Here is a 55474-nt window from a genome sequence, read left to right on the forward strand (position 1 = left end):
CGGGCTTGAGCATTTTGCCAGGGCCGCTGCCGCTTCGGGCAATTCCAGCTCACTGAACACCAGCACCCCATGGCGCTTGAGCAAGGCCGCCGTCACGCCTTCGCCCGTGACCTTCACGCCGGTGAAGGTACCGTCATAGGTCAGCAGATTGCCGCACGACGGGCTGTTGGCCTTGAGTACGGCGACGCGGATATTGTGACGCTGTACCAGCGCCAATGCCTGGCGGGCGCCATCGAGGAAGGCTTCGCTGAAGTCTTCCCCCTGGGCCGTCAGCACCTGGGCGCGGCCTTCCCACACGTCAATCCCCTGCCCGCCCGGGATTTCGGCAGACGGCCGTGGCGTCGGCAAGCCACCCGCCACTTCCGGGCACACGGCAACCACCCGGCCTTCGGCCTGCCACGCGGCCAATTGATCGAAAGGCCCGCTGGCCCCTCCGTCGTAGCGTACCCGGTGCCCCAGCAGGCAGCGGCTGACCAGAATCTTTTGCATCATCAAAACGGCTCGTTGCCCCGCCGGCGAAACCAGCCGGTGAGGGACAGGCGTTCGCGGGTGGCGGGCATGACTTCATGGGGGATTTCCCCCGACAGGAATACCACCAGGCAACCGCCGGTGGGCACCACATCGTATTCGACGTCGCCCTTGAGGTACATGCGCAACTGGCCGCCATGTTCCGGCAGCCAGGCGTTGTTCAAGTAGATCACCGCCGACACCATGCGCCGGTCGTCATCGCGAAAACGGTCCACATGCTTGAGGTAAAACGCCCCCGGGGGGTACATCGCGAAGTGGCTTTCGAAGTCTTCCAGGCCCAGGAACAGGCCACGGTTCATCGCCACCCGCAGGCTGTCCATCAGCTCCAGGTAGTTATCGCAGGCCACCACTTCGCCCGGCTCCAGCCACTGGATATGGTCACCCCGGATGCCCTCGCGAATCTCCTGGGAAGGCCCCCGTCCGACCGCCGCGGGCGCCAATTCACCTTCGGCGGCGCGTTTTTGGCACTCAGCCGCCAGTTCGAGGGTCAGAGCCTCGGGCAGGAAGATATTCTGCTGCGACCAGCCTTGTGCGGCCAGGTCATCGACAATGCGTAACAGCAGCGGGTGATCGGAGGGTATGGGCATGGCGCGCATAGTATCCATACGCCTGTGAATCCGACAGAGCCGCCGAGCGTCTGAATACACTTTAGTCAGGTGACCGATAGGATTTCTCGACAAATCCTACGCCCGACACGGACAATAGTGGCCGACTGACAGGAGTCCATATGCGTCGTTTGTTTTTTTCCTTGCTGATGTTCTGCGTTTTGCCCGCCTGGGCAGACAGCCATGACCAGTTGTACAAGGTCGCCGGCTGGGCAGACCAGCGCGCGCATTTTAATGACGCCCTCAGTGCCGCCCAGCAACGCTACCGCAACAGCCTGCCGCCGGCGGTGTATCAGGCGCTGGTGGACAACAGCAATAAACGCTTCGCGCCCCAGTCGGTAGACCAGCGCGCCGAAGCGCAACTGCGCAAGAATTTGGCGGACCCTAAGCCGGCACTGGCCTTCTTCCAGTCGCCGCTGGGCCGCAAGATTGTCGCCGCCGAGTTGCTCGCCACCCGCCGCGATCAACTGGCGAAGAACGCCCAGGGCTTGCCGCACATGGAAGCCGATGCCACCCGCAGCCTGATCATCGGCCACCTGGCCCAGGCCTTGCCTGCGCGGGAAGCCGGGGCTGAAGTCAGCCTGGCGATTGCCGGCGTGGCGGCCGACAGCTTGAGCCAGATGATCCCCGGGCTGTTGGGCGGCGGCCAGGCGCAGGGCATGTTGAACGGCCAGCGTGAGCGCCTGATGCAGCAGATTGGCAATGATCTGAACAACACGCTGTTGTACGTCTACCGGGATTTGTCCGACCCGGAGCTGGAAGAGTTCGCGACGTTCGCGGAGTCGCCGGAGGGCAAGGCGTACTACAAGGCGGCACTGGCGGCGATTCGCGCCGGGCTGGCGGTCGGCCAAAGCACCTCGAGCCTGGCGCAGTAACCCTGTGGGAGCGGGCTTGCTCGCGAAGACGGTGTGCCAGTCACTGGTTATGCTAACTGATCGACCGCCTTCGCGAGCAAGCCCGCTCCCACATTTGGATTGCGTTATTTCAGGTGGTCGGTGAGAAACCCGAAGTATTGCTGCCGAATCTCCGGAATCTCATTCGCCAAGTGATGCCTGCCGCGCGGCAGCATCAACACCTCCGGCTGGTCGAACTTGCTGCGCAGCACCTTCAGGTTGTGCTGCCAGTCCACCGTCATGTCTTCCTCACCCTGCACGATCAACGGCCGCCGCGTGCTGCGTGGCGCCGCTTCAACACGTTTGATCCAGCGCGCCAGGGCGCCCACCCAGGCAGTCGGCAACTGCCGTGGCTGCAACGGGTCGGCCTCCAGGAACGGCTTGAACTGCGGGTCGTTGGTGTTATCGCTGAAGCGCCGGGCAATGCCTTTGACGAACGGCCGGAGCAGGTAATAGCTGAGCTGCGACCAACCCCAGGCGCGGGGCCGCACCAGCGGTGACAACAGGAACGTCTTGCCCTGGGCCGGGCTGTCGACGCCATGGCTAAGCAGGTGATCCACCACAATCGCGCCGCCGGTGCTTTGCCCGAACAAGTGCCACGGCTGCGGCAATTGCAGCGCCTTGGCCTGTTCAAACAACGCCTGCACCACGTCCTGGTACACCGCAAAGTCATCAATGCTGGCCCGCTCGCCGCTGGACAGGCCATGGCCCGGCAAGTCGCAGGCGATCACCACAAAACCCTGGTCCAGCGCCCAGTCCACGGCATGCCGGTACAGGCCCATATGGTCGTAGAAGCCATGGAACAGGAACATCGTCGCCACCGGCACCGGTGGCCACCACACCTGGCAGACCACGTCGAACCCATCCACCGCAAACCGCCCCAGGCGGCTTGTCGCGGGCACCTTGCGGGCAGCGAGGTCCAGGCCGTAGAAGCGCTGGTAGACCCGGGCCTCGGCTGAAAGCGGCTGCGCGTCCACCAGTGGGCGCAAGCTTTCGCGTAGATGATCAGGGTCAAACGTAACGGGCATAAGAACTTCCAGACTGTGGCTTCAACGCATTGAACAGATGAATATCGAGCCGCGATATTCATCTGTCAGGGCAAGCATGGCAAGCTACGCGTCCTCCGAGGATTGATCCAAATGCGACAGCCCTACCGCACCACCCTCTTCGCCAGCCTGATCGTGATCATTTGCGCCGGGGTGTTGTGGGCGGCGTATGACTGGTTCCAGGGACGCTACCTGCGGGCATTCAGTGAGCATACGGCGGTGTTTTCCGGTGACAGCCTGAGCCTGCCGGCCGAGCTTGCCGGCCCGGGCCCGATCCGCCTGGTGCACTTCTGGGACCCCGCCTGCCCGTGCAATGTCGGCAACCAGCAGCACCTTGGCGAGTTGATCGAGCAGTACGCCCCCCAGGGCGTGGAGTTCTATTCCCTGCAGAAAGCCGGCAGCCACGGCCAGTTGCCCGCCACCCTGGGCTCGATGAAGGCCCTCAAGGCCGTGCCCGGTGCCCAGCATCTGCCGGCCAGCCCTGCCGTGGGCATCTGGGACCGCAGCGGCAAGCTGGCGTATTTCGGGCCCTACAGCGAAGGGTTGACGTGTAACTCCAGCAACAGCTTTATCGAGCCGATCCTGCAAGCCCTCGAAGGCGGACGCGAGGTCAATGCGACCCACACCCTGGCGGTCGGCTGTTATTGCGAGTGGAACGGGGAAACGTCTCCACCCTGACTCGGCAAGCTGAACAGACGCTGTTCGTTCGACAAACTCGAACAACTGTATCGGCACGCTCCTGTATCGTAAGCAACGAGCCGTACAAGCAGACGACACGGGAACACATGAGCCAATTAACCATCATCCTCTGGATACTCAACGTCATCGTTGATACGTCCGGCCAGTTGGCGTTCAAAGCCGCAGCCTCAGCCAGCGCCGAGCATGACGGCATGGCCCACTGGCGCCATATGCTCAAGCGTCCGTGGATCTGGCTGGGCATCATCTGCTATGTGTTCGAATTCGTGCTGTGGCTGGCCTTCCTGACACTGGTGCCGTTGTCGGTCGGGGTGATGCTGGGCTCCATCAATATTGTCGTGATCATGATTGCCGGGCGTTTCCTGTTCAAGGAAAGCCTGAGCAAATGGCGGTTGATCGGCATCATGCTGATCGCCTGTGGCGTGACCGTCGTGGGGTTCGAGTAATGAAACGGTTTTATATCCTGGGTTTTCTGTCGCTGATCATTTTCGATACCTTGGCGCAGGTCAGTTTCAAGTTCGCCTCGATTCATGCCGAACCGCTGACGATGGACGCCGCCTGGTTGATCCGCGTGTTCGGTGCGCCATGGATCTACGGCGCATTCGTGGGCTACATCGGCGCGTTTTTCACCTGGATGACGCTGTTGAAATACGCCCCGGTGGGCCCGGCGTTTGCGGCGTCACACCTGGAGCTGATCAGCGTGACGCTGATCTCCGTCTGGCTGTTCAACGACACCCTTACCCTGCCCAAAATCGTCGGTGGCGCGCTGATTATCGCGGGCATACTGTGCCTGGCGCGCAGCGAAGACAAAGAAAGCAAGACCGTCGAGGCCGAACCCTCGCAGACGCTGGCGTCATGACGCCCGTTGTCAGCCAGCGGGAGATTCCGCCAACGGCGGGGCTTCCCCTGCGCTGGCAGGACTTGTTCAACCGCTCGGGCGACCTGGCCCGCGACCTCGCCCGACAGCTCGACATCCCGCTGCCGGCCCTGCCCTGCTCCGGCACCGCCGCGCTGATCATGGCGCTGCGGGTGTTGCAGCAGTGCACGCCGGGGCGCACCGAGCTTATCGTGCCGGCCTATACCTGCCCGCTGGTGGCCCTGGCGGCCCATCACTGCCCGCCTTTGCGCGTGGTGGCGTGCGATCTGCAGCCCGGCAGCATCGACCTGGACGAACACCAGCTGGCGCAGCTGTGCAACCAAAACACCTTGGCGATCGTCGTCACTCACCTGGCCGGGCGTGTGGCGGATGTGGAGGCTGCCAAGCGCATTGCCGAGCCACTCGGCATTGCGGTGATCGAAGACGCCGCCCAAGCCATGGGCGCACTGGATGATGGAAAAAGCGTCGGACTGAAAGGCGACATCGGCTTTTTCAGCATGGCGCTGGGCAAAGGCCTGACGACGGCTGAAGGCGGTGTGTTGTTCAGCCGGGATCCGGCGCTGCATCAGGCGTTGCACCAGCAATGCCGGCAGGACTTGCCCTTCAGCCTGCGCTGGGAAGTGCAACGCAGCGCCGAGCTGTGGGGCTATGCCGCGGCGTATCAGCCCCGCGGGCTGAAGTACGTGTACGGCAAACCGCTGCGGGCGGCGTTGGCGCGGGGCGATGAAGTGGCGGCGGTGGGCGATGATTTTTCCGTCAACGATATTCCGTTGCACCGGTTGGGCGGCTATCGCCAGAAGGTCGGCGCCGCAGCCCTGGCACGCTTGCCCGAGCATTTGCAGCAAGGCCGCCTGCGGGCCTTGCGTCGCGTGGCGCAGTTGAGCAGCTTGCCCGGCGTGTCGGTGTTGACCGACAGCCCGGGCCAGCAAGGCACCTGGCCGTTCCTGATGGTGGTGATGCCCAGCGCACAAACCCGCGATACCGCGATGGCGCAGCTGTGGACGGCAGGCCTGGGCGTCACCCGCCTGTTCATCCACGTATTGCCGGGCTACCCGGCACTCACCCCGCTGTTACAGCAAGGCGCCGATATCCCCCGCGCGCAAAGCTTCGCCGCCCAGACACTGTCGATCAGCAATAGCCACTGGCTGACGGACGAGCTGTTCGAGCAAGTGCTGGATCATCTGCGGCGGATTCTTAAACGCTAGGCCCAGCTTTGATCGATACGGGTCAACAAGCGCGCATTCAGCTCATTCTGCTGCTGTTGCCAGATCACCACCTGGTTTTCCGGCAGCTCTTCCTGGCCGTCCGACGCACTCAGCCAGCGCTTGAACTTGCTCTGGTAGTGGTAGGCGGACACGTCGCCGGTAATGTCCGCGCCAATAATGCTGCCGTGGCAGGCGTCGATCAGCGCATTCAAATGCTTCTCCAGAAACTCGCCCTGGTCCCAGTTGGTATTCACCACCTGCGGGCTCAGCACGTCTTTGTCGATGGAGAGATACACCGGCAGCGAAGGGTCGAGCTGCGCCAGGAACGCGCTCATCAACTCGTCCGCACTGGTGAATGCACGATTGCTGCGGCCTGCGCCGATCCAGTTCAACCAACGGGTATCGACGTTGGTGTTCCAGTAGGTCAGCTTGCGTTTCACCAGCGGCGACCAGTGATTCTCCCAGGCGTGCTTGAGGGAAATGTCCGGCGAGCCAATGCCCAGCACGTGAACGTGTTCGACCTGCGGCAGGCGGCTGGCCCAGTAGACCCAGGACCCACAATGGATGCCAAACGGATAACGCATGTTGTCCGGGTGGTTATCGCAAATGATCAACTGGATCTTTTGCTGGGTGGGAAGACGGTTCAACAACAGCTGGCTGAGGTGGTGATAATCACCGCTGCCGGTAAACACACAGCCGTAATCGCTGGGCATCTGCGCGTGCAGGGCGTTCTCCAGCTCCTTGAACTGCGCCCAGCGGCAGCCGAAACGGATCTTCTCCTGCCAGGCTTGCAACGGCAGGGTAAGGGCGCCGGGAATGTTATTCACGGCCCCGTCAAAATCGAGGATCAATGCGGGACGGGCCTGGCTCATGCGGTTTGCTCCTGCTGCCACTGGGTATCGCTTTCAAAATGGTGCCGGAAACGGTTCATCACTTTGCGCAGCAGCGGGTTCCTCACCCACACCAGATGGCGGGTAAACGTGAACTTGGCGCCGAGGCTGGACTTGACCTGTGGGTCGGTCCACCCCGCGACATAAAACTGCAGGCCCTTTTCCAGGGCGAACTCCAGGTTCACAAACCAGCTGACGAAGTACAGGTTGTGCTCCAGCGCCAGCGGGTAGTTCAGGCCGATGTACTTGTCGAGCAACTTGCCGTCTTGCTGGTAGCACAGGTTATAGCCAACCAGTTCGTCTTCGTCCCAGTAGCAGAACACATGCCCGCCGCTGTCGGCATCGGTGAGCAACTGGATGAAGAATTCGGGCGTGAGCAAGTCGAAGTGGATTTCGCTCTGTGCGTACACCGCCTTGTACAGCCGATACAGTTCCTGCTGCCATTGCTCATCGCTGAAGCGGGCATCGCCGGTGTCCAGGATCTCGATGCGCAGCTCATCACGGCTGCGTAGCTTGCGGCGGATATTGCGGCGACGGCTGTGGGACAACCGCGACAGATACTCATCCGTCGAGCTGAAGTCGATCGGTACATAGGCCAGCGCCTGGCCCTCTACATTGATGAATCCGCGCTGGGTGCAGGCCTCGATCAACGCGTGTGCGTAGCGATTGTCCTCAACGCTGAGCAGCGGAGAATCCAGCGGCACATCCTTGACGATGGTGAGCTTGCGTTGCGGTGCACACTCCTGTTGCAGCCATTGCGCCATGTCCTGTGGCGGTACGTTCAGCGGGAACGGGGAATATTCGCTGACCGTGGTGCCGATAAAACAGGTGTCGATATGCAGCCATGACTGCCACAAACGGTACCCGGGCCAACTGCGCAGGCGGCTACGCAGCTCATCGTCGGCGGTGGTCTGCAGGTCGAACCGGGTAAAAAAGTACGGCAGTCCCTGTGCTGACAGCTGGGCAGTGAAGCCCGCCGGCGGGTATCGCAAAAAATTGCTGATCAGCGATGGCGTTTCCATGCAGCAGGCATAAGGCACCTGTGCACGGCTGGGATCTGTCATAAATTGCATTCCGAAAGTGATAGCAAAGGCGCGCCCGGATGACGGGGTGAATCATCGCGCCGCTGGTTTCATGTAACAGAGTAAACATAATACTCCGCCCACCCGCGGCCCACTTCAGAACCCCCACTTCATGCAGCTCAGGTTCAGGGAGCACGAACCCGAGAGCATTTTCCGCAGCGCTCGCCAAACCCACTAAACTGCCCGAATCTTCACGGTGACCGACTAATAAGGGACAACCCATGAAACGCATCCTGACCGCGCTGGCCATCCTGCTCGTAGCCCTTATGGTTGGCGCCGGCTGGTACGTGTACAGCAAGCAGCCGACTCGCCAGGGCACGGTGGAGCTGGCCCATCTGCAAGGTTCGGTCACGGTGCGCTACGACGACCGAGGCGTGCCGCATATCCGCGCCGAGAACGAGACTGACCTGTACCGTGCCCTCGGCTACGTACATGCCCAGGACCGGTTGTTCCAGATGGAGATCATGCGGCGCCTGTCCCGTGGCGAGCTGGCCGAGGTGCTGGGACCCAAGTTGCTGGAAACCGACAAACTGTTCCGCAGCCTGCGCATTCGCGAGCGTGCCTTGAGCTACGTCGAACACATGGACCATGAGTCTGCGTCCTGGAAGGCCCTGCAAGCCTACCTGGACGGGGTCAACCAGTATCAGGACAGCCACGCCAAACCCATGGAGTTCGACGTACTGGGCATCCCCAAGCGCCCGTTCACCGCCGAAGACACCATCAGTGTCGCCGGCTACCTGGCCTACAGCTTTGCCGCAGCCTTCCGCACCGAACCCTTGCTGACCTACGTACGCGATCAGTTGGGCAACGACTACCTGAAGGTCTTCGACCTCGACTGGCAGCCCAAGGGCGCGCTGAACCTGGCGGCCGGTGACTGGAAAGACCTCGGCGCCATTGCCCAGTTGAGCGAACAGGCCATGGCCGACAACGGCCTGCCCCAGTTCGAAGGCAGCAACGCCTGGGCCATCAGCGGCAGCCGCACCAAGAGCGGCAAACCGTTGCTGGCGGGTGACCCGCATATCCGTTTCTCGGTGCCGTCGGTGTGGTACGAGGCGCAGCTGTCGGCGCCGGGCTTCGAGCTTTACGGCTATCACAACGCGCTGGTGCCGGTGGCGTTCCTGGGCCACAACAAGGATTTCGGCTGGAGCCTGACCATGTTCCAGAACGATGACCTCGACCTGATCGCCGAGAAGGTCAACCCGGACAACCCCAACCAGGTCTGGTACCACGACAAGTGGGTGGACATGACCAGCAGCGAGCAACAGATCGCGGTCAAGGGCCAGGACCCGGTAACCCTGACGCTGCGCACCTCGCCCCACGGTCCGATCATCAATGACGTGCTCGGCGAGAATGCCGGCAAGACGCCGATTGCCATGTGGTGGGCATTCCTGGATACCGAAAACCCGATCCTCGACGGTTTCTATCAGCTCAACCGTGCCGATACCCTCGCCAAAGCGCGTGCGGCGGCGGCCAAGGTCCAGGCGCCTGGCTTGAACATCGTATGGGCCAATGCCAAGGGCGATATCGGCTGGTGGGCGGCGGCGCAATTGCCGATCCGCCCGGCCGGGGTCAACCCGGGGTTTATCCTCGACGGCAGTACCGCCCAGGCGGACAAGCTCGGTTTCTACCCATTCAGCGCCAACCCCCAGGAAGAAAACCCGGCCCGCGGTTATGTGGTGTCCGCCAATGCCCAGCCCGCGTCACCCACCGGCATGCCGATCCCCGGGTATTACAACCTGGCAGACCGTGGCCAGCAGTTGAACGCGCAACTGAGCGACAACAGCGTGAAATGGGACGTGGACAACAGCCAGGCCTTGCAGCTCGGCACCACCACCGCCTACGGGCCACGGCTGCTGGCACCGCTGCTGCCGGTGCTGCGTGACGTGGTCAAGGACCCGGCGCAGTTGAAGCTGGTGGAGCAACTGGCAGCCTGGAAAGGCGATTACCCGCTGGACTCCACCAGTGCCACGCTGTTCAACCAGTTCCTGTTCAACCTCACTGACGCGGCGTTCCACCCGAAACTGGGCGATGGGATGTTCAAGACCTTGCTCACCACTCGGGTAGTGGACGCAGCCTTGCCGCGCCTGGCCGCTTCAGCGGATTCGCCGTGGTGGGATGGCCACCGCGCCGAGACCGTCAAGCTTGCCTGGGACAACAGCCTGCAACACCTCAAGGCGACCTTTGGTGACGACCCATCGCAGTGGCAATGGGGCAAGGCCCACACCCTGACCCACGGCCATCCACTGGGCTCGCAGAAGCCGTTGGACAAGATCGTCAACGTAGGCCCGTTTGCCGCTCCCGGCACCCATGAAGTGCCCAACAACCAATCCGCACAGATCGGCCCGGCGCCGTGGCCGGTGACGTACGGGCCGTCGACCCGACGCCTGATTGATTTCGCCGATGCCCCACATGGGCTGACCATCAACCCGGTCGGGCAGAGTGGTGTGCCGTTCGACAAGCACTATTCCGATCAGGCGGAAACGTACATCGAAGGCGGGTATGAGCAGGCGCATTTCAATGATGAGGAAGTGACGGCGAATACCCGCAGTACGCTCAAGCTGTTGCCGGCCCGGACACCGCAATAACTGAAGAAACAAAAAACCAATGTGGGAGCGGGCTTGCTCGCGAATGCGGTGGATCAGTCAATACATCTGGTGACTGACACTCCGCATTCGCGAGCAAGCCCGCTCCCACATTTTGATTTGCGTTGTTGCTTCTAGCGGGTACGCAGCCGCCCCGGCGCCTCACCGTAGGTTTCCTTGAATTTCTTGCTGAACGCCGCCTGGGATTGATACCCCGCCTGAGCGGCAATATCCGTCAGGCTCAGCCGCGACTGATGCAGCAGGTTGAACGCCAACTCCATGCGCAACTGCGTCAGCAACACCCACGGCGACACGCCCGCCACTTTGACAAACCCACGCATGAACGTCGCCCGGGACATCGAAGCGGCGCTGGCCAGGCTGTCGATGGTCCACTCATGCCCGGGATCCGCCAGCATCGCCTGCCAGGCCTTGCCCAGGCGTTTGTCGGTCAACAAGGCAAAGGTGCCCGCCACCGGTGCTTGCTGCGTCAGCCATGCCCGCAGGATCAGGGTGAACAACGCCGACGACAGCGCATCAATGAAAAACCGCGCCCCCAGCCGCTGCCCGTCCGCCTCGCTGCGCAGCAGTGCGATCAATGCCGCCAACTGTCCATCGGCCTGCCACTGCCGGCTGGACACCACCAGGTAGTCCGGCAACGCACTGAACAGCAACGACTGGCGGTTGTAGCGAAAGCTGCCGCAGAGCATGTCCACGTCCGGTTGCTCACCGCCCAGGCGATGGATCGGCAGCAAGCCGCCTTCGATCACGGTCTGCGCCACCGGCTTTACCCGCGCGCCCTGGCTGCGCACCAGGTGCGTCGCGCCACCGGGCATCAACAGGATGTCGCCCTCCTCCAACGTCACCTGCTGCCCGCCGGACAATTCGGCGCGGCAGGTGCCCGCCAGCACAATGTGATACGGCGCCACGCCCAGCGGCTCGGGCTCGTGTTCCATGGCCCAGGCGCCCTGGAACTGGCAACGCAAGTCCAGGCTGCCCCGCAGGTTGGCCAACGCGATGAGGGTGTCGATGGAGTTCATTTGCGAGCATCGGTCAAAAAGGTGAGTGGATCGAACAAAAGCGCCAAACCTGAACCGCGCACACTGGCTTCACACCCAACCCGTTCAGGAGTTAACACGATGTTCAATAACTGGTCCGACTTGCTGCCTACCGTGAAGAAAGCCTTTGGCGCGCTGGGCAAGAGCAACCCGAAGATGGTCAAAGCCTACATGGCGCTGGGGGAAGCAGCCGAGGAAAATGACGTCCTCGATGCCAAGACCCGCGAGCTGATTTCCATCGCCGTGGCCATCACCACCCGCTGTGACGGCTGCATCGGCGTGCATGCCGACGCGGCGATCAAGGCCGGCGCCACCCGCGAAGAAGTGGCCGCGACCCTGGCCACCGCGATCTCGCTGAATGCCGGCGCGGCGTATATCTACTCGCTGCGAGCCCTGGAAGCCTATGACACGCTCAAACCGGCGCCGCAAAATTAAGCCGGAATTGTTGCGGCGTCACGCCCAGCCGGCGATTGAACACACTGCGCATGTGCTGGGCGTCGCGAAAGCCGCATTGATACGCCACGGTCTTGAGCGGTGCGTGGGTGCTTTCGAGCATCACCCGCGCCGCATCCACCCGCGCCCGCTCGACGAACTCCGCCGGAGTGATCTGCGCCTCCCGGGCAAATACCCGCGAGAAGTTGCGCGCGCTCATGTTGGCGGCTTTGGCCAGGTCGGCGATGGTCAGGTCGCCCGTCAGGTTGGCCAATACATACAGCTGCACCAGCGCCACCGCCGAGGTAGCTTCCGCGTGGGGTGTCAGGAACGGGCTGAACTGCGACTGCCCGCCGGAACGCTGGGTGAACACCACCAGGCGCTTGGCCACGCTGAGGGCGACTTCCGGGCCGTGGTCCTGGGCCAGCAGGTACAGCGACAGGTCGATGCCCGCCGTCACCCCGGCCGAGGTGTAGAGGTTGCCGTCCTGCACATAGAGGCGGTCGGCTTCGACCTGGGCCGATGGGCATAAGGCGGCCAGGTCGGCGGCATCGCCCCAGTGGGTGGTGACGGTGCGCCCGTCCAGCAACCCGGCGCGGGCGAGCATGAAGGCACCGTTGCAGATGGAGCCGAAGCGCCGGGCTCGCGCACTGGCGTCACGCAGCCATTGATTGAACACCGGGCCGAAATCCTCGAAGGGCAGCTGCGGCCCGCCGGCCATCAACAGCAAGTCGTAAGGCTCGAGGGCCTCGCTGAAATGCCGGTGTGCCTGCAAGGACAAGCCGTTGGAACAGGCCATGTTGCCGTGCCCCAGGCCAATCACCTCCAGCTGGTAATGCGCCTCGGGCGGCAGAAAACGGTTGGCCTCGCAGAACACATCCAGGGGCCCGGTCACGTCCAGTGACTGGACGCCGGGGAAGATCAGGATGGCGACGGTTTTGCCCATGAGCAGGAACACCTTTTTCTAACTGAATAAACACAACCCTTGTAGGAGCTGGCTTGCCGGCGATGCAGACACCTCGGTGTAGCAGGTATACCGAGGTGATGCTATCGCAGGCAAGCCAGCTCCTACATTTGATCGCGCATAGCCTTGGCGCGATATCGCGGCACATTGGCCGGGATCGCATCCTCGCCGCGATGGCCCCTTCGCGGGCGCGCGACCAGACTGGACTCATCGGCGCCAACCCCGGCGCTTTCTTGAGGAGAACGACCATGAGCACCACCATCGCCGGCATCAAGATCCCGGACAGCGCCCTGGCCAAGGCCACCACCGAATACATCCGCGACATCGAATCCGACCTGCTCTACCACCACTCCCGCCGGGTGTTCCTGTTCGGCGCATTGAGCGGCGAGCGCCAGCAGTTGGCCTATAACCCGGAGTTGCTGTACGTCGGCGCGATGTTCCACGACCTGGGCCTGGTGGAAGGTCACCGCAGTGACGACGAACGCTTTGAAGTGGACGGCGCCAACGCGGCGGCGGACTTTCTCAAGCCTTACGGGTTGAGCGATGACGACATCGAACAGGTGTGGTTGTCCATCGCCCTGCACACCACACCGGGGGTGCCCAAGCACTTGCGTCCAACCGTGGTGTTGGTGACGGCGGGCGTGGAAATGGACGTGCTGGGAATGGAGTACGCGGCGTTTACCAGCGTGCAGCGCGAAGCGGTGGTGCATGCGCATCCACGGGGTGAAGGGTTCAAGGAGTGCATCATCTGCGCGTTTGCCGACGGCCTGCGCCATCGCCCGCAGACCACGTTTGGCAACGTGAAGACCGATGTGCTGGTGGATCAGGAGCCGGGGTTCAAGCCGATGAATTTCGTCGAGGTGATTCGCAAGTCGCCTTGGACTGCTTAACCCGAATTGGAATGCAATCAAAATGTGGGAGCGGGCTTGCTCGCGAAGGCAGTGGATCAGTCAATACATCCGGTGACTGACACTGCGCTTTCGCGAGCAAGCCCGCTCCCACATTTTTGATCCGGTTTCTTCAGGGCTACCTGATTAGACCGGTGCTGGAGCCCGACGCGAATCCGCCGGCTTCTCCCAACCATCCGCAGCCGCTTCCTCAATCGCCTGCTGGATCGCTTTCTTGCGGTGCTCTTCCGCACGACGGCTGAAGAACCACACCAGGAACGTCACGATCGACACCGCCAGCAGAATCAGGCTGGCCACGGCGTTGATCTCGGGTTTAACCCCAAGGCGAACCGCCGAGAACACTTCCATCGGCAACGTGGTCGAACCCGGCCCCGACACGAAGCTGGCCAACACCAGGTCATCCAGCGACAGCGCGAACGACATCATGCCGCCCGCCGCCAGCGACGGCGCGATCATCGGGATGGTGATCAGGAAGAACACCTTCCACGGCCGCGCCCCCAGGTCCATGGCTGCCTCTTCAATCGACAGGTCCAGCTCACGCAAGCGCGCCGACACCACCACCGCCACATACGCCGAACAGAACGTGGTGTGGGCGATCCAGATGGTCACCAGGCCACGTTCCTGCGGCCAGCCGATCATCTGCGCCATGGCCACGAACAGCAGCAACAGCGACAGGCCGGTGATCACTTCCGGCATCACCAGCGGCGCCGTCACCAGGCCGCCGAACAGCGTGCGGCCCTTGAACTGGCTGATGCGCGTCAGCACGAACGCCGCCAATGTACCGAGTGCCACCGCCGCAATCGCGGTGTAGCAGGCGATTTCCAGGGAGCGACCGACCGAGCCCATCAACTGGGTGTTGTCCAACAGGCCGACGTACCACTTGATCGACCAACCGCCCCACACCGTCACCAGTTTGGATTCGTTGAACGAGTAGATCACCAGGATCAGCATCGGCAGGTAGATGAACAGCAACCCCGCCACCAGCATGAAGCTTGAGAAACTGACGCGCTTCATATCTTGCCCTCCATCTCTTTGGCTTGGCTGCGGTTGAACAGGATGATCGGCACGATCAGGATCGCCAGCATCACCACCGCCAGGGCAGACGCCACCGGCCAGTCACGGTTGTTGAAGAATTCTTGCCACAACACTTTACCGATCATCAGGGTTTCCGGACCGCCCAGCAGTTCCGGGATCACGAACTCGCCCACCACCGGGATAAATACCAGCATGCAGCCGGCGATGATGCCGTTCTTGGACAGCGGCACGGTGATTTTCCAGAAGCTGTTGAAGGTGCTCGAACCCAGGTCCGACGCGGCTTCCAGCAGGCTCTGGTCGTGCTTCACCAGGTTGGCGTACAGCGGCAGGATCATGAACGGCAGGTACGAATAGACCACGCCGATATACACCGCGATGTTGGTGTTGAGAATCTGCAGCGGTTCGTTGATCAACCCGATGGACATCAGGAAGCCGTTGAGCAACCCGTTGTTGCTGAGGATGCCCATCCACGCATAGACCCGGATCAGGATCGCAGTCCAGGTCGGCATCATGATCAGCAGCACCAGCACGGTCTGGATTTCCTTGCGTGCGCTGGCAATGGCGTAGGCCATCGGGTAGCCGATCAGCAGGCAGAGGATGGTGCTGAAAAACGCCATCTTCAGCGAGCCCAGGTACGCCGCGATGTACAACTCGTCATCGCCCAGCATCCCGTAGTTGGCCAGGTTCAGCACCAACTGCAGTTTCTGTTCAACGAAGGTGTAGATCTCGGTGTAAGGCGGGATCGCCACGTCGGCTTCGGCAAAGCTGATCTTCAAGACGATGAAGAACGGCAGCATGAAGAACAGGAACAACCAGAGGAAAGGGATCCCGATGACCACATGCCGGCCACCGGGGGTTATTCGTTGCAGCTGGCGTTTGAACTTCTTCATGTTCATGAGCGAAGTACCACGCCGCTGTCGTCTTCCCACCACACGTACACCTGGTCGCCCCAGGTAGGGCGCTGGCCACGGCGTTCGGCGTTGGCCACGAAGGATTGCACCAGCTTGCCGCTCGGCAATTCGACGTAGAACACCGAATGGCCGCCGAGGTAGGCGATGTCGTGCACCTTGCCGCTGGACCAGTTGTGCTCGCAGGTCGGCATTTCGGTGGTCACCAGCAGCTTTTCAGGGCGGATGGCGTAGGTCACCGACTTGTCTTCCACCGAGGTGGCGATGCCGTAGCCGACGTAGATATCGCGGTCCAGGTCCGGGCACTTGAGTACCGCGTGGCCTTCGGCGTCGTCCACCACCTGGGTGTCGAAGATGTTGACGTTGCCGATGAACTCGCACACCAGGCGGCTGGTCGGCGTTTCATAGATGTCGATCGGGCTGCCGATCTGGGCGATCCAGCCCAGGTGCATGATCGCGATGCGCTCGGCCATGGTCATGGCCTCTTCCTGGTCGTGGGTCACCATCACGCAGGTCACGCCCACGCGCTCGATGATCTCCACCAGTTCCAGTTGCATCTGCGAACGCAGCTTCTTGTCGAGTGCGCCCATCGGCTCATCGAGCAGCAGCAGTTTCGGACGCTTGGCCAGGGAACGCGCCAGCGCCACCCGCTGACGCTGGCCGCCAGACAGCTGGTGCGGCTTGCGCTTGGCGTACTGGCTCATCTGCACCAGCTTGAGCATCTCGGCCACACGGGCGTCGACCTCGGCCTTGGGGATCTTGTCCTGCTGCAGGCCAAACGCGATGTTCTGGGCCACGGTCATGTGGGGGAACAAGGCGTAGGACTGGAACATCATGTTGATCGGCCGCTCGTACGGCGGCATGTCGGTGATGTCCACACCGTCGAGGTAAATGCGTCCTTCCGTTGGGCGCTCGAAGCCTGCGAGCATGCGCAGCAAGGTGGATTTGCCCGAACCCGATCCGCCGAGCAAGGCGAAGATTTCGCCTTTCTTGATTTCCAGGGACACATCGTCCACCGCAATCGTCTCGTCGAACTTCTTCGTGACCCGGTCGATTTTGACCAGCACCTTTTTCGGTGTCTGGTCGCCCTCGAGGGCTTTCTTATAGGCGCCGGAGGCAACTGCCATTTACGAAACTCCCAGAATAAAAAGAGTGCAGCTCGCCCAATACGGGCCAGCCTTGGATAGTTTAAGCGTTAAGCCTTACTTGCCCGTCTTGACCTTGGTCCAGCTACGGGTCATCAAACGTTGCACTTTCGGGGGTAGCTCGAAGTTGACAAAAGTCCGGTCGAGAACCGCCTGCGGTGGGTAAACCGCTTCGTCGGTGCGTATCGATTGCTCCATCAGTTTGTCCGCCCCTGGGTTAGGGTTGGCGTAACCGACGTAATCACTGACCTGAGCGATCACTTCAGGTTTCAGCAAATAGTTGATGAAGGCGAGGGCCTCTTTGACGTTGGTGGCATCCTTGGGGATGGCCAGCACGTCAAACCACAGGTTGCCGCCTTCTTTCGGAATCACGTAGGCGATGTTCACGCCTTTGCCCGCCTCGGCTGCACGAGCCTTGGCCTGGAACACATCACCGGAGAAGCCGGCCGCCACGCAGATGTTGCCGTTGGCCAGGTCCGAGATGTATTTGGAAGAATGGAAGTAGGTCACGTAGGGACGCACTTTCAGGAGTTTCTCTTCAGCCTTCTTGTAGTCTTCAGGGTTGGTGCTGTTGGGGTTGAGGCCCATGTAGTTGAGCACCGCCGGCAGCATTTCATCCGCCGAGTCCATGAACGACACACCGCACGTGGCCAGCTTCTTCATGTTTTCCGGCTCGAACAGCACGGCCCAGGAGTCGATATGGTCGACGCCCAATACTTCCTTGACCTTGTCGACGTTGTAGCCAATACCGTTGGTTCCCCACAGGTACGGCACGGCGTACTGGTTGCCCGGGTCGTTCTTTTCCAGACGCTTGAGCAGCGCCGGGTCGAGGTTGGCGTAGTGGGTCAGTTGCGACTTGTCGAGCTTCTGGAACGCGCCGGCCTTGATCTGCTTGCCGAGGAAGTGGTTCGACGGCACGACCACGTCATACCCGGTACGCCCGGCGAGCAACTTGCCTTCCAGGGTTTCGTTGGAATCAAACACGTCGTAGACCGGCTTGATGCCGGTGGCCTTTTCAAAGTTGGCCAGGGTGTCCGGGCCGATGTAGTCCGACCAGTTATAAATATGCACAGTCGGCGCGGCCTGCACGCTGACAGCCAGCGTGATACCTGCACCCACCAGCAAGGCTTTGCGAAATAAAGAAATTGGCAAGTGGAGGTCCTCTTAAATAGTTGGGCCCGAAGTTGTTGCCCGGCAACAAAACCGGCGCGCAACTTACCCTCGATAAACCGATCCGGCAAAACTTTCTGTCATTTAATTGTTTCGCTAACCACCGCGCGCATCGCGGCAGTTAGCAAAACAGGTATCAAAGCGGCTTTACTTGCCCGATTTGATTTTGGTCCAGCTGCGGGTCATTTCCCGCTGAGTAGCAGCCGGCAAGTCAGCAATGGCATACAGCTTGGCTTGCACGTCCGCTGGCGGATAAATGCCTGGGTCGCTGGTGATGTCTTTGTCGACCAACGCGGTAGCTTTCTCGTTACCGTTCGGGAAACGTACGCTGTTGGTAATGCCCGCCATGACTTCCGGCTTCAGCAGGTAGTTCATGAACTTGTAGGCAGCGTCGACGTTCTCGGCATCTTTAGGGATGGCGACCATGTCATAGAAGCTGCCGGCACCTTCTTTCGGAATGTCATAGGCAACCTTGACCTTGCCACCGGCTTCAGCCGCGCGGGACTTGGCCTGTTGCACGTCACCCGAATAACCCACGGCTACGCAGATGTTGCCGTTGGCCAGGTCGGAAATGTACTTGGACGAGTGGAAGTAGCCGATCGAAGGACGCAGCTTGAGGAACAGGGCCTCGGCTTGCTTGAGGTCTTCCTTCTTCTGGGTGTCGGTCGGCAGGCCCAGATAATGCAGTGCCACTGGCAGCATTTCGGTTGGCGAATCGAGGAAGCTCACACCGCAGCCTTTGAGCTTGGCGAGGTTTTCCGGCTTGAGGATGGTGTCCCACGAGTCGATCTTGTCGATGCCCAGCGCGGCCTTGACCTTCTCCGGGTTGTAGCCGATGCCGATCGAGCCCCACATGTACGGGAAGGCGTGCTTGTTGTCCGGGTCGCTGATGGACACGGCTTTAAGCAGGGACTTGTTCAGGTTGTCGTAGTTCGACAGCTTGGACTTGTCCAGTTCCTGGTAAACACCGGCCTTGATCTGCTTGGCGAGGAAGTTGTTCGACGGCACGACAATGTCGTAGCCGGACTTGCCTGCCAGCAACTTGGCTTCCAGGGTTTCGTTGGAGTCGAACACGTCATAGACCACCTTGATCCCGGACTCTTTTTCAAAGTTCGCGATGGTGTCCGGTGCGATGTAGTCGGACCAGTTATAAACGTGCAGCACTTTATCGTCGGCGTGTGCCGCGCCTGCCATGGCCCCCATCAGGGACAAGGCCAGGAGGGTCTTGCCAGCGTTCTTCAAACCTAATGCCTTCATTCGGTCATGCTCCAATTTTTTCTTTTTTGGGCCACGTTCGTTCTTTAATTACAACGTGTTTCGCAGCCCGTCTAAGGGCGACAAAACAGGGCGACAGTCTGGCAAGTTCAGGGGCCGGCTTTCAACCAATGCCCCGCTTTTCTAACACCCCAGAAGCAGCGCCCGACAGGCGCTGCGTTCTGAGCCTAGCATTTAGCCCTGCAATGCCGCCAAAGTCAGGTCCAGGCAGTGCCGCGCCTTGGTCACCAACTCGTCTATCTCGGCCTTGCTGATCACCAACGGTGGCGAAATGATCATGGTGTCGCCCACGGCGCGCATGATCAGGCCATTCTCGAAGCAGAACGTGCGGCAGATCATGCCAACACCACGGCCTTCATAACGCTTGCGCGTTGCCTTGTCCTGAACCAGTTCGATGGCACCGAGCATGCCCACACCGCGAACTTCACCCACCAGCGGGTGATCAGCCAGTTCCCTCAAACGCTTTTGCAAATAGGGTGCCGTTTCGTCGTGCACGTGCTTAACAATTTGTTCATCGCGCATGATGCGGATGTTTTCCAGGGCTACCGCTGCCGCCACCGGGTGACCGGAATAGGTGAAGCCGTGGTTGAAATCACCGCCTTCGTTCAGCACGGCGACCACTTCGTCGCGCACGATCAGGCCGCCCATCGGGATGTAGCCGGAGGTCAGGCCCTTGGCGATGGTCATCATGTCGGGCTTGAGGCCGTAGAAATCGCTACCGAACCACTCACCGGTGCGGCCAAACCCACAGATCACTTCGTCAGCCACGAACAGGATGTCGTACTTGGCGAGGATTTCCTTGATGCGCGGCCAGTAGCTGTCTGGCGGCACGATCACGCCACCGGCACCCTGGATCGGCTCGGCAATAAAGGCACCGACGTTGTCCACGCCCAGTTCCAGGATCTTCTCTTCCAGCTGGTTGGCCGCCCACACGCCGAATTCTTCCGGGCTCATGTCGCCGCCTTCGCCGAACCAGTAAGGCTGGGCGATGTGGACGATGCCCGGGATCGGCAAGTCGCCTTGTTCATGCATATAAGTCATGCCGCCCAGGCTGGCGCCGGCCACGGTTGAACCGTGGTAGCCATTCTTGCGGCTGATGATGGTTTTCTTGTTCGGCTGGCCTTTGATCGCCCAGTAGTGGCGGACCATACGCAGCATGGTGTCGTTGCCTTCGGAGCCGGAGCCGGTGAAGAACACGTGGTTCATGCCTTGTGGGGCGATATCGGAGATGGCTTTGGCCAGTTCCAGCACCGGCGGGTGGGCGGTCTGGAAGAACAGGTTGTAGTAAGGCAGTTCTTTCATCTGCTTGGCGGCCGCATCAGCCAGTTCATCGCGACCGTAACCGATCGCCACGCACCACAGGCCGGCCATGCCGTCGAGAATCTTGTTGCCTTCGCTGTCCCACAGGTAAACGCCGTGGGCTTTGGTGATGATCCGTGGGCCTTTCTCTTTCAATTGCTTGAAGTCGCTGAACGGCGCCAGGTGGTGATCGCTGCTCAAGGCTTGCCATTCACGGGTTTGCGGGTTGTTGCTGGACATACCAATCTCCTAGATGTTTCAGGTGAGGACGCGCCGTTTGAAGGGCGCGCCCGGCGCATCAGACGGCGAAGAGCAGGAATTCCCGCTCCCACGAACTGATCACGCGCTTGAAGTTTTCATGCTCGGCCCGCTTGACCGCGACGTAGCCTGTGATGAATTTGTGACCCAGGTATTTCTCGATGGTCTTGCTGTTTTCCATGCGTTCCAGGGCGTCTTCGATGGTCAGCGGCAGGCGCAGGTTGCGGCGCTCGTAACCACGGCCCACCACCGGCGCGCTTGGGCTGATGCCTTCGACCATGCCGATGTAGCCACACAGCAGGCTGGCAGCGATCGCCAGGTACGGGTTGGCGTCGGCACCGGGCAGGCGGTTTTCCACCCGACGGTTTTGTGGGCCGGCGTCCGGAACCCGCAGGCCAACGGTGCGGTTTTCTTCGCCCCACTCCACGTTGACCGGCGCCGAGGTGTCGGGCAGGAAGCGGCGGAACGAGTTGACGTTAGGCGCGAACAGCGGCAACAGCTCGGGGATGAATTTCTGCAGGCCGCCAATGTGGTGCAGAAACAGCTCGCTCTTGGTACCGTCTTCATTGGAGAACACGTTCTTGCCGGTGGCGATATCGATGATGCTCTGGTGCAGGTGCATCGCGCTGCCGGGCTCGCCGGTCATGGGCTTGGCCATGAAGGTGGCCGCCACGTCGTGCTTGAGCGCCGCTTCGCGCATGGTGCGCTTGAACACCAGGATCTGGTCGGCCAGGGACAGTGCGTCGCCGTGACGGAAGTTGATTTCCATCTGCGCCGTGCCGTCTTCGTGGATCAACGTGTCGAGGTCCAGCTCCTGTAGCTCGCACCAGTCGTAGACGTCTTCGAACAACGGGTCGAATTCGTTGGCCGCTTCTATAGAGAAGGACTGGCGGCCAGTCTCCGGGCGACCGGAACGGCCAATCGGCGGTTGCAGCGGGAAGTCCGGGTCTTCGCAGCGTTTGGTCAGGTAGAACTCCATCTCCGGCGCCACGATGGGCTGCCAGCCCTTGTCGGCGTAGAGCTTGAGGACTTTCTTGAGCACGTTGCGCGGCGACAGCTCGATCGGGTTGCCTTGCTTGTCGTAGGTGTCGTGGATCACCTGGGCCGTAGGCTCTATGGCCCAGGGCACGAGGTACACCGCGTTCTCGTCCGGGCGGCAGATCATGTCGATGTCGGCCGGGTCGAGCAATTCGTAATAGATGTCGTCTTCGACATAGTCGCCGGTCACGGTCTGCAACAGAACGCTTTCGGGCAGGCGCATGCCTTTTTCGGCGATGAACTTGTTGGTCGGCGAGATCTTGCCCCGGGTGATGCCGGTGAGGTCGCCAATCATGCATTCGACTTCTGTGATCTTGTGGTCTTTCAACCAATCGGTGAGCTGGTCGAGGTTGTTACTCATAAATGCCTCTGGGCTGTGTTTCCTGACATCCATTAAAGGTCAGGCGTAAGTTGACGCAGCATCCGCGTCGCGTTGCATCACCCGCTTTCGACAGGCATTGCCAAATGCCTGGAAGATTGCGAGGTAGTGCGGGTTAGAGCTTACCTGCCATTCGGGGTGCCATTGCACTCCTAAAGCAAAAGCCTTGCCCGCGGGCACTGAAAAGCCTTCGATCAGGCCATCCGGCGCGGTGGCCTCGACCTGGAAACCGGCCGCCAGGCGATCAATGCCCTGTGAATGAATCGAGTTGACCTGGATCGTCGACGGCAAGCCCAGGCTTGCCAATACCCCATTCGGGGAGATGGTTACCGGATGTGCCGGGCCGTACTGGATGTCCAGCGGTTGGGTGTCGTCTTCGCGGTGATCCATCATGCCCGGCACTTCATGAACCTTCTGGTGCAGGCTGCCGCCAAACGCCACGTTCATTTCCTGGAAGCCACGGCAAATCCCCAGCACCGGAACGCCGGCCGCTATGGCTGCACGCAGCAGCGGCAGGGTGGTTTGGTCCCGTGCAGAATCATGAGCAGTCCCGGGCGCGCTGGCCGGACCGTCGTAGTGAAAGGGTTCGATATTGGAAGGTGAGCCGGTAAATAGAATGCCGTCCAGGCCGTCAAGAATATTGGCCGGGTCGAGCAGATCCGCCAGGGACGGAATAATCAACGGCAAGCCCTTGGCAGCGGTGGCCACTGCACGGACGTATTTGTCGCCACTGATGTGATAAGCATGCAGACCGACCTGTTTGGAGCAGGCGGTGACGCCGATTAACGGCAGGCGAGACATGAAGCACCCCGGTATTATTGCTGTTATGGGTTTGAATCGAGCTTAGCCTTGTTCATTTTTTTACACAACACCCCCGTAAAAAATACAACACGGCCCGCTCAAACGTGCTGGTTCCAAGAGCCCCAATCCCAAAAAATTGCCCCAAAAAGCCCCAAAAAAGCCCTCACGGCGCTTTTTTAGGGCAAAAAAGGCCTCGCTTGACTTCGGCATGCCGTTCGGGTTGACTGAAACCCGAAGAGATCAATGATTGATATTTTTAACAACAAAGGTGTTGCATCATGTCGGTACCCCCGCGTGCCGTTCAGCTTAACGAAGCGAACGCGTTCCTTAAGGATCATCCTGAGGTTCTGTACGTAGACCTTCTAATTGCGGATATGAATGGTGTGGTGCGCGGCAAGCGCATCGAACGCACCAGCCTCCACAAGGTTTACGAGAAGGGCATTAACCTGCCTGCCTCTCTATTTGCCCTGGATATCAACGGCTCAACGGTGGAAAGCACCGGCCTGGGTCTGGACATCGGTGATGCTGACCGAATCTGTTATCCAATCCCCGACACCCTGTGCAATGAACCCTGGCAAAAGCGCCCAACCGCGCAACTGCTGATGACCATGCACGAACTCGAAGGTGAACCTTTCTTCGCCGATCCTCGCGAAGTACTCCGCCAAGTTGTAAGCAAATTTGACGACCTCGGTCTGACCATCTGCGCCGCATTCGAGCTGGAGTTCTACCTGATTGACCAGGAGAACGTGAATGGCCGGCCACAACCGCCCCGCTCGCCGATCTCCGGCAAACGCCCGCACTCGACACAGGTCTACCTGATCGACGACCTCGACGAATACGTCGACTGCCTCCAGGACATTCTGGAAGGTGCAAAAGAGCAAGGCATCCCTGCCGACGCCATCGTCAAGGAAAGTGCCCCGGCGCAGTTCGAAGTGAACCTGCACCACGTTGCCGACCCTATAAAGGCCTGCGACTACGCGGTACTGCTCAAGCGCTTGATCAAGAACATCGCCTACGACCATGAGATGGACACCACCTTCATGGCCAAGCCTTACCCGGGCCAGGCAGGCAACGGCCTACACGTGCACATTTCGATCCTGGACAAGGACGGCAAGAACATCTTTGCCAGCGAGGATCCCGAGCAGAACGCCGCATTGCGTCACGCGATCGGCGGTGTGCTGGAGACCCTACCCGCCCAAATGGCGTTCCTGTGCCCTAACGTCAACTCCTACCGTCGTTTCGGCGCACAGTTCTACGTGCCGAACTCGCCGTGCTGGGGCCTGGATAACCGCACCGTGGCGATTCGCGTACCGACCGGCTCGTCCGACGCCGTACGTATCGAACACCGTGTGGCCGGGGCTGATGCCAACCCTTACCTGCTGATGGCTTCGGTATTGGCGGGCGTGCATCACGGCCTGACCAACAAGATCGAGCCTGGCGCACCGGTGGAAGGCAACAGCTACGAGCAGAACGAACAGAGCCTGCCGAACAACCTGCGTGATGCCCTGCGCGAGCTGGACGACAGCGAGGTGATGGCCAAGTACATCGATCCTAAATACATCGATATCTTCGTCGCCTGTAAGGAAAGTGAGCTGGAGGAGTTCGAACACTCCATCTCCGACCTTGAGTACAACTGGTACCTGCATACCGTGTAAGCGGTTGCCGGGCTAAAAAGAACGCCGCAGGCCTTTGGCCTACGGCGTTTTTTTATGGCTGTTGTGGCGAGGGAGCCTGCTCCCGCCGGGCTGCGAAGCGGCCCCAATAAGAACACCGGGTTCTTTCAGGCGGAACCGAGGTGCAGGTCTTGGGCCTGCTGCGCAGTCCAGCGGGAGCAAGCTCCCTCGCCACAGGGTATGGATCATCCAGTGGCTCTGCGTACAATGCCCGCTGCCCTGTAGGAGACTTCAATGAATCGCCCTGCCACTCCTCGCAAACCCCGCGCCCGCAGCCAGGCCCGGATCGACGCGATCCTCGATGCCGCCCGCACCTTGCTGGCCGCCGAAGGCGTGGCCAGCCTGTCGATCTACAGCGTGGCCGAGCGGGCGCAGATTCCACCGTCATCGGTGTATCACTTCTTCGCCAGCGTGCCGGCGTTGCTGGAGGCGCTGACCGCTGACGTTCATGCGGCCTTTCGCGCGGCCATTCAGGCGCCCATCGATCATGATTCACTCAAGCACTGGCGCGACCTGTCCTGCGTGGTGGAGCAGCGCATGCTCAGCATCTACAGCAACGACGCCGCCGCCCGCCAATTGATCCTGGCCCAGCACGGGTTGACCGAAGTGACACAGGCCGACCGCCAGCACGACCTGGAGCTGGGAAACCTGATGTTTGAGGTGTTCAACCGGCACTTCGAGGTGCCGAGCCTGCCCGCCGATGTCGACGTGTTTGCCCTGGCCCTGGAACTGAGCGACCGCGTCTACGCGCGCTCGGTGCATCAGCATGGGCAAATCACCCCGCGCATGGCCGAGGAAGGCATGCGGGTGTTTGATGCGTATGTGGGGCTTTATCTGCCGGGGTTCTTGCCCAAGCGGGTGGCTGCGCTCTGATTTTTTGTTGCCTGTCCGGGCCTCTTCGCGAGCAAGCCCGCTCCCACATTCGACCGTATTCCAAAGGTAGAACTCGGTCAAATGTGGGAGCGGGCTTGCTCGCGAAAGCAATCTTGAGAACGACAAAAACCCCGACAGGCTTTCACCTTCGGGGTTTGTGCGAACCATTGATCACAACTTGGCGATCGACACCTCGGTGGATTTCACGAAGGCAATCACTTCACTGCCGATCACCAGTTCCAGCTCTTTCACCGAGCGGGTGGTGATCACGGAAGTGACGATGCCGGACGCGGTCTGTACGTCGATTTCCGACAGCACGTCGCCTTCGACGATTTCCTTGATGGTGCCTTTGAACTGGTTACGCACGTTGATGGCTTTGATAGTCATGGTCGTTCTTCCTGTGTAAGACAAGTGAGTTATTGAGCCCAACGCAATTGCGTAGGCAGCGGTGAAACAGGTTCGGGTTCCGGCGGGGTGCCGGGCAGCGACAACACACGGTTAAGCACTTCGGTTTCCAGCGCCGCCAGGCGGTGGGAGCCACGCACCCGCGGACGTGGGAGTTCCACGTGCAGGTCGAGGCCGATTTCGCCGTCTTCGATCAAAATCACCCGGTCGGCAATGGCCACGGCTTCGCTGACGTCGTGGGTCACCAGCAACACGGTGAAGCCGTGCTTCTGCCAGAGGTTCTCGATCAGTTGCTGCATCTCGATCCGGGTCAGGGCATCCAGCGCCCCCAGCGGTTCGTCCAGCAGCAACAGGCGCGGTTGGTGGATCAGGGCGCGGGCCAGGGCCACGCGCTGCTTCTGGCCACCGGACAACGCCGCCGGCCATTCATTGGCGCGCTCGGCCAGGCCGACCGCTTCCAGCGCTTCCAGTGCCTGCGGGCGCCAGTTGCCCTTGAGGCCAAGACCCACGTTGTCGATGATCTTTTTCCACGGCAGCAGGCGCGCTTCCTGGAACATCAACCGCGTGTCTTCAATCGCTTCGCTCAGCGGCGCGGAGCCGGCGAGCAGTTCGCCGCCGCTGGCTTTGTCCAGCCCGGCCAGCAGGCGCAGCAAGGTACTTTTGCCGCAGCCACTGCGGCCCACGACCGCCACGAATTGACCGGCAGGAATATGCAGGTCGATTTCCTTCAGCACTTCCCGCGAACCGAAAGCCTTGCGCAACTTGCGCACTGCCAGGGGAATGCCCCGCAGCAGGCGTGGAGGTTGTTGAGCGGTCATGCCGCACCTCCTTTATTCACTTGATAAGCCGGGTGCCAGCGCAGCCAGACTCGCTCCAGGCCTCGCGCCGCCAGGTCTGCCAGCTTGCCGAGGACCGCGTAAAGCACGATCGCCAGGACCACCACGTCGGTCTGCAGGAATTCCCGGGCGTTCATCGCCAGGTAGCCGATACCGGAACTGGCGGAGATGGTTTCCGCGACGATCAACGTCAGCCACATAAAGCCCAGCGCGAAGCGCACGCCCACCAGAATCGAAGGCAAGGCGCCCGGCAAAATCACTTGGCGAAACAGGCTGAAACCGGACAGGCCATAACTGCGGGCCATTTCCACCAGCGCCGGGTCGACGTTGCGGATGCCGTGGTAAGTATTGAGATAGATCGGGAACAGCGTGCCGAGGGCGACCAGGAATATCTTCGCCGTCTCGTCGATGCCGAACCACAGGATCACCAGCGGGATCAGCGCCAGGTGCGGCACGTTGCGGATCATCTGCACCGAGCTGTCCAGCAGGCGTTCACCCCAGGTCGACAGGCCGGTAATAAAACCCAGGGTCAGGCCGATGCTGCCGCCGATCACAAAGCCCAGGCCCGCACGCCAGCCGCTGATGGCCAGGTGGGTCCAGATTTCGCCGCTGCGCACCAGGCTGACACCCGCTTCGATCACCGCGCTGGGTGCCGGCAGAATGCGCGTCGACAACCAGCCGGCCGAGACGGACAGCTGCCATACCGCCAGCAACAGGATCGGCAGCGCCCAGGGCGCCAATCGATGACTTAACTTTTCAAGGTTCATGGCGGCGCCTCAGCTCTGGGACGCAGCTTTGGGAAGAATGTCGTTGGCGACCATTTCGCCGAACGGGCTGACGTAGCCGGCGCCTTTCGGCAACTCGGGACGCTCGATGTCCAGATGCGGGAACAGCAACTCCGCTACGCGATACGACTCTTCCAGGTGTGGATAGCCGGAGAAGATAAAGGTGTCGATACCGAGGTCCGCGTATTCCTTCACCCGCGCGGCCACGGTCGGGCCATCGCCCACCAGTGCCGTGCCGGCGCCACCGCGTACCAGGCCTACGCCCGCCCACAGGTTGGGGCTGACTTCCAGGTTGTCGCGGCTGCCGCCGTGCAAGGCGGCCATGCGTTGCTGGCCTACGGAATCAAAGCGCGACAACGACGCCTGGGCGCGGGCGATGGTTTCATCGTCCACATGGGAGATCAGTTTGTCGGCGGCCTGCCAGGCTTCGGCGTTGGTTTCACGCACGATCACATGCAGGCGAATGCCGAAGCGCAGGGTACGTCCGAGCTTGGCGGCCTTGGCGCGAACCTGTGCAATCTTTTCCGCCACCGCAGCCGGAGGCTCGCCCCAGGTCAGTACCATTTCCACTTGTTCGGCTGCCAGGTCCTGGGCCGCTTCGGAGGAGCCACCGAAATACAGCGGCGGGCGCGGTTGCTGGATCGGCGGATAGAGCAACTTGGCGCCTTTGACGCTGATGTGCTGGCCGTCGTAATCGACGGTCTCGCCTTCCAGTACGCGGCGCCAGATGCGGGTGAACTCCACCGAGGCCTGGTAACGCTCTTCATGGCTCAGGAACAAACCGTCGCCGGCCAATTCATCCGGGTCTCCACCGGTCACCAGGTTGAACAACGCCCGGCCGCCGGACAGACGATCCAGGGTCGCGGCCTGACGCGCAGCCACCGTCGGGGAAATGATCCCGGGGCGCAGCGCGACAAGGAATTTCAAGCGTTGGGTCACCGGGATCAGCGACGCCGCCACCAGCCACGAATCCTCGCAGGAGCGGCCGGTGGGGATCAGTACCCCGCCGAAGCCAAGGCGGTCGGCCGCCTGGGCCACTTGCTGCAAGTAGCCGTGATCAACGGCGCGAGCGCCTTCGGCGGTGCCAAGGTAATGGCCGTCGCCGTGGGTAGGCAGAAACCAGAAAATATTGAGGCTCATGGAGTTGTCTCCTGAAGAAGTCGGATTACGGCGCTTTGGCAACGGCGGCAGGTGGTGTCCAGATCACGTCCTTGATGCTCAAGGGTTTGGGGATCAATTTGAGTTGGTAGAAGCTGTCGGCGATTTTCTGCTGCGCCGCGATCACTTCAGGCGTCAGGAACTGCGCACCGTAGCCCTGGCGTTTTACCGAGGTCAGGGTGATGTCGGCCGGCAGGCCCAGCAGCGGAGCAACTTGTTCGGTGACTTGTTCCGGGTTGGCCTTGGACCATTCGCCCACGGCGCGGACTTCTTCCACCAGCGTCTTGATCACTTCAGGGTGTTTTTCGGCGTACGGCTTGGTGGCCAGGTAGAACTGATGGTTGTCGGCAATGCCGGTGCCGTCACGCAGGGTGCGGGCTTGCAGTTGCTTCTCGGCGGCTGCCTGGTACGGGTCCCAGATCACCCAGGCATCGACGCTGCCACGCTCGAACGCGGCGCGGGCATCGGCGGGCGGAAGGAACACGGTCTGCACGTCGGTGTATTTCAGGCCGGCATCTTCCAGGGCACGTACCAGCAGGTAGTGCACGTTGGAGCCTTTATTGAGGACGACTTTCTTGCCCTTGAGGTCTTGCACCGATTTGATCGGCGAGTCTTTCGGTACCAGGATCGCTTCGCTGGTAGGCGCCGGCGGTTCATAGGCGACGTAGAGCAGATCGGCACCGGCAGCCTGGGCGAACACTGGCGGGGTTTCACCCGTCACGCCGAAGTCGATGGAGCCTACGTTCAATCCTTCCAGCAGCTGCGGGCCGCCGGGAAACTCGGTCCACTGCACTTGCACGCCCTGCTCGGCCAGGCGCTTTTCCAGCGAACCCTTGGCCTTGAGCAGCACCAGGGTGCCGTATTTCTGATAGCCGATCCGCAAGGTTTCGGCGGCCTGGGCTTGAACAATGGCACCGAAGGACACAGCCGCAGCAAACAGTGCGACCAGACCACGACGCAAGATGACAGTGCGCATGGCGCTCTCTCCAAATATACGATTAGGGGGTTGGCTGCACCTGCTTGGCCGTTGGCGGCTGAGTAAGGTGAGTAGTACTTGTCGAATTCAGGTAAAGCTGGGTAAGGCTTAAATGCTCCAGCGAGCACTCAACAAACGTTCATTCAACACATTGGGGTCAAGGGGTTTCGGGCGGCGGGCCATGGCGCTGTAGAACGTCTCCAAAGCCTCGCTCAAGCGTTGTTCCAGCACCGGCACCAGTTGCGCCTGGGCGCTGCCTTCGCCGTAGGCGATCTGGCTGTCTTCGGCGAAAATCCCGTGGAGCAATTCCTGGGCTTTCAATGCCGACAGCACCGGCTTCAGCGCGTAGTCCACCGCGAGCATGTGGGCGATGCTGCCGCCGGTGGCCATCGGCAACACTATTTTGTGGGCCAGGGCGCGTTCAGGCAGCAGGTCGAGGATGGTTTTCAGCGCGCCGGAAAACGAAGCCTTGTACACCGGCGTGGCAATCACCAGGCCATCGGCGTTCGCCACTTGCTGCAACAGGTCGATGATTTTCGGGCTATCGAACCGCGCGTGCAGCAAGTCTTCGGCCGGGAAGTCCCGTATCTGATAACTCACCACTTCCACGCCTTGTTGCTGCAACCAGTTGCGGGTGTGATCCAGCAAGACCCCGGACCGGGAACGTTGGCTGGGGCTACCACCAAGTGTTACGACCAGCATGTAGGAAATTCCTTTGGAAAGTGTCGGCGGTTCGCTATGTGGCGATGGCGCCAAGATGGGACAGACCATATCAGCCAATTTATATATCTATAAATCTTATTTTTTCATTTGTTTATTCTTTAAATGCATATGCTGCCGACTAAATCGCAGGCATAAAAAAAGGCCGTCGAAACGGCCTTAAAACCCCTGCTATGTGAGACTTGAAATGCGCGCAAGTGTGGGAGCGGGCTTGCTCGCGAAAGCGGTGTGTCATTCAAAGATGCATCAACTGACAGTGCGCATTCGCGAGCAAGCCCGCTCCCACATGTGGTTGTGTGTCAGCGATTCGGTTGAGGGGTGAGCCGCAGGTACGGCTTCACCGCCCGGTAACCCTTCGGAAAGCGTTTCTTGATCTCTTCCTCGTCCTTGAGCGACGGCACTATCACCACTTCGTCACCGTCCTGCCAGTTGGCCGGGGTCGCGACTTTGTGGTTGTCGGTCAGTTGCAGCGAGTCGATCACCCGCAGGATTTCGTGGAAGTTGCGACCGGTGCTGGCCGGGTAGGTGATGGTCAGGCGAATCTTTTTGTTCGGATCAATCACGAACAGCGAACGCACGGTAAGGGTGTCACTGGCATTCGGGTGGATCAGGTCGTACAGGTCGGAGACCTTGCGGTCAGCGTCGGCCAGGATCGGGAAGTTGACGATGGTGTTCTGGGTTTCGTTGATGTCTTCGATCCACTTGTGGTGGGAGTCCACCGGGTCCACCGACAGCGCAATGGCCTTGACGCCCCGCTTGGCGAATTCATCCTTGAGCTTGGCGGTGAAACCCAGCTCGGTGGTGCACACCGGGGTGAAGTCCGCCGGGTGGGAAAACAGCACGCCCCAGCTATCGCCCAGCCACTCGTGGAAGCGAATCTTGCCGGCGCTGGAATCCTGTTCAAAGTCGGGGGCGATGTCGCCCAGTCTGAGGCTCATGGTGTGGCTCCTGATGAGTGCTTATGGAGCCCACTGTGCCTGTGTCGCGGATTATTTAAAAAGAATAAATATCGATTTATCTAGACGATAAAGGAATATTAAAAATCTGTTCATTGGACTTGGCAACGGGCGTGGATCAACATCTGCTTCAAGGTTCGAGAAGGCCTTGAGACGCTGTACAAAGAGGGGTTCAGGACGGGCTTGCGGGGGTTGAGCCCGGCTTGAAAAGTAAAGCACCCTGCCCGGCATTGCGCCGGGCAAGGTTTTACGCTCTTACTTGAACGCGTAGGTGTAGCTGAGGATTACGCGGTTTTCGTCCTGGGAACGGGTGTTCGCCAGGTCGGTACGCCACATCGCGTTTTTCCAGGCAACGCCCAGGTTTTTCAGCGGACCTTCTGGAACAACGTAAGCCAGGGTCAGGTCGCGTTCCCACTCGTTACGCTCGCCGACGGTGGTGTCGATGTTGCTACCTTTGAGGTAAACCACACCGGCAGTCAGGCCAGGTACGCCGATCTTGGCGAAGTCATAGGCGTAGCGAGCTTGCCAGGTACGTTCGCCAGCACGGGCAAACTTCTGGATTTGCATGTCGGTGATGGTGCTGTTAGACGAGCCGTCACCTTGGTTCAGCCAAGGGAAGTCGCTGTCGCCCTTGGTGTACTGGTAGCCAGCACCGAAGGTGTGACCGGCAACCGAGTACAGCGCCAGGTAGCTGTACAGGTCGTTGTCGACCTTACCTTTGACCTTGGTGGCGTTGGTCGGATGATCCGAGTAGTAGCCGGAGGTGTAGTAACCGGCAGTATCACCGTTGGCACCGTTGTCACGGCTGCGGTAGTAGCGCAGGTCACTTTTCAGGACGCCAGGACCGATCGCCCAGTTGTGGACCAGGCCCAGGAAGTTCTGAGAGTAGAAATCCTTCAGCTCGCCGAAGTAGTACGAAGCGGTCAGGTCTTTGTTGATTTTGTAGTCAGCACCGGCGTAGTAGAACTTGTTGACGAAGTTACCAGCGTCGTAGTTCGAGCTGCCGTTGGCACCGGCCAGGGACAGACCTTCATTGTTGCTGGAGTTACGGCCTTTGGAGTGCTCGATCTGACCAGCAGTCAGGGTCAGGTCCTTGAACTCGTTCGAAGAGATCTCGCCGCCCTGGAAGGTTTGTGGCAACAGACGACCGTCGTTGGTCTTGATCACCGGGTTGTTCGGCTGCAAGGTACCGATCTTCAGCACGGTTTGGGAGATCTTGACCTTACCGGTCACGCCCAGGCTGGCGAAATCGTGAACGGCCTTGTTGCCATCACTTGGGAACACGGTGCCGCCGGAAGCAGTACCAGTGTAGTTACCGTGATCAGCGCGGCTGGAATCCAGACGCACGCCGTACAGGCCGATGGCGTCAAGACCGAAGCCCACAGTACCTTGGGTAAAACCCGAGATGAAACGCAGGTCGAAACCCTGACCCCATTCAGCGTTTTTGCTGCGGGTGTTCGAGGTAGCCGATGGCTTCAGATCGCGGTTGTCGGTGTTGATGTAAAAGTTACGTACGCCCAGCGTGATCTTGCTGTCATCGATAAAACCAGCGGCGCCTGCTTGTTGGGCGATTGCCCCCAAAGCTACGGCCAACGCCAATGTTGACTTCTTCATGTACCGCTCCTCTCATTTCTAATTTTTGTATTTCTTAGGTCTCGGGTCTGACGCCCTCGATCCACAGATGCGCGATTAGCACCGGATAGTGACTGACAAGTCAATCGTAACCTTGTGTGTCTACTACTTTCGTCTAACCGCAGTTAATTTGGTCCTTGCAGGGTAATGAGTTTTTCATACACCCAAAAAGAATTGTTTCGTCCTTTTTCATACCATTCAGGAATAACGCTTTCCATGGGACGGTCAAGCCGACAGGCGATGCCGCTCCATAAGCGTTTTCCGAAAGAGTATGTCTTTGCGCTTTTTTAGATCGTTTTGTGTTGACCAAACGGGGTCATACGTCACTCACGATCAAAAACGCGACGCCATCATGGCCAAACGCACATCATTCCGTCAATTTGTTACAGTTTTTGTATCGATGAAACTTTTCTGCCGTCCCAGCAATCCACCTCACCGTACCCGGTGATAATGTCACTTTGATGTCAGTTATATGTATAAATTGGCAAACCCTGTGTTCAGGGCCGATGCGTCCGCCGAGGAGCATGACTCGCCGAAGTGACAGGCGAGAGGATTGCCCCCTCGCCCCTTCAGGCTTACAACGCCTTTTCGAAAATCTTCGAATTACGCTGATAGTTGTATAACGACGCCCGCGCCGACGGCAGGCGATCCACCGTGCTCGGCACAAAACCACGTTCGCGGAACCAGTGGGCGGTACGGGTCGTCAGCACGAAGAGCGTCTTCAAACCCTGGGCCCGGGCACGGGTCTCGATGCGCTCCAGCAGCTCGTCACCGCGACCGCCATGACGGTACTCCGGGTTCACGGCCAGGCACGCCAGCTCGCCTGCGTCGGAGTCGGCGATCTGATACAGCGCCGCACAGGCGATGATCATGCCTTCACGTTCCACCACGCTGAACTGTTCGATTTCCCGCTCCAGCACTTCCCGGGAACGACGCACCAGAATCCCCTGCTCTTCCAGCGGGCTGATCAGGTCCAGCAACCCGCCGACGTCTTCAATCGCCGCTTCGCGCACCAGTTCGAACTGTTCCTGGGCCACCAGCGTACCGCCGCCGTCCCGGGTGAACAGCTCGGTCAGCAAGGCACCATCTTCGGCATAACTGACAATGTGGCTGCGCCCTACGCCGCCACGGCAAGCCTCGGCGGCCGCGTCCAGCAATTCGGCTTGGTAGTTGTTGCCCAGGCGTTGCAGGTGCGCGGGCACCTGTTGCGGCCGCAATTCACGCACCAGGCGGCCGTGCTCGTCGATCAGGCCGAGATCGGCACCGAACAGCAGCAACTTGTCCGCGCCCAGGTCGATGGCCGCGCGGGTGGCGACGTCTTCACAGGCGAGGTTGAAGATTTCGCCGGTAGGCGAGTAGCCCAGCGGCGACAGCAGCACGATGGAGCGCTCGTCCAGCAGGCGGTTGATGCCCTTGCGGTCGACCCGGCGCACTTCGCCGGTGTGGTGATAGTCGACGCCTTCAAGCACACCGATCGGGCGCGCCGTCACCAGGTTGCCGCTGGCCACACGCAGGCGCGAGCCCTGCATCGGCGAGGACGCCATGTCCATCGACAACCGCGCTTCGATGGCGATACGCAGATGGCCGACCGCATCGATCACGCACTCCAGGGTTGCGGCATCGGTGATGCGCAAGCCTTCGTGGTAAGCCGGGGTCAGGCCGCGGGCGGCGAGGCGGGTTTCAATTTGCGGGCGCGAACCGTGGACCAGCACCAGTCGCACGCCCAGGCTGTGGAGCAGCACCAGGTCGTGGACGATATTGCCGAAGTTCGGGTGCTCTACACCATCGCCCGGCAGCATGACGACAAAAGTGCAATCCCGGTGGGCATTGATGTAAGGCGAAGCGTGACGAAGCCAATTGACGTATTCGGGCATAAAAACCTGGGCCTGTAATAAAAAGCAGCCAAAAATGGATGAATCGCAAAAACGCACAGCGGGCTGTTGGTTATCGTCGGAACAGGCTTGGCGACACGCTCGCTCTCCTTCTATGTACGGATGGGCAGGGGTTAATTTATGCAGGTGTCAGGCAGTAATGTTGAATCAGTTCACGCAATAGACGCACTGTAGGCGTCAAGCGTGACATTTCAAGGTACTCGCCTGGCTGGTGGGCGCAGGCGATATCGCCAGGGCCAAGCACCAGGGTCTCGCAACCAAGGCGCTGAAGATAAGGCGCTTCGGTGCCGAACGCCACTGCTTCGGCGCGATGACCGGTAAGTCGTTCAGCTACCCGCACCAACTCTGCATCCTCGGCCTGCTCGAACGGCGGCACTTCGGGGAACAGCGGCGCATAGTCGATCTTCACCTGATGGCGCTCGGCCAAGGGTTCGAGCTTCTGCCGGATGGCAGCGCGCAGCACCTGGGGATCCATGCCCGGCAGGGGCCGCAGGTCGAATTCCAGGGAGCATTGGCCGCAGATGCGGTTGGGGTTGTCGCCACCGTGGATGCAGCCGAAGTTCATGGTCGGCTGCGGCACGCTGAACTGCGGATTGCGGTATTCGCGCTGCCAGGCCAGGCGCAGGCCACGCAGTTCGCCAATGGCGTCATGCATGGCTTCGAGGGCGCTGTGGCCCAGGCTTGGGTCCGACGAATGGCCGCTGCGCCCGAGGATATCGATGCGCTCCATCATTACGCCCTTGTGCAGGCGGATGGGTTTGAGGCCGGTGGGTTCACCGATCACCGCCGCACGGCCCAAGGGACGACCCGCCTCGGCCAGTGCACGAGCACCGGCCATGGAGCTTTCTTCATCGCAGGTAGCAAGAATCAGCAGCGGCTGCTTGAAAGGCTGGTCGAGCAACGGCTGGACGGCTTCGATCACCAGGGCGAAAAAGCCCTTCATGTCACAGCTGCCCAGTCCTACCCAGCGGCCGTCGACTTCCGTCAGCTTGAGCGGATCGGTCTGCCATAGGGCGCCGTCGTACGGCACGGTGTCACTGTGGCCCGCCAGCACCAGGCCGCCAGGGCCGGTGCCGAAACTGGCCAACAGGTTGAATTTGCCTGGGCTGACCTGCTGGATGTCGCAGGCAAAGCCCAGGTCTGCCAGCCAGGTGGCGAGCAAATCGATGACCGGGCGGTTGGATTGGTCGAGAGAGGCCTGGGTACAACTGACCGAAGGCGCGGCAATCAGCGCGGCGAATTGTTCTTTCATGGACGGTAAAGGCATGCGCTGTCTCTCAACTTCCCGGACGAACCCCATCATAGAGCTATCTGAGTGACACAATAAACCGTTGCGGCACGTTGCCGGGCTCAGTCCTGTACACTGCACGACCTTGGCAGCCACTCTTTTCCCCGGCTGCGCTCCCGATCCTGGATTTTCCGGCCATGCAGAAAGAAACCGAAATCAAGCTCCGTGTCAGCCGCGAAACCCTCGCCGCGCTGCGTGAGCACCCGTTACTGAAAAAACGCAACAAAAGTGGCTGGGAACGCCGTGAGTTGATGAACCAGTACTTCGACACCCCGGAACGCGACCTGGCCCAGGCCAAAGTGGCCCTGCGCCTGCGCAAAGACGGCGACGAAGTGATCCAGACCCTCAAGACCCGTGGCCAGAGCGTCGCCGGCTTGTCGGAACGCAATGAGTACAACTGGGACCTGGCCAAAGCCAAGCTCGACGTGAAGAAACTCGACGGCGAATGCTGGCCCGAACAACTGGCCGAGCTGGACAAAAAGACCCTCAAGCCGATCTTCACCACCGATTTCGTCCGCGAACGCGCTGAAATCGCCTGGGGCCGCGGCAAGGCCAAGGTGGTGATCGAAGCCGCCCTGGACCTGGGCCACGTGGTTGCCGGCAAGCAGAAAGAAGAAATCTGCGAGCTGGAACTGGAACTGCGCGAAGGCGACCCGGCCGCCCTGCTGGAGCTGGCCGCTGAACTGGCCGCGACCCTGGCGCTGATGCCGTGCGATATCAGCAAGGCCGAGCGTGGCTATCGCCTGTTCGACGCCAACAGCTACTCCCTGAGCCTGCCGGCACCGGTGCTGCACGCCGAAATGCCGCTGGACGACGCATTTGCTGCCGTCATGTGGCATCTGTTGGGCAGCAGCCAGCGCCTGGCCGAGCAATACCGTTTCAACGGCCACTGGCGCCTGCTGCAGGACTGGGTGGAAAACCTCGGCGAACTGCGGGCCCTGCTCGGCAGCCTCGGCCAGGCCGCACCGCGTCAGTCCACTAGCGAATTGCGCGCCGCACTGGACGCCTTGCTGGAAGACTGGCGTCCGCTGGTCCAGGCCGGTGACGACGATGAAGACATCCGCAAGGCCGCGCCGGAGCAGTTCGCCGAAGAACTGGAAGACGTGCGCTGGGGTTTGTTCTCCCTGACCACTTCCCGCTGGCTGCTGGCCCGCACCTGGGCCGCGGATCGCAACGTGCGTGGCAATCGCCAGGGCGCTGCACAGCTGGCCAACTGGCTGCCGCGCCTGCTGGCCGATGACGCCGTTGCCCTGCAACTGCCGCGCTACCAGCAACAGCCGGAAGACCTGGCCGAGCAACTGCCGCGTATCGAACGCATCCTGGCCTGGCTGCACCATGCACGCCAGGTGCTGGATATCGCCGAGCTGGACCGTTTGTATGGCGAGCTGAACAAGCTGGCGCACCTGGCCAACCAGCCGATCACCGATGAGTCGCTGGATGCGCGGATGCATCAGGCGATTGCGGTGTATCAGAATCGCGCTTGGAAAACCCTGCTGCGCCTGTAAAACCCTTGTGGCGAGGGAGCTTGCTCCCTCGCCACTCAAGTCAGGCCATGGCAACTATCAGCGCAACACCGGCAAACTCGTGGTGGACTTGATCTCCGACAAGGCCACTATCGAGTTGACCTCCTGAATCCCCGGCACCATCGACAGCTTCTCAAAGAAAAACCGCTCATACGCTTCAATGTCCGACGTGACGATCCGCAGTAAAAAGTCCACCGCGCCCATCAGCACATAACATTCCAGCACTTGCGGAAAACCGCGAATCGCCTCGGTGAACTCAGTGAAGTTGGAACGGCCGTGGGCGTTGAGTTTCACCTCGGCAAAAATCTGCGTATTAAGGCCGATTTTCTTGCGATCCAGCAGGGTGACCTGGCCGCGAATCACACCCTCCTCTTTCAGCCGCTGAATCCGGCGCCAGCACGGCGACTGCGACAGGCCGACCTGTTCGGCGATCTGCGCGCTGGAGAGCGAAGCGTCTTCCTGCAACAGCGCGAGAATGCGCCGGTCGTACACGTCCAGTTCAGCGTGCATAAAAATACCCATTAATCATGATTTAAAGAATTACATGATTCTCTTATAAGCCAATACAGGCTGTTTTAGATAAGAAATCTCCCGCGACGAATGCAAAAATTTCTCCAGTCGAATCCGGAGAATCATCATGCACGTCGTCGAAGCCTCCCACCCCGCCCAACGCGTTGACGCCTGGGCCGTCAGCAATGCCCACTGCCAGGCGCACTATCAAATCCTCGCCGAGGCTGAACCCGACGTGTTGTGCCGGGTGCTCAACTATTTTGCCCTGCAGTTCCTGGTGCCACGTCAGGTGAGCGTGCAGCGTGAAGACGACCTGCTGGCGATCGATATCGTGATGGATGGCCTGAGCTGGCACCGGGCCCAGGTGATCGGCGAAAAACTTCGTAACCTGATCAGTGTGTGCTCGCTGGAGCTGCGCCCGGCAGATGCTGCGCGGCCTCTGGCGGTCCAGGCGGCCGCTCAGTAAAAGCCTGCAATAAACCCCGGAGGCCGAGGCGCAAAGGGTGACTAGCCTGAGGACTACGCCTAATCGTTGCCCAGGAACGTCACCATGTCCGTTGCGCCAAATCCGCAGGATCGCTGGCTGGAAATCCATCAGTTGTTGCCTGCCCTGATCGACCAGGGCCTGGTGCCCGCCGACCTGGCTCTACCGGCGAACAGTGGGCTGCATCCCCTGGAATGCATTGCCCGCCAGGGGCCGTCTCTGGAAATGCTGACCGAATGGCTCGCCCGCCACTGCGGCCAGCCCTACCTGCGTATCGACCCGTTGAAAATCGACGTCGCGGCGGTGGTGCCGCTGATGTCCTATGCCTTTGCCCAGCGCCACAAGATCCTGGCCGTTGCGGTCGACGCCCACAGCGTTACCGTCGCCAGCGCCCAGCCTTTCGTGAGCAGTTGGGAAGCCGGCCTGGCTCAGGTGTTGAAGCGCTCCATCAAGCGGGTGCTGGCCAATCCCCAGGAGATCCAGCGCTGCACCGTGGAGTTTTACCGACTGGCGAAATCGGTCAGCGGCGCCATTGATCAAAAAACCTCCGGCGCGCCGAATATCGAACAACTGCTCAATCTCGGCGCCAACGACCAGGAGCCCGACGCCAACGACGCGCACATCGTCAACATCGTCGACTGGCTGTTGCAGTACGCCTTTGGCCAGCGGGCCAGTGATATCCATCTCGAACCCGGACGCGATCAGGGGCGCGTGCGTTTTCGCATCGACGGGCTGCTGCATGATGTCTATCAATTCCCATCCCAGGTGACGATGGCGGTGGTCAGCCGCCTGAAAAGCCTGGGCCGGATGAACGTGGCGGAAAAACGCAAACCCCAGGACGGCCGGGTGAAGACCAAAAGCCCCACGGGCGGGGAAGTGGAACTGCGCCTGTCGACCTTGCCCATAGCCTTCGGCGAAAAGCTGGTGATGCGAATTTTTGACCCACAGGTGCTGCACAAGGATTTCCAGCAACTGGGACTTTCCAACGACGACCTGCAACGCTGGCAATCCATGACCGGCCAGGCCAACGGCATCATCCTGGTCACCGGCCCTACCGGTTCCGGCAAGACCAGCACGCTGTACACCACGCTCAAGCAATTGGCCACTCGCGAGGTCAACCTGTGCACCGTCGAAGACCCGATCGAGATGGTGGAGCCGGCCTTCAACCAGATGCAGGTGCAGCACAACATCGACCTGACCTTCGCCAGCGGCATCCGCGCCCTGATGCGCCAGGACCCGGACATCATCATGATCGGCGAGATTCGCGACCTGGAAACCGCAGAAATGGCGATCCAGGCCGCCCTGACCGGGCATCTGGTGCTGTCGACGTTGCACACCAACGATGCGCCCGGCGCCATCAGCCGCTTGCTGGAACTGGGCATTCCCCATTACCTGATCAATGCCACGCTGCTGGGGGTGATGGCCCAGCGCCTGGTCAGGCTGTTGTGCCCGCACTGCAAGCGGCAAGCCGGGCAGGTCCATCAGGCAGTGGGTTGCGGCGAGTGCCGGGAAAGTGGCTATCGGGGTCGAGCCGGGGTCTACGAGATCATGCTGATGAACGATCGCCTCAAGGCCCTGGTCAGCCCGGGCACCGACCTCCAGGCCCTGCGTCTGGCGGCCCTTGACCAGGGAATGTGCAGCTTGCGGTCCGCCGGTATGCGCAAGGTAATGGCAGGACTGACAACACTTGAAGAGGTACTGCGAGTGACGCCTGGGGATTCAGAAACAAATCCTTTGATCGATGGCGCGGTAATCCGTCCTTATCCGTGACAACACCGTTACAATCGGAAAAACCTCGCTTTACCGTCACCAGACAAGGAATCGTTATGCAGATCGGAACCGTACTGCTTCTTTTTGTAGGCTTGGCCGTCGCCATCCTCTTCATGGGTTTCAAGGTGGTCCCGCAGGGTTACCAGTGGACAGTCGAGCGCTTCGGCCGCTACACCAACACCCTCAAGCCCGGCCTGAACATCATCATTCCGGTCATGGACCGCATCGGTCGCAAGATCAACGTGATGGAAAGCGTGCTGGATATCCCACCCCAGGAAGTCATCACCGCTGACAACGCCACGGTGCAGATCGACGCCGTGTGCTTCTTCCAAGTGGTCAATACCGCCCAAGCGGCCTACGAGGTGAACAACCTCGAACACGCCATCCGCAACCTGTTGCAAACCAACATCCGTACCGTGCTCGGCTCCATGGAGCTGGATGCGATGCTCAGCCAGCGTGACGGCATCAACGAAAAACTGCTGCGCACCGTCGACGAAGCCACCGCACCGTGGGGCATCAAGATCACCCGGATCGAGATCAAGGACATCAGCCCGCCTGCCGACCTGATGGCCGCCATGTCCGGCCAGATGAAGGCCGAGCGGATCAAGCGTGCGCAGATCCTTGAGGCCGAAGGCCTGCGAGCCTCCGCGATCCTGACCGCCGAAGGCAAGAAGCAGGCGCAGATCCTGGAGGCCGAAGGTGGTCGTCAGGCCGCCTTCCTGGAATCCGAAGCCCGCGAACGTCAGGCCGAGGCCGAAGCCCGCGCCACTCAAGTGGTATCGGAAGCCATCGCCACCGGTAACGTGCAGGCCATCAACTACTTCGTCGCCCAGAAATACATCGACGCACTGGGCAAGCTGGCCTCGGCCAACAACAGCAAGGTGATCCTGATGCCGCTGGAAGCTAGCCAGGTGATTGGCGCAGTCGGCGGCATCGGCGAAATCGTCAAGGCAACCTTCGACAACAAGAAAGCCTGAGGCACGCACCATGTGGGAATTCCTGCAGCACCTGTCGTTTTGGGACTGGCTGGCACTGGGCACGGTGCTGTTGATCCTTGAAGTGTTCGGTGCCGGTGGTTATCTGCTGTGGATGGGCATCGCCGCGGCAGCCGTGGGCGTGATCAAGTTCCTGGTGCCGAGCCTGGGGCTGGAGTGGCAACTGCTGCTGTTCGCCGTGCTGTCGATCCTCACGGCGGTGTACTGGTGGCGACGCCAGCGCAGCAGCGCCAAGGTCAGCGACCAGCCGGGGCTGAACATGCGCGGCTCCGAGTTGATTGGTCGCACCTTTGTGGTGCATCAGGCCATCGTCGAGGGCCGTGGCAAGATCAAGGTGGGTGACGGTGTGTGGATGGCATCCGGGCCGGACGCGCCGGCTGGGGCACACGTACGTGTCATTGGTCAGGAAGGCGTGATTTTGCAGGTTGAAACTGTTTAGTCATCCATGGAACTCGGCTGGGCTATCTACAATCAAACTGTTCAGATAACCCAGTCGGAGTCACCCATCATGCGTCTAAAATATGCTGTCGCAACCCTCGCTGTGCTTTCCCTTCCCGTCGGTTCAGCCATGGCCGACAGCTTCTGGCGTAATGTCATCTCATCGGGTGCCACGACCGGCTCGACGTACCTGACCTTCAAGGACCACAAAATGGTAGTCGCCGCCCAGGACGACGCCGGTAGCTTCGTCGCCAGTGACGGCAACATCCGTGGCCCATACCTGGAAGCTGCGATGCAGAAAGTCCGCGCCGATAACCCTGGCCTCAAGGCCACGGATATGGACCTGGCGAACGCTATCCTGGCAAAAAACGCCATTGCTTCCGAGTAATACCGCCGCATAAAAAATGCCGTTCCTCGAGAGCGGCATTTTTTTGCCCTGATTTCCTACGCCAGACGCTGGCGATTCCGCATCTGAACAGGAAAAGTCCTGTCGAGTTGCAGGCGCGCCCGGCAACAAGCTATCGATTCCCTTCAGACTGAGTGAATCGATGACCATGCAAAAACTCTCCTACGCCCTGCTGCTCGCCGCGGTTGCCACGCCTTATGCCCAGGCAGAAAGCTGGTACGGGTCGGCAAAGCTCAACAGCGCCCGGCAGAATCTCTCAAGCTCACTGCTGACCAGCCCACGCGTAACCCACCGGGTAGAAGCCCCCGACAGCAGCAAGACGTTCACCGGCTCATTCGCCGTGGGCTATGCCTTTGCCGATGGCTGGCGCCTGGAGGGGGAATACACGATGCCCAGCCACTCGACCTTCAAATCCCATTGGGCACCGTTCAATGCCAACGTCAACAGCCTGCGCACCGACAGCCAGCGCCTGATGCTCAACGGTTATAAAAACATCCCGATCAATGAATGGCTGTCGTTCTACGGTATGGCGGGAGTCGGCGTGGCCCAGGTTGACGCCGAGGGTTACCAGGCCAACGACACCCGCCGTTTCGCCAGCAATCGCCAATACAACTTCGCCTACAGCGTTGGCCTGGGGCTGGATGCCAAGGTCAGCGAAACCCTGACCCTGGGTACCGGCTGGCGTTACGTGGACATGGGCGGGATCGAGACCGGCTACAACACGTTCGCCAATCGGATCAACGCCCGGGACGAACAACTCAAAGGCAAGCTCAAAGAGCAGAACGTGTTTCTTGAGGCACGCGTTGCCTTCTGACACCGATGCTGAAATGCCGCTCCCGAGGCGGCATTTTTTGTTTCAGGCGGGACGATTCATTCACAGACGACAGGCTATATTCAGTCGAGCCGTGCAACCATGCCCGGCATTGATATGCTTTTTCTCATCGCCTTCTGAAACGGATGCCTTCAACGTCATGAGCCAACTGCCCTTTCTGCCGTTCTCCAAGCCCACCATTGATGAAGCCACCATCTCGGCGGTAGGCGACGTACTGCGCTCCGGCTGGATCACCAGCGGGCCGAAAGTGCAGGCGTTCGAGGCGCAGTTGTCGGAATATTTTGGGGGGCGCCCGGTGCGTACCTTCAACTCGGGCACCTGCACCATGGAGATTGCCTTGCGCATCGCCGGTATCGGGCCTGGTGACGAAGTCATCACCACCCCGATTTCGTGGGTAGCCACGGCCAACGTGATTCTGGAAGTCGGTGCCACGCCGGTGTTCGCCGACATCGACCCGGTGACCCGCAATATCGACCTTGCCAAGGTGGAAGCCGCGATCACACCGCGCACCAAGGCAATCATCCCGGTATACCTGGCGGGCCTGCCGTTGGACATGCCATTGCTCTACGCGCTGGCCAACAAGTACAACCTGCGCATCGTCGAAGATGCAGCCCAGGCCCTGGGTTCCAGCTGGGATGGCCAACGCATTGGCGCTACCGGCGATTTCGTATCGTTCAGCTTCCAGGCGAACAAGAACATCACCTCGTCCGAAGGCGGCTGCCTGGTATTGAACAACGCTGAAGAAGCGCGCCTGGCGGAAAAATATCGCCTGCAGGGCGTGACCCGCACCGGCTTCGATGGCCTCGACGTGGATGTGTTGGGCGGCAAGTTCAACATGACCGACATCGCAGCAGCCATCGGCCTGGGCCAGTTTGCCCATATCGAGAAGATCACTGCCCACCGCCAGGAACTGGCGCGTCACTATTTCGAATGCTTCGGCAGTGATTTTGAAGCGCAGTACGGTGCGCAATTGCCACCGGCAGACTTCGAAAACAGCAACTGGCACCTGTTCCAGCTGGTACTGCCGGAGCGTCAGGACGGCCTGCCCGCACGCGCCACGTTCATGGAGCAGATGCAGGCCCATGGCGTCGGCATTGGCTATCACTACCCACCGATCCACCTGCTGAGCTTGTACAAGGCACAGGGATTCAAGGAAGGCATGTTCCCGGTAGCGGAAAAAGTGGGGCGTTTGATTGTGTCGTTGCCGATGTTCACGGCGATGACGAAGGCGGACGTAGAGCGTTCGGTAGCGGCGGTAAAAGCAGTATTGAAACGCGGATAAAACCTTTGCGGGAGCCGATTGCCGGCTCCCGCAGCGGGATCACTCGCCGATGGCAGCCTTGTAGCCGGCAGCGTCCAGCAATTTTTTCAGTTCATCCGGGTTGCTTGGCTTGAGCTTGAAGATCCAGGCGCCGTAAGGGTCGGAGTTCAACAGTTCTGGCTCGCCGCTCAAGGCGTCGTTCACCGCGATCACTTCGCCAGCAATTGGCGAGTAGATATCCGAAGCGGCCTTAACGGATTCAACTACACCCGCCTGCTGAGTCGCCTCAAATACGTTGCCGACTTCGGTCAACTCGACGAATACCACATCCCCCAATGCTTCCTGGGCATGGTCCGAGATCCCGACGGTCACGGTGCCGTCAGCTTCCAGACGGGCCCATTCGTGACTTTCGGCAAAACGCAGGTCGGCAGGGATATCGCTCATAGTCTGTGTCCTCAAGGAAAAATGTCAGCGGCCATTGGCCCGCCGGAAAAGTTAGATCAATGTTTTGCCATGGCGCACGAACGTCGGTTTGACCACCCGAACCGGGTACCACTTGCCGCGGATTTCCACCTCGGCCCGGTCAGCAGTCGCCGACGGCACACGCGCCAGGGCAATGGATTTGCTTAGCGTAGGAGAGAAACTACCACTGGTGATCTCTCCTTCGCCAACATTGGCGATACGAACCACCTGGTGAGCGCGTAAAACCCCGCGCTCTTCCAGCACCAGGCCGACCAGCTTGGACTTCACACCCGCAGCCTTTTCGGCTTCCAGGGCGGCGCGGCCGATGAAATCCCGCTCGGCCGGCTCCCAGGCGATGCTCCAGGCCATGTTGGCTGCCAGGGGCGAAACGTCCTGATGAATATCCTGACCGTAGAGGTTCATGCCGGCCTCAAGGCGCAGCGTGTCGCGGGCGCCGAGGCCGATGGGCGAAATGCCTGCGCCTACCAGGTCGTTGAAGAACGCCGGGGCCTGATCGGCCGGCAGGACAATTTCAAGACCGTCTTCGCCGGTGTAACCGGTGCGCGCGATAAACCAGTCGCCGTCAGCCAGGCCTTCAAAGGGCTTGAGCTGATGGATCAGGGTGGCGCGGGACTGGGTCACCAGTTCAGCGATCTTTTGCCGGGCATGGGGGCCTTGAATGGCGAGCATGGCCAATTCGGGCCGCTCGCGGAGCTGGGCCTGATAGCTGCCGAGCCGAGCCTGCATCCAGGCCATGTCCTGGTCACGGGTGGCGGCGTTGACCACCAGCCGGTAACCGCCCTCGGTACGGTAGACGATCATGTCGTCCACCACGCCGCCCTGCTCGTTGAGCATGGCGCTGTATAACGCGCGGCCGCAGCCGTGCAATCGGTCAACATCATTGGCCAGCAAATGCTGGAGCCATTCCTTGGCCTGGGGGCCTGTGATATCGATCACGGTCATATGGGATACATCGAACACCCCGCAGTCGCGTCGCACCTGATGGTGCTCCTCAACCTGCGAGCCGTAGTGCAAAGGCATATCCCAACCGCCAAAATCGACCATTTTCGCGCCAAGGGCGAGATGCAGGTCATACAGAGGCGTGCGCTGTCCCATGGGTTTCTCCTTCCGGGCGTGGCGAAGGTGCGGACGGTCGCCGTTCGGGCCGCACGCCTTGAAATACAAGGCCTGTAGCCGCGTTCAGCAACCCGATCTGAAAGATCGACCGCACCGAATGCCGCGCATTGTAGCCTCAAGCCGTAGGACTGGCACCTAACCGATTCGTCGCGCCGAACGTCGGATCAACCCGATGACCGGTAACAGCCCTACCAATACCAGGGTCAGGGCCGGCAGCGAAGCCCGCGCCCACTCCCCTTCGCTGGTCATCTCGAAAATCCGCACCGCCAGCGTGTCCCAGCCGAACGGGCGCATCAGCAGGGTCGCCGGCATTTCCTTGAGCACATCGACAAACACCAGCAGCGCCGCGCTCAGGGTGCCCGGCAGCAAAAGTGGCAGATACACTTTGCAAAACAGTCGCGGCCCGCTGACCCCAAGACTGCGGGCGGCTTCCGGCAAGGATGGACGGATTCGCGCCAGGCTGTTTTCCAGCGGCCCGTAGGCCACCGCAATGAAGCGCACCAGATACGCCAGCAGCAAGGCCGACAAACTGCCCAGTAACAGCGGTTTGCCGGCGCCCCCCAGCCAGCCGGAGACCGGGATCACCAGTTCACGATCCAGGTAGCTGAACGCCAACATGATCGACACCGCCAGCACCGAGCCCGGCAGCGCGTAACCCACGTTGGCCAGGCTGATGCCGGAGCGGATGGCCCGGGTGGGCGCCAGGCGATGGGCGAACGCCAGCACCAGGGCCACGCTGACGGTGATCAGGGCAGCCATACCGCCCAGGTACAGGGTATGGACGATCAAACCGGCGTAGCGCTCGTCCAGGTCGAAACGGCCACGCTGCCAGAACCAGGCCACCAGTTGCAGCATCGGGATCACGAACGCGCAGGCGAACACCAATCCGCACCAACCGCTGGCCAACGCCGCCTTGAACCCGCGCAGATGGTAAAGCGCCTTGCCGCGAGGTCGCTCGTTGCTCGGCCGGCTGGCGCCCCGGGCACGGCGTTCGCCGTACAGCACCAGCATCACCACCAACAGCAACAGGCTGGCCAGTTGCGCGGCACTGGAGAGGCTGAAAAAGCCGTACCAGGTCTTGTAGATGGCGGTGGTAAAGGTGTCGAAGTTGAACACCGAGACGGCACCGAAATCCGCCAGGGTTTCCATCAACGCGAGGGCCACGCCCGCACCGATGGCGGGACGCGCCATGGGCAGGGCCACCCGCCAGAACGCTTGCCACGGCGACTGCCCCAAGACACGCGCCGCTTCCATCAGGCCTTTGCCCTGGGCGAGGAACGCGGTGCGTGCCAGCAGATAAACATAGGGGTAGAACACCAGCACCAGCACGATGATCACACCGCTGGTCGAGCGCACACGCGGCAGGCGCAAGCCTGTACCAAACCATTCGCGCAGCAGGGTTTGCACCGGGCCGGAGAAGTCCAGCAGGCCGACGAAGACGAAGGCGAGCACATAGGCGGGAATCGCGAAGGGCAGCATCAACGCCCAGTCCAGCCAGCGCCGGCCGGGGAATTCGCAGAGGCTGGTCAGCCAGGCCAGGCTGACGCCCAGCAGCGTAACGCCCACACCGACGCCCAGCACCAGGGTCAAGGTGTTGCCCAGCAGGCGTGGCATCTGGGTTTCCCACAGGTGGGACCAGATCTGGTGGTCGATGGTCTGCCACGACAGCAACAGCACGCTCAACGGCAGCAGCACCAGGGCGGCGACGGTGAAGACCGGCAGGTACCAGCGGCGTTGGGCGGGATGGGCCAAGGAACAGATCTCTGGGGATAATATTTTTAACTCGCCACAAAACAGTGTGGGAGCCGGGCTTGCCCGCGATGCACGCACCTCGGTGTGTCAGTCACACCGCGGTGATGCTATCGCAGGCAAGCCAGCTCCCACACTGTGTTGCGGTGTTTTTAAACGTGCACTTAGTTCCAGCCAGCGCGATCCATCAAGCGAATCGCCTCAGCCTGACGCTTGCCCGCCACTTCCACCGGCAATGTGTCAGCCACAAACTTGCCCCAGGTCGCGACTTCAGCCGACGGCGGCACCGCCGGATTGGCCGGGAATTCCTGGTTCACATCCGCAAAGATCTTCTGCGCTTCCGGCGTGGTCATCCACTCCACCAGCGCCTTGGCTGCTTCCGGGTGCGGCGCATGCTTGGTCAGGCCGATGCCCGACAGGTTGACGTGCACCCCGCGGTCGCCCTGGTTCGGCCAGAACAACTTCACCGCCAGGTCCGGCTTCTGCTTGTGCAGGCGGCCGTAGTAGTAGGTGTTCACGATGCCCACGTCACACTGCCCGGCGTTGATCGCTTCCAGCACGGCAATGTCATCGGAGAACACGTCGGTGGACAGGTTGTTGACCCAGCCCTTGACGATTTCCTCGGTCTTGGCCGCGCCGTGGGTTTCGATCAGGGTGGCGGTCAGCGACTGGTTGTAGACCTTCTTCGCGGTGCGCAGGCACAGGCGGCCTTCCCACTGTTTGTCGGCCAGGGCTTCGTAGGTGGTCAGGTCGCCCGGTTTCACGCGATCGGTGGAGTAGGCGATGGTCCGCGCTCGCAGGCTCAGGCCGGTCCAGGCATGGGCCGAAGAACGGTATTGAAGGGGAATATTCTTGTCGATCACCGCAGAGGTGAACGGCTGCAGGATGCCCATCTGCTCGGCCTGCCAGAGGTTGCCGGCGTCAACGGTGAGCAGCAGGTCGGCGGTGGCGTTTTCACCTTCGGCCTTGATGCGCTGCATCAACGGCGCTTCCTTGTCGGTGATGAACTTCACCTGCACGCCGGTCTTCTTGGTGTAGGCATCGAACACCGGCTTGATCAGTTCATCGATGCGCGAGGAGTAGACCACGACTTCGTCGGCCGCCTGCACGGTGGTGCTGCCGATCAGTGTGAGTGCCAGGGCAGTCAGGAGGCGCTTGGGTGCCAACATGGGTGCGGTCTCTCATTTGCGAAAAGAGGGCAAATGATAAGGACTCACATTTGGTAACGCTCGACGCAGCCGTTACCAAATGTTGCGCACCCCTCTCAGGCCTTGGCCAGCTCCGGCAAATCCCCGGACAAGCCCAAGGCCTGACGCACAAACAACGCCTTGGCCTCCGGCATCTGCTCAACCACCTTCAGCCCTGCATTACGCAGCCAGCGCAACGGCAGTTGATCGGCCTGGAACAACCGCTCAAAGCCTTCCATCGCCGCCATCAGCGCCAGGTTGTGCGGCATGCGCCGACGCTCGTAACGGCTGAGCACCTTCACATCCGCCAGGCGCTCGCCGCGCTCGTTGGCCGCCAGCAGCACCTCGGCCAGCACCGCCGCATCGAGGAAGCCCAGGTTCACGCCCTGCCCCGCCAGCGGATGAATGACGTGGGCCGCGTCGCCAATCAATGCCAGGCCTTCGGCCACGTAACGTTTGGCGTGGCGCTGACGCAACGGCACGCACAGCCGTGGATCGGCGCTTATCACGCTGCCCAGGCGGCCTTCGAAGGCATTTTCAAGTTCACGGCAGAAGCTTTCATCGTCCAGCGCCATCAAGCGCTCGGACTCACTCGGGGTGGTCGACCAGACGATCGAACACCAGTCTTCCTGCCCGTCCCGCACCAGTGGCAGGAACGCCAGCGGGCCATTGTCGGTAAAACGCTGCCAGGCCGTCTTTTGATGCACCTGGCTGCTGCGCACACTGGTGACGATGGCGTTGTGCAAATAATCCCACTCACGGGTAGCGGTGCCGGTCAGGCGACGTACTGCCGAGTTGGCACCGTCCGCCGCGACCACCAGTGGCGCGCGCAAGGTGCGGCCATCGGCGAGGGTCAGCAGCCAGTCATCGCCGGAGCGGCGCATCTGTTCCAGGCGCGCATTGGCCAGCAGGCCGAGGTCGCAGTCGTGCAGGCGGTCGAGCAAGGCATCCTGGACCACACGGTTTTCGACGATATGCCCCAGCACCTCGGCATGCACGCTGGCCGCCGAGAAGTGGATCTGCCCGGTGCCGCTGCCGTCCCACACCTGCATCTCGCCGTACGGGCTGGCACGTCGCTCGACAATCCCGTCCCACACGCCAAGGCGCTCGAGGATGCGCTGGCTGGCGGCCGACAAGGCGCTCACCCGCGGTTCGAACGCAGCATGAGGGTCGAACGGCTTGACGCTCAGGGGGCTGCCGTCGAGCAGCAGCACCTGCAGGCCACTGCCCTGCAACGCCAGCGCCAGGGCGCTTCCGACCATTCCGGCCCCGACAATCAGCACATCTGCGCGCATGTCCATGCTTTAAGCCTGTCTCGATTGCAGCTTGCGCCGCACGTAAAGGGTTTTGTCGACTCGCGCCACCAGGGTGCCGGAGCCGTCATGAATCTGTACCTTGAGCTGCGGTAAATACTTGTCGCCGCTGGCGGTGTGCTGGCGGATCTCGTCCAGCAACGCTTGGTCGATGGAAAATTCGGCGAACACCGGGCCTTTGCCCGGCGAGATAAAGTCGATAGCGGCAGCCTTGTCCCAGACAATGTAGTCGCGGCCCAGGTTCTCCATCAGCATCAGCATGTAAAACGGGTCGACCATCGAATACAGGCTGCCGCCAAACTGCGTGCCGACGTAGTTGCGGTTGTACCAGCCCAGGCCCATGCGCACCTTGACCTCGCGGAAATCGCTGCCGATGTGCAACACCCGAATTCCGGCCCCAAGGTACGGCGGGTACAGGGTCATGATCCAGCGCAACAGCCGCGCCTTGCCCAGGCGTCGGGTCAGCCACTCACGCATCGGGACGGGTACCCAGGCCCATGGCCTGGCGCGCGAACCAGCGCTTGGCCGGCGGCAGCAAGTCGAGGCCCAGCAAGCCCATGTTGCGGCCCAGCGCGACCAACGGTTGCGCACTGCCAAACAGGCGGGTGACCTGATCGGAGAAGCCGACGGTGAGTTTCTGGTCCATGCGCTGACGCTCGCGGTACGCCTGCAGTGTCGCCAGGTCGCCCGGAATCGCCGGCCCGGCCAGCAGCGCCTCGGCCAACGCGTAGGCATCCCGCAGGGACAGGTTGAAGCCCTGACCGGCAATCGGGTGCAGGCTGTGGGCGGCATTGCCAAGTACGGCCAGATGAGAGCGCACTTGTTCTTCCGCTTCCACGAGCGTCAGCGGGTACAGGTGGCGCGCACCGACTTGCTTGAGGGTGCCCAGGCGGTAGCCGAACACGCCCTGCAGTTCACTCAGGAAGCTGCGTTCGTCCAGCTCGGCCAGGCGCTTGGCGTCCATGCCGATGCGGGTCCAGACCAGCGCGCAACGGTTGTCCGGCAACGGCAGCAAGGCCATCGGGCCTTCGTCGGTGAACCGCTCGAACGCCTCGCCGTTGTGGGCCTCGCTTGGGGTGATGTTGGCGATCAGCGCGCTCTGGTTGTACGGCCGCTTTTTAACGCCGATGCCCAGTTGCTCGCGCAAACCTGAGCGACCGCCATCGGCCAGCACCGCGAGGTCGCACTCCAGCACGGTTTCGTCATTGAGGGTCAGGCGGTAGCCATCGGCAAGCGGCTCCATGCGCGTAACTTCCGCCGGGCAACGCCAACTGACCACGTCCTTGTCCAGCCCTTGCCACAGGCATTGGCCCAGCCAGGCGTTTTCCACCACGTAGCCAAGCGCCGGCACGCCCTCTTCCATGGCCGACAGGCGCGCGGTAGAGAAGCGGCCACGGTCCGACACATGAATCTGTTTGATCGGCTCGGCGCGGCGAGAGATTTCCTGCCACACGCCCAATCGTTGATAAATCTGCCGCGCGCCAAAGGACAGCGCTGAAGAACGCGCGTCATAGCTCGGCTGGTAGCTGTCGCCAGGCGCAAACGGCTCGATCAGCACGATCTTCCAGCCCCGGGCCTTGGCCCCGGCCTGCAAGGCCAATGCGAGGCTGGCACCCACCAGGCCGCCGCCGATAATCGCCAGGTTGACCCGGCTCATCGGGCGCTCGCCATCAATGCTTCGATCTCGGCGACGGACTTGGGCACGCCACCGGTCAGAATTTCACAGCCTTGCTTGGTCACCACCACGTCGTCCTCGATGCGTACGCCAATGCCACGCCATTTCTTCGCCACGTTCTGGTTGTCCGGCGAGATGTAAATCCCCGGCTCCACGGTCAGTGCCATGCCGACTTCCAGCACCCGCCACTCGCCGCCGACCTTGTATTCGCCCACATCGTGCACATCCATCCCCAGCCAGTGGCCGGCGCGGTGCATGTAGAAGGCTTTATAAGCTTCACTGGCGATCAATTCGTCGACATCACCCTGCAACAATCCCAGCCTCACCAGCCCGGCAGTGATCACTTGCACCGTCGCCTCGTGGGCCTGGTTCCAATGCTTGTTCGGGGCGATTTCGGCAAAGGCGGCTTCCTGGGAAGCCAGCACGATTTCATAAATCGCCTTCTGCTCGGCGGAAAACTTGCCGCTCACCGGCCAGGTGCGGGTGATGTCGCTGGCGTAGCAGTCGATCTCGCAGCCGGCGTCGATCAGCACCAGGTCGCCGTCCTTGAGCAGCGCGTCATTCTGCTGGTAATGCAGGATGCAGCTGTTGCGCCCCGAGGCGACGATGGAACCATAGGCCGGCATCTTCGCCCCGCCCTTGCGAAACTCGTAGTCGAGCTCCGCTTCCAGGCTGAACTCATGCAACCCGGCGCGGCTGGCCTGCATCGCCCGTACATGGGCCGCGCAGGAAATCCGTGCCGCCTCGCGCATCACCTTCACTTCTGCCGCCGATTTATACAGGCGCATGTCGTGAAGCAGATGATCCAGGGCAACAAATTCGTTCGGTGGCTGGGCGCCGAGGTGCGCTTTAGAGCGGATCACGTTGATCCACTCCATCAGGTGCCGGTCGAATTCGGCATTGCTGCCCATGGCCGAATACACCCGGTCACGGCCTTCGATCAGGCCGGGCAGGATGTCGTCGATATCGGTAATCGGGAAGGCGTCATCCGCGCCAAAATCGCGGATCGCGCCTTCGGTGCCCGCTCGCAGGCCGTCCCACAGTTCGCGCTCGGCATTGCGTTCGCGGCAGAACAGCACGTACTCGCCGTGTTGGCGGCCAGGCATCAGCACGATCACCGCTTCCGGTTCGGGGAAGCCGCTCAAGTACTGGAAGTCGCTGTCCTGGCGGTAGACGTGCTCGACGTCACGGTTGCGGATGGCTACCGCGGCCGCCGGCAGGATGGCGATGCTGTTGGGTTCCATCTGCGCCATGAGCGCCTTGCGGCGCCGGGTGTATTCCGCTTTGGGGATATGGATCATGGGCAGATGGGCTTCCTTTCTTAGTGCAGCGACGGCTTGGGTGCAGCGGGCTCAGCCGATTTACGGGTCTCGGTGAACAGCAGCAGCGGCGCGACGCGCAGGTATTCCATGACTTCCATGTAGTCGCTTTCGCCGTCTTCGGACTCTTCCAGGGCGTCTTGCACCTGAGAGATGGCGGCCAGGTCCTGCAGCACTTCCTGGGCATCGGTGCTCAGGTCGAGGCCGCCGGCGTTCACGCCGAAACCGTGGAGGAAGCCTTGGCACCATTGGCCCAACGCGGCGGCGCGCTCGGTGAGCGGCGCGTCATCGGTAGGCAGCAGCAGGACGACGGTGACGTCATCACCGGTCAGCTCGCCTTTAACCATCTCTTGCAGGCCGATGAGCGCATTGCGCACGTTTTCGGTAGGCTCGGTTTCCAGCAGCTCGGCGACGTCGGCCAGCCAGTTGTCGGCATCAAAGCCGACACCGGTGCAACTGCGGCCCAGCAGCACGCCGTGCAGTTCGGCAGGCGAGCAAGGATGACCGCTGGAACTCAGCAGTTTGGAAAAAGCATCGTACGGGGAGTTCTGAATGGGCATGGTGAGCTAGGCGCCAGACGGCGCAATGTCTAGAATGAAGCGCTGTATCCTAGCATCGGCAGACGTACCAAGACTATCGAGGGCGTCAGATCGTTTATCCAGCAGTTGCCATTCATCAGACAAAATCCAGTGGAACCCAATGGAAGACACCGACCTGCAAGCGCTGATGGCCAGACTCGAGCTGCTAATTAACCGGGTCGAGCAACTTAAGAGCCAAAACGGACTCCTATTAGCTCAGGAAAAGACCTGGCGCGAGGAACGCGCTCACCTCATTGAAAAAAACGAAATCGCCCGGCGTAAGGTCGAATCGATGATTTCGCGCCTGAAGGCCCTGGAGCAAGACTCATGAGTTCAAGCAATAGCGTCACCGTGCAGATTCTCGACAAAGAATATTCGATCATCTGCCCCCAGGAAGAACGCAGCAACCTGGTGAGCGCTGCCCGCTACCTGGACGGCAAGATGCGCGAAATCCGCAGCAGCGGCAAAGTCATCGGCGCCGATCGCATCGCCGTGATGGCCGCCCTGAACATTACCCACGATCTGCTGCATAAGCAGGAACGGCCTGACGTGCAGGCCAGCGGCTCGACGCGCGAGCAGGTGCGCGACCTGCTGGAGCGGGTCGATCTGGTACTTTCTACCGATCCAGAGCCACCCAAGGGCTGATTGCGGCGTCGGTTTCGGGTATACTCGCCCCACTCCCTGGCGTGCTTGCCAGTCGGCGATGTCCCTGAGCCGATTCGCACTACCCTGGAAGTTACACGTTGGGCTGGTGTGCATGTCCGCTAGACGGAAAGCCTTAAAGCCTACTGTTTCTTCCACCTTGAACTTTCGGGTTCAAGGGCTAAGTCGACAGCGGTTCTGTCGGGGAGCCTGATTCCCAAATCCAATGCCAGTCCCAGGACTGGCATTGTTTTATGAGCCGAAAACCATGACCGAACCTGCGCCGCTTTCCCGCCCGCAACTTCGACGCATGCTGCGCAAAGCCCGCCGCGCCCTGACGCCAAGCGAGCAACGCCAGGCCGCCCTGGGCCTGTATCGGCAACTGGCACAGCACCCGCTGTTTCGCCGGGCCAAACACCTATCCTTATATCTACCGACGGACGGTGAAATCGATCCGCGCCTGCTGCTGCGCGCTGCACAGCGCCGGGGCAAGGCGACGTACCTGCCGGTGCTCAGTGCATGGCCGCGAACCAAGATGGTGTTCCAGCGAGTGCGCCCCGGCGAAAAGCTGAGGCCCAACCGTTTTCGCATCCTCGAGCCCCAGGTAAATGCCGGCCGGCAACGCAAGGTCTGGGCGCTGGACCTGGTGCTGCTGCCACTGGTTGGCTTTGATGATGTGGGCGGACGGTTGGGCATGGGCGGCGGGTTTTATGACCGCAGCCTGGCCTACATGGCCCGCCGGAAATCCTGGCGCAAGCCGACGCTGTTGGGCCTGGCCCATGAATGCCAGAAGGTCGAACGATTGGCACAGGCAAGCTGGGATGTACCGCTTGAGGGCACAGTCACCGATAAGGATTGGTATATAGCAGAGACGCTACTGGAATCAGCAGCGCCTTGAAGACGGGTCAGCGTTTGAACGGTTGCGGCT

At 61.0% G+C, this 55474-nt stretch carries 57 protein-coding genes and 1 other RNA gene (1 of these 58 only partly in view); 22 read left to right on the forward strand and 36 right to left on the reverse strand.

The genetic code is table 11. The features are described from left to right. The coding region (locus HX839_RS05980; RefSeq protein WP_177022451.1) for a DUF523 domain-containing protein at positions 1 to 489 on the reverse strand (489 nt) is incomplete at its 3' end. Between the two features lie 2 nt (positions 490 to 491). Further along, positions 492 to 1124, reverse strand: a complete 633-nt coding sequence (locus tag HX839_RS05985; protein WP_003213854.1) for a 2OG-Fe(II) oxygenase — start codon at positions 1122 to 1124, stop codon at positions 492 to 494. 131 nt (positions 1125 to 1255) lie between these two features. On the opposite strand from HX839_RS05985, the gene HX839_RS05990 reads away from it, so the two are divergent. Further along, positions 1256 to 2008 (forward strand): DUF2059 domain-containing protein, encoded by a 753-nt coding sequence (locus HX839_RS05990; protein ID WP_008438922.1) that lies wholly within the window; start codon positions 1256 to 1258, stop codon positions 2006 to 2008. Between the two features lie 104 nt (positions 2009 to 2112). Here HX839_RS05990 and HX839_RS05995 read toward each other — a convergent pair whose 3' ends face one another. Further along, positions 2113 to 3054 carry an alpha/beta hydrolase gene (locus tag HX839_RS05995; RefSeq protein WP_102604100.1) on the reverse strand — a complete coding sequence of 314 codons (942 nt, stop codon included), beginning with the start codon at positions 3052 to 3054 and terminating at the stop codon, positions 2113 to 2115. A 111-nt stretch (positions 3055 to 3165) separates the two neighbouring features. Here HX839_RS05995 and HX839_RS06000 point away from each other — a divergent pair, with 111 nt between their 5' ends. The 4 genes from HX839_RS06000 to HX839_RS06015 all read left to right on the forward strand — a co-directional run bounded on the left by HX839_RS06000 (position 3166) and on the right by HX839_RS06015 (position 5850). After that, entirely contained in the window at positions 3166 to 3750 is a 585-nt protein-coding gene (locus HX839_RS06000; RefSeq protein ID WP_003213861.1) for a DUF6436 domain-containing protein, read from the forward strand. A gap of 107 nt (positions 3751 to 3857) precedes the next feature. Beyond that, complete coding sequence (locus HX839_RS06005; protein WP_003213864.1) at positions 3858 to 4214, forward strand: EamA family transporter; 357 nt, start codon at positions 3858 to 3860, stop codon at positions 4212 to 4214. Then, a complete protein-coding gene (locus HX839_RS06010; protein ID WP_008438917.1) occupies positions 4214 to 4627 on the forward strand; it encodes a multidrug efflux SMR transporter in 414 nt (137 codons plus the stop codon). Before HX839_RS06005 ends, HX839_RS06010 begins: the two co-directional genes overlap by 1 nt. Next, positions 4624 to 5850, forward strand: coding sequence for a DegT/DnrJ/EryC1/StrS family aminotransferase (locus HX839_RS06015; protein WP_177066855.1), 1227 nt, complete (start codon positions 4624 to 4626; stop codon positions 5848 to 5850). Before HX839_RS06010 ends, HX839_RS06015 begins: the two co-directional genes overlap by 4 nt. Here the strand turns inward: HX839_RS06015 and HX839_RS06020 are convergent. Both HX839_RS06020 and HX839_RS06025 read right to left on the reverse strand, forming a co-directional pair. Next, positions 5847 to 6722 (reverse strand): hypothetical protein, encoded by an 876-nt coding sequence (locus HX839_RS06020; RefSeq protein ID WP_177020263.1) that lies wholly within the window; start codon positions 6720 to 6722, stop codon positions 5847 to 5849. The genes HX839_RS06015 and HX839_RS06020 overlap by 4 nt on opposite strands. After that, the gene (locus HX839_RS06025; protein ID WP_177041145.1) at positions 6719 to 7804 is read right to left on the reverse strand and encodes a GNAT family N-acetyltransferase; all 1086 of its coding nucleotides are present in this window, start codon (positions 7802 to 7804) and stop codon (positions 6719 to 6721) included. Before HX839_RS06025 ends, HX839_RS06020 begins: the two co-directional genes overlap by 4 nt. Positions 7805 to 8043: 239 nt before the next feature. On the opposite strand from HX839_RS06025, the gene HX839_RS06030 reads away from it, so the two are divergent. Beyond that, on the forward strand, positions 8044 to 10407 hold the full coding sequence (locus HX839_RS06030) for a penicillin acylase family protein (RefSeq protein WP_177066856.1): 2364 nt from the start codon (positions 8044 to 8046) through the stop codon (positions 10405 to 10407). Positions 10408 to 10538: 131 nt separating this feature from the next. Here the strand turns inward: HX839_RS06030 and HX839_RS06035 are convergent, their stop codons facing one another. Continuing rightward, positions 10539 to 11441: an AraC family transcriptional regulator gene (locus tag HX839_RS06035; protein WP_177066857.1), complete on the reverse strand. Its 903-nt coding sequence runs from the start codon at positions 11439 to 11441 to the stop codon at positions 10539 to 10541. Between the two features lie 99 nt (positions 11442 to 11540). Here HX839_RS06035 and HX839_RS06040 point away from each other — a divergent pair, with 99 nt between their 5' ends. Further along, positions 11541 to 11894 carry a carboxymuconolactone decarboxylase family protein gene (locus HX839_RS06040; protein WP_008438910.1) on the forward strand — a complete coding sequence of 118 codons (354 nt, stop codon included), beginning with the start codon at positions 11541 to 11543 and terminating at the stop codon, positions 11892 to 11894. On the opposite strand, the gene HX839_RS06045 is transcribed toward HX839_RS06040, so the two are convergent. Then, the gene (locus tag HX839_RS06045) at positions 11872 to 12837 is read right to left on the reverse strand and encodes a GlxA family transcriptional regulator (RefSeq protein ID WP_177066858.1); all 966 of its coding nucleotides are present in this window, start codon (positions 12835 to 12837) and stop codon (positions 11872 to 11874) included. The two genes, HX839_RS06040 and HX839_RS06045, sit on opposite strands and share 23 nt — an antisense overlap. A 266-nt stretch (positions 12838 to 13103) precedes the next feature. Here HX839_RS06045 and HX839_RS06050 point away from each other — a divergent pair, with 266 nt between their 5' ends. After that, positions 13104 to 13745, forward strand: a complete 642-nt coding sequence (locus tag HX839_RS06050) for an HD domain-containing protein (protein WP_177066859.1) — start codon at positions 13104 to 13106, stop codon at positions 13743 to 13745. Positions 13746 to 13889: 144 nt separating this feature from the next. On the opposite strand, the gene HX839_RS06055 is transcribed toward HX839_RS06050, so the two are convergent. The 8 genes from HX839_RS06055 to HX839_RS06090 all read right to left on the reverse strand — a co-directional run bounded on the left by HX839_RS06055 (position 13890) and on the right by HX839_RS06090 (position 23071). After that, the gene (locus tag HX839_RS06055; RefSeq protein ID WP_008438909.1) at positions 13890 to 14777 is read right to left on the reverse strand and encodes an ABC transporter permease subunit; all 888 of its coding nucleotides are present in this window, start codon (positions 14775 to 14777) and stop codon (positions 13890 to 13892) included. Beyond that, complete coding sequence (locus HX839_RS06060) at positions 14774 to 15694, reverse strand: ABC transporter permease subunit (protein WP_003213882.1); 921 nt, start codon at positions 15692 to 15694, stop codon at positions 14774 to 14776. The genes HX839_RS06055 and HX839_RS06060 overlap by 4 nt, the downstream gene beginning before the upstream one ends. Further along, positions 15691 to 16833, reverse strand: a complete 1143-nt coding sequence (locus HX839_RS06065; protein ID WP_003195240.1) for an ABC transporter ATP-binding protein — start codon at positions 16831 to 16833, stop codon at positions 15691 to 15693. The genes HX839_RS06060 and HX839_RS06065 overlap by 4 nt, the downstream gene beginning before the upstream one ends. Before the next feature lie 75 nt (positions 16834 to 16908). Further along, the gene (locus HX839_RS06070; protein ID WP_003213885.1) at positions 16909 to 18003 is read right to left on the reverse strand and encodes a polyamine ABC transporter substrate-binding protein; all 1095 of its coding nucleotides are present in this window, start codon (positions 18001 to 18003) and stop codon (positions 16909 to 16911) included. A 165-nt stretch (positions 18004 to 18168) separates the two neighbouring features. Then, positions 18169 to 19263, reverse strand: a complete 1095-nt coding sequence (locus HX839_RS06075; RefSeq protein ID WP_003213887.1) for a polyamine ABC transporter substrate-binding protein — start codon at positions 19261 to 19263, stop codon at positions 18169 to 18171. A gap of 207 nt (positions 19264 to 19470) precedes the next feature. After that, the gene (locus HX839_RS06080; RefSeq protein WP_003213889.1) at positions 19471 to 20835 is read right to left on the reverse strand and encodes an aspartate aminotransferase family protein; all 1365 of its coding nucleotides are present in this window, start codon (positions 20833 to 20835) and stop codon (positions 19471 to 19473) included. A 58-nt stretch (positions 20836 to 20893) separates the two neighbouring features. Next, complete coding sequence (locus tag HX839_RS06085; RefSeq protein ID WP_003213891.1) at positions 20894 to 22252, reverse strand: glutamine synthetase family protein; 1359 nt, start codon at positions 22250 to 22252, stop codon at positions 20894 to 20896. Positions 22253 to 22291: 39 nt separating this feature from the next. After that, positions 22292 to 23071: a gamma-glutamyl-gamma-aminobutyrate hydrolase family protein gene (locus HX839_RS06090; RefSeq protein WP_003213893.1), complete on the reverse strand. Its 780-nt coding sequence runs from the start codon at positions 23069 to 23071 to the stop codon at positions 22292 to 22294. A gap of 278 nt (positions 23072 to 23349) precedes the next feature. On the opposite strand from HX839_RS06090, the gene HX839_RS06095 reads away from it, so the two are divergent. Next, entirely contained in the window at positions 23350 to 24726 is a 1377-nt protein-coding gene (locus tag HX839_RS06095; protein WP_003213894.1) for a glutamine synthetase family protein, read from the forward strand. Positions 24727 to 24978: 252 nt separating this feature from the next. After that, positions 24979 to 25617 carry a TetR/AcrR family transcriptional regulator gene (locus HX839_RS06100; protein WP_008438907.1) on the forward strand — a complete coding sequence of 213 codons (639 nt, stop codon included), beginning with the start codon at positions 24979 to 24981 and terminating at the stop codon, positions 25615 to 25617. A gap of 171 nt (positions 25618 to 25788) precedes the next feature. On the opposite strand, the gene HX839_RS06105 is transcribed toward HX839_RS06100, so the two are convergent. The 10 genes from HX839_RS06105 to argE all read right to left on the reverse strand — a co-directional run bounded on the left by HX839_RS06105 (position 25789) and on the right by argE (position 36244). Next, positions 25789 to 26004, reverse strand: a complete 216-nt coding sequence (locus tag HX839_RS06105) for a molybdopterin-binding protein (protein WP_003213899.1) — start codon at positions 26002 to 26004, stop codon at positions 25789 to 25791. Between the two features lie 29 nt (positions 26005 to 26033). Continuing rightward, the gene (gene ssuB, locus HX839_RS06110; protein WP_003213901.1) at positions 26034 to 26840 is read right to left on the reverse strand and encodes an aliphatic sulfonates ABC transporter ATP-binding protein; all 807 of its coding nucleotides are present in this window, start codon (positions 26838 to 26840) and stop codon (positions 26034 to 26036) included. Further along, positions 26837 to 27625 (reverse strand): aliphatic sulfonate ABC transporter permease SsuC, encoded by a 789-nt coding sequence (gene ssuC / locus HX839_RS06115; protein WP_008438905.1) that lies wholly within the window; start codon positions 27623 to 27625, stop codon positions 26837 to 26839. Before ssuC ends, ssuB begins: the two co-directional genes overlap by 4 nt. Positions 27626 to 27634: 9 nt before the next feature. Beyond that, positions 27635 to 28783 carry an FMNH2-dependent alkanesulfonate monooxygenase gene (gene ssuD / locus HX839_RS06120; RefSeq protein ID WP_003213905.1) on the reverse strand — a complete coding sequence of 383 codons (1149 nt, stop codon included), beginning with the start codon at positions 28781 to 28783 and terminating at the stop codon, positions 27635 to 27637. A gap of 25 nt (positions 28784 to 28808) precedes the next feature. Further along, positions 28809 to 29777, reverse strand: coding sequence for a sulfonate ABC transporter substrate-binding protein (locus tag HX839_RS06125; RefSeq protein ID WP_003213907.1), 969 nt, complete (start codon positions 29775 to 29777; stop codon positions 28809 to 28811). A gap of 108 nt (positions 29778 to 29885) precedes the next feature. Continuing rightward, positions 29886 to 30479 (reverse strand): NADPH-dependent FMN reductase, encoded by a 594-nt coding sequence (ssuE, locus tag HX839_RS06130; protein ID WP_003213909.1) that lies wholly within the window; start codon positions 30477 to 30479, stop codon positions 29886 to 29888. A 317-nt stretch (positions 30480 to 30796) separates the two neighbouring features. After that, positions 30797 to 31435 (reverse strand): peroxiredoxin, encoded by a 639-nt coding sequence (locus HX839_RS06135; RefSeq protein ID WP_003213910.1) that lies wholly within the window; start codon positions 31433 to 31435, stop codon positions 30797 to 30799. Between the two features lie 273 nt (positions 31436 to 31708). Beyond that, the gene (locus tag HX839_RS06140; RefSeq protein WP_003213912.1) at positions 31709 to 33067 is read right to left on the reverse strand and encodes an OprD family porin; all 1359 of its coding nucleotides are present in this window, start codon (positions 33065 to 33067) and stop codon (positions 31709 to 31711) included. Positions 33068 to 33660: 593 nt separating this feature from the next. Continuing rightward, positions 33661 to 34959 (reverse strand): amino-acid N-acetyltransferase, encoded by a 1299-nt coding sequence (argA, locus tag HX839_RS06145; RefSeq protein WP_003213914.1) that lies wholly within the window; start codon positions 34957 to 34959, stop codon positions 33661 to 33663. A gap of 136 nt (positions 34960 to 35095) precedes the next feature. Continuing rightward, the gene (argE, locus tag HX839_RS06150) at positions 35096 to 36244 is read right to left on the reverse strand and encodes an acetylornithine deacetylase (RefSeq protein WP_003213916.1); all 1149 of its coding nucleotides are present in this window, start codon (positions 36242 to 36244) and stop codon (positions 35096 to 35098) included. Positions 36245 to 36402: 158 nt separating this feature from the next. On the opposite strand from argE, the gene HX839_RS06155 reads away from it, so the two are divergent. After that, positions 36403 to 37770 (forward strand): inorganic triphosphatase, encoded by a 1368-nt coding sequence (locus HX839_RS06155; protein ID WP_003213918.1) that lies wholly within the window; start codon positions 36403 to 36405, stop codon positions 37768 to 37770. Positions 37771 to 37827: 57 nt separating this feature from the next. Here the strand turns inward: HX839_RS06155 and HX839_RS06160 are convergent, their stop codons facing one another. After that, the gene (locus HX839_RS06160) at positions 37828 to 38298 is read right to left on the reverse strand and encodes an Lrp/AsnC family transcriptional regulator (RefSeq protein WP_003213920.1); all 471 of its coding nucleotides are present in this window, start codon (positions 38296 to 38298) and stop codon (positions 37828 to 37830) included. A gap of 127 nt (positions 38299 to 38425) precedes the next feature. Between HX839_RS06160 and HX839_RS06165 the strand changes: the two genes are divergently transcribed. The 7 genes from HX839_RS06165 (at position 38426) to HX839_RS06195 (ending at position 44505) form a co-directional block, all read left to right on the forward strand. Beyond that, positions 38426 to 38764 carry a hypothetical protein gene (locus HX839_RS06165; RefSeq protein WP_102604088.1) on the forward strand — a complete coding sequence of 113 codons (339 nt, stop codon included), beginning with the start codon at positions 38426 to 38428 and terminating at the stop codon, positions 38762 to 38764. 84 nt (positions 38765 to 38848) lie between these two features. Beyond that, positions 38849 to 40552, forward strand: a complete 1704-nt coding sequence (locus HX839_RS06170; protein WP_177066860.1) for a GspE/PulE family protein — start codon at positions 38849 to 38851, stop codon at positions 40550 to 40552. Positions 40553 to 40608: 56 nt separating this feature from the next. Then, complete coding sequence (locus tag HX839_RS06175; RefSeq protein WP_003213925.1) at positions 40609 to 41529, forward strand: SPFH domain-containing protein; 921 nt, start codon at positions 40609 to 40611, stop codon at positions 41527 to 41529. A gap of 10 nt (positions 41530 to 41539) precedes the next feature. After that, positions 41540 to 41986, forward strand: a complete 447-nt coding sequence (locus HX839_RS06180) for an NfeD family protein (RefSeq protein WP_008438897.1) — start codon at positions 41540 to 41542, stop codon at positions 41984 to 41986. 69 nt (positions 41987 to 42055) lie between these two features. Beyond that, positions 42056 to 42373 (forward strand): DUF2388 domain-containing protein, encoded by a 318-nt coding sequence (locus HX839_RS06185; protein WP_008438896.1) that lies wholly within the window; start codon positions 42056 to 42058, stop codon positions 42371 to 42373. A 160-nt stretch (positions 42374 to 42533) separates the two neighbouring features. Next, the gene (locus tag HX839_RS06190) at positions 42534 to 43205 is read left to right on the forward strand and encodes an outer membrane protein (RefSeq protein ID WP_177066861.1); all 672 of its coding nucleotides are present in this window, start codon (positions 42534 to 42536) and stop codon (positions 43203 to 43205) included. Positions 43206 to 43362: 157 nt separating this feature from the next. Continuing rightward, the gene (locus HX839_RS06195) at positions 43363 to 44505 is read left to right on the forward strand and encodes a DegT/DnrJ/EryC1/StrS aminotransferase family protein (protein WP_003213934.1); all 1143 of its coding nucleotides are present in this window, start codon (positions 43363 to 43365) and stop codon (positions 44503 to 44505) included. Between the two features lie 39 nt (positions 44506 to 44544). Here the strand turns inward: HX839_RS06195 and gcvH are convergent, their stop codons facing one another. The 9 genes from gcvH to HX839_RS06240 form a co-directional block, all read right to left on the reverse strand. After that, positions 44545 to 44928, reverse strand: coding sequence for a glycine cleavage system protein GcvH (gene gcvH / locus HX839_RS06200; RefSeq protein ID WP_003213936.1), 384 nt, complete (start codon positions 44926 to 44928; stop codon positions 44545 to 44547). Between the two features lie 51 nt (positions 44929 to 44979). Continuing rightward, the gene (gcvT, locus tag HX839_RS06205; protein ID WP_003213938.1) at positions 44980 to 46062 is read right to left on the reverse strand and encodes a glycine cleavage system aminomethyltransferase GcvT; all 1083 of its coding nucleotides are present in this window, start codon (positions 46060 to 46062) and stop codon (positions 44980 to 44982) included. Between the two features lie 156 nt (positions 46063 to 46218). Beyond that, positions 46219 to 47835 carry an iron ABC transporter permease gene (locus tag HX839_RS06210; protein WP_003213940.1) on the reverse strand — a complete coding sequence of 539 codons (1617 nt, stop codon included), beginning with the start codon at positions 47833 to 47835 and terminating at the stop codon, positions 46219 to 46221. Positions 47836 to 47996: 161 nt separating this feature from the next. Beyond that, on the reverse strand, positions 47997 to 49001 hold the full coding sequence (locus HX839_RS06215) for an extracellular solute-binding protein (RefSeq protein WP_008438892.1): 1005 nt from the start codon (positions 48999 to 49001) through the stop codon (positions 47997 to 47999). Positions 49002 to 49096: 95 nt separating this feature from the next. Further along, the gene (locus tag HX839_RS06220; RefSeq protein ID WP_177066937.1) at positions 49097 to 50314 is read right to left on the reverse strand and encodes a 2-octaprenyl-3-methyl-6-methoxy-1,4-benzoquinol hydroxylase; all 1218 of its coding nucleotides are present in this window, start codon (positions 50312 to 50314) and stop codon (positions 49097 to 49099) included. A 9-nt stretch (positions 50315 to 50323) separates the two neighbouring features. Further along, the gene (locus HX839_RS06225; RefSeq protein WP_177066862.1) at positions 50324 to 50809 is read right to left on the reverse strand and encodes a DUF4442 domain-containing protein; all 486 of its coding nucleotides are present in this window, start codon (positions 50807 to 50809) and stop codon (positions 50324 to 50326) included. Continuing rightward, positions 50802 to 51989 carry a 2-octaprenyl-6-methoxyphenyl hydroxylase gene (gene ubiH, locus HX839_RS06230; protein ID WP_003213948.1) on the reverse strand — a complete coding sequence of 396 codons (1188 nt, stop codon included), beginning with the start codon at positions 51987 to 51989 and terminating at the stop codon, positions 50802 to 50804. Before ubiH ends, HX839_RS06225 begins: the two co-directional genes overlap by 8 nt. Then, positions 51986 to 53308 (reverse strand): Xaa-Pro aminopeptidase, encoded by a 1323-nt coding sequence (gene pepP / locus HX839_RS06235; RefSeq protein ID WP_177066863.1) that lies wholly within the window; start codon positions 53306 to 53308, stop codon positions 51986 to 51988. The genes ubiH and pepP overlap by 4 nt, the downstream gene beginning before the upstream one ends. 20 nt (positions 53309 to 53328) lie before the next feature. Beyond that, a complete protein-coding gene (locus HX839_RS06240) occupies positions 53329 to 53886 on the reverse strand; it encodes a YecA family protein (RefSeq protein ID WP_003213952.1) in 558 nt (185 codons plus the stop codon). 139 nt (positions 53887 to 54025) lie between these two features. Here HX839_RS06240 and HX839_RS06245 point away from each other — a divergent pair, with 139 nt between their 5' ends. From HX839_RS06245 to HX839_RS06260, 4 genes are all read left to right on the forward strand, one after another. Further along, positions 54026 to 54235 carry a TIGR02449 family protein gene (locus HX839_RS06245; protein WP_003213954.1) on the forward strand — a complete coding sequence of 70 codons (210 nt, stop codon included), beginning with the start codon at positions 54026 to 54028 and terminating at the stop codon, positions 54233 to 54235. Next, positions 54232 to 54549 (forward strand): cell division protein ZapA, encoded by a 318-nt coding sequence (locus HX839_RS06250; RefSeq protein ID WP_003213956.1) that lies wholly within the window; start codon positions 54232 to 54234, stop codon positions 54547 to 54549. The genes HX839_RS06245 and HX839_RS06250 overlap by 4 nt, the downstream gene beginning before the upstream one ends. A 30-nt stretch (positions 54550 to 54579) precedes the next feature. Continuing rightward, positions 54580 to 54758: non-coding RNA, 6S RNA (gene ssrS / locus HX839_RS06255), on the forward strand. Positions 54759 to 54814: 56 nt separating this feature from the next. Then, complete coding sequence (locus HX839_RS06260; RefSeq protein ID WP_087693301.1) at positions 54815 to 55444, forward strand: 5-formyltetrahydrofolate cyclo-ligase; 630 nt, start codon at positions 54815 to 54817, stop codon at positions 55442 to 55444. Positions 55445 to 55451: 7 nt separating this feature from the next. Here the strand turns inward: HX839_RS06260 and HX839_RS06265 are convergent, their stop codons facing one another. Continuing rightward, positions 55452 to 55474, reverse strand: partial view of a hypothetical protein gene (locus HX839_RS06265; protein ID WP_003213959.1) — the final stretch only. It continues 127 nt past the right edge of the window; 23 of the gene's 150 nt are visible here — the last part of the coding sequence; the start codon falls outside the window, past its right edge; its stop codon occupies positions 55452 to 55454.

This window comes from Pseudomonas sp. I8001 (assembly GCF_013385345.1).
Lineage (GTDB): Bacteria > Pseudomonadota > Gammaproteobacteria > Pseudomonadales > Pseudomonadaceae > Aquipseudomonas.

Excerpts from the sequence above, each read along its gene's own strand:
- HX839_RS06080 (WP_003213889.1), bottom strand. The coding sequence starts at position 20,835 with ATGTCCAGCAACAACCCGCAAACCCGTGAATGGCAAGCCTTGAGCAGC.
- HX839_RS06175 (WP_003213925.1), top strand. The coding sequence starts at position 40,609 with ATGCAGATCGGAACCGTACTGCTTCTTTTTGTAGGCTTGGCCGTCGCC.
- HX839_RS06170 (WP_177066860.1), top strand. The coding sequence starts at position 38,849 with ATGTCCGTTGCGCCAAATCCGCAGGATCGCTGGCTGGAAATCCATCAG.
- HX839_RS06125 (WP_003213907.1), bottom strand. The coding sequence starts at position 29,777 with ATGCGCACTGTCATCTTGCGTCGTGGTCTGGTCGCACTGTTTGCTGCG.
- HX839_RS06250 (WP_003213956.1), top strand. The coding sequence starts at position 54,232 with ATGAGTTCAAGCAATAGCGTCACCGTGCAGATTCTCGACAAAGAATAT.
- HX839_RS06140 (WP_003213912.1), bottom strand. The coding sequence starts at position 33,067 with ATGAAGAAGTCAACATTGGCGTTGGCCGTAGCTTTGGGGGCAATCGCC.
- HX839_RS06045 (WP_177066858.1), bottom strand. The coding sequence starts at position 12,837 with ATGGGCAAAACCGTCGCCATCCTGATCTTCCCCGGCGTCCAGTCACTG.
- ssuD (WP_003213905.1), bottom strand. The coding sequence starts at position 28,783 with ATGAGCCTCAATATTTTCTGGTTTCTGCCTACCCACGGCGACGGCCAT.
- argE (WP_003213916.1), bottom strand. The coding sequence starts at position 36,244 with ATGCCTTTACCGTCCATGAAAGAACAATTCGCCGCGCTGATTGCCGCG.
- ssuC (WP_008438905.1), bottom strand. The coding sequence starts at position 27,625 with ATGAACCTTGAAAAGTTAAGTCATCGATTGGCGCCCTGGGCGCTGCCG.
- HX839_RS06020 (WP_177020263.1), bottom strand. The coding sequence starts at position 6,722 with ATGAGCCAGGCCCGTCCCGCATTGATCCTCGATTTTGACGGGGCCGTG.
- HX839_RS06185 (WP_008438896.1), top strand. The coding sequence starts at position 42,056 with ATGCGTCTAAAATATGCTGTCGCAACCCTCGCTGTGCTTTCCCTTCCC.
- HX839_RS05985 (WP_003213854.1), bottom strand. The coding sequence starts at position 1,124 with ATGCGCGCCATGCCCATACCCTCCGATCACCCGCTGCTGTTACGCATT.
- HX839_RS06245 (WP_003213954.1), top strand. The coding sequence starts at position 54,026 with ATGGAAGACACCGACCTGCAAGCGCTGATGGCCAGACTCGAGCTGCTA.
- HX839_RS06215 (WP_008438892.1), bottom strand. The coding sequence starts at position 49,001 with ATGTTGGCACCCAAGCGCCTCCTGACTGCCCTGGCACTCACACTGATC.
- HX839_RS06050 (WP_177066859.1), top strand. The coding sequence starts at position 13,104 with ATGAGCACCACCATCGCCGGCATCAAGATCCCGGACAGCGCCCTGGCC.
- ssuB (WP_003213901.1), bottom strand. The coding sequence starts at position 26,840 with ATGACCGCTCAACAACCTCCACGCCTGCTGCGGGGCATTCCCCTGGCA.
- HX839_RS06005 (WP_003213864.1), top strand. The coding sequence starts at position 3,858 with ATGAGCCAATTAACCATCATCCTCTGGATACTCAACGTCATCGTTGAT.
- HX839_RS06025 (WP_177041145.1), bottom strand. The coding sequence starts at position 7,804 with ATGACAGATCCCAGCCGTGCACAGGTGCCTTATGCCTGCTGCATGGAA.
- HX839_RS05990 (WP_008438922.1), top strand. The coding sequence starts at position 1,256 with ATGCGTCGTTTGTTTTTTTCCTTGCTGATGTTCTGCGTTTTGCCCGCC.
- HX839_RS06225 (WP_177066862.1), bottom strand. The coding sequence starts at position 50,809 with ATGCGTGAGTGGCTGACCCGACGCCTGGGCAAGGCGCGGCTGTTGCGC.
- HX839_RS06010 (WP_008438917.1), top strand. The coding sequence starts at position 4,214 with ATGAAACGGTTTTATATCCTGGGTTTTCTGTCGCTGATCATTTTCGAT.
- HX839_RS06195 (WP_003213934.1), top strand. The coding sequence starts at position 43,363 with ATGAGCCAACTGCCCTTTCTGCCGTTCTCCAAGCCCACCATTGATGAA.
- HX839_RS06095 (WP_003213894.1), top strand. The coding sequence starts at position 23,350 with ATGTCGGTACCCCCGCGTGCCGTTCAGCTTAACGAAGCGAACGCGTTC.
- HX839_RS06100 (WP_008438907.1), top strand. The coding sequence starts at position 24,979 with ATGAATCGCCCTGCCACTCCTCGCAAACCCCGCGCCCGCAGCCAGGCC.
- HX839_RS06260 (WP_087693301.1), top strand. The coding sequence starts at position 54,815 with ATGACCGAACCTGCGCCGCTTTCCCGCCCGCAACTTCGACGCATGCTG.
- HX839_RS06105 (WP_003213899.1), bottom strand. The coding sequence starts at position 26,004 with ATGACTATCAAAGCCATCAACGTGCGTAACCAGTTCAAAGGCACCATC.
- gcvT (WP_003213938.1), bottom strand. The coding sequence starts at position 46,062 with ATGGGACAGCGCACGCCTCTGTATGACCTGCATCTCGCCCTTGGCGCG.
- ssuE (WP_003213909.1), bottom strand. The coding sequence starts at position 30,479 with ATGCTGGTCGTAACACTTGGTGGTAGCCCCAGCCAACGTTCCCGGTCC.
- HX839_RS06155 (WP_003213918.1), top strand. The coding sequence starts at position 36,403 with ATGCAGAAAGAAACCGAAATCAAGCTCCGTGTCAGCCGCGAAACCCTC.
- gcvH (WP_003213936.1), bottom strand. The coding sequence starts at position 44,928 with ATGAGCGATATCCCTGCCGACCTGCGTTTTGCCGAAAGTCACGAATGG.
- HX839_RS06240 (WP_003213952.1), bottom strand. The coding sequence starts at position 53,886 with ATGCCCATTCAGAACTCCCCGTACGATGCTTTTTCCAAACTGCTGAGT.
- HX839_RS06085 (WP_003213891.1), bottom strand. The coding sequence starts at position 22,252 with ATGAGTAACAACCTCGACCAGCTCACCGATTGGTTGAAAGACCACAAG.
- HX839_RS06190 (WP_177066861.1), top strand. The coding sequence starts at position 42,534 with ATGACCATGCAAAAACTCTCCTACGCCCTGCTGCTCGCCGCGGTTGCC.
- HX839_RS06000 (WP_003213861.1), top strand. The coding sequence starts at position 3,166 with ATGCGACAGCCCTACCGCACCACCCTCTTCGCCAGCCTGATCGTGATC.
- HX839_RS06160 (WP_003213920.1), bottom strand. The coding sequence starts at position 38,298 with ATGCACGCTGAACTGGACGTGTACGACCGGCGCATTCTCGCGCTGTTG.
- HX839_RS06015 (WP_177066855.1), top strand. The coding sequence starts at position 4,624 with ATGACGCCCGTTGTCAGCCAGCGGGAGATTCCGCCAACGGCGGGGCTT.
- ubiH (WP_003213948.1), bottom strand. The coding sequence starts at position 51,989 with ATGAGCCGGGTCAACCTGGCGATTATCGGCGGCGGCCTGGTGGGTGCC.
- HX839_RS06055 (WP_008438909.1), bottom strand. The coding sequence starts at position 14,777 with ATGAAGCGCGTCAGTTTCTCAAGCTTCATGCTGGTGGCGGGGTTGCTG.
- argA (WP_003213914.1), bottom strand. The coding sequence starts at position 34,959 with ATGCCCGAATACGTCAATTGGCTTCGTCACGCTTCGCCTTACATCAAT.
- HX839_RS06165 (WP_102604088.1), top strand. The coding sequence starts at position 38,426 with ATGCACGTCGTCGAAGCCTCCCACCCCGCCCAACGCGTTGACGCCTGG.
- HX839_RS05995 (WP_102604100.1), bottom strand. The coding sequence starts at position 3,054 with ATGCCCGTTACGTTTGACCCTGATCATCTACGCGAAAGCTTGCGCCCA.
- HX839_RS06180 (WP_008438897.1), top strand. The coding sequence starts at position 41,540 with ATGTGGGAATTCCTGCAGCACCTGTCGTTTTGGGACTGGCTGGCACTG.
- HX839_RS06030 (WP_177066856.1), top strand. The coding sequence starts at position 8,044 with ATGAAACGCATCCTGACCGCGCTGGCCATCCTGCTCGTAGCCCTTATG.
- HX839_RS06220 (WP_177066937.1), bottom strand. The coding sequence starts at position 50,314 with ATGCGCGCAGATGTGCTGATTGTCGGGGCCGGAATGGTCGGAAGCGCC.
- HX839_RS06060 (WP_003213882.1), bottom strand. The coding sequence starts at position 15,694 with ATGAACATGAAGAAGTTCAAACGCCAGCTGCAACGAATAACCCCCGGT.
- HX839_RS06090 (WP_003213893.1), bottom strand. The coding sequence starts at position 23,071 with ATGTCTCGCCTGCCGTTAATCGGCGTCACCGCCTGCTCCAAACAGGTC.
- HX839_RS06040 (WP_008438910.1), top strand. The coding sequence starts at position 11,541 with ATGTTCAATAACTGGTCCGACTTGCTGCCTACCGTGAAGAAAGCCTTT.
- pepP (WP_177066863.1), bottom strand. The coding sequence starts at position 53,308 with ATGATCCATATCCCCAAAGCGGAATACACCCGGCGCCGCAAGGCGCTC.
- HX839_RS06035 (WP_177066857.1), bottom strand. The coding sequence starts at position 11,441 with ATGAACTCCATCGACACCCTCATCGCGTTGGCCAACCTGCGGGGCAGC.
- HX839_RS06065 (WP_003195240.1), bottom strand. The coding sequence starts at position 16,833 with ATGGCAGTTGCCTCCGGCGCCTATAAGAAAGCCCTCGAGGGCGACCAG.
- HX839_RS06135 (WP_003213910.1), bottom strand. The coding sequence starts at position 31,435 with ATGAGCCTCAGACTGGGCGACATCGCCCCCGACTTTGAACAGGATTCC.